Here is a 55452-nt window from a genome sequence, read left to right as displayed (position 1 = left end):
ATCGAGGTGCAGATCAAGGAGGTGGCGTGATGCTCATGGATCGCACACCGTGCGAGATCGCGGTCGCAGCCGCCGATGAGGTCCGTCGTCTCAACGAGTGCACGGTGCGGACCGGCGCCTGTCCCTATCCGACGGACGTCCATCACACCATCGGCGCGCTGGCCGGTCTGCTGGAGCAGTTGCCGCGTTCACTGCACCAGCTCGCCGCCGGTCTGAACGCGATCGACCCGGAGCATCTGGCCGTCTACGCCGACCCGCCGACTCCCGTTCAGCGGCAGGCGGAGGTCGCGTCCGAGCTGGGTCAGGCCATTGCCGCGGTCGAGCGCGCCTGCGCCCACCTGCGCCGGGCGCAGCACACCGCGGCGGAGCTGGTCTACACCGGCCCGGTCCCGGGGATCTGACCAGCGCTGGAGGCGGTGCTGACTCCGGGTCGCCCTCGAGGACTCCGGCGACGCCTGGACGAACCGCTCCGAGGACGATGACCGAGGGATGACCGAAGGGAGGACACCGTGAAATCCCAGTTCCTGCACCGCCTCTACGAGCCTGCCTCCCCCGTCGCGTCCGTGTATCTCGACACTTCCCGCGACATCGACGATCCGGACCCGGCGATCGAACTGCGATGGCGGCACCTGCGGGACAACCTCGTGGCCCATGAAGCCGACACGGACACCGTCCAGTCGATCGGCACGGTCGTCGCGGGGGCCGGAAGAGACCGGGACGTCACGGGCCGACACGGACAGGCCGTCTTCGCATCCGCGGGACGAATCCTGCTGGACGAACGCCTTCCGGAGCCGCCGGCCCGGGACACCGCCCGCTATGGCGTGCTGCCCGACGTCCTGCCGCTGCTCCTCCAACGCGCCCCGGACATCCCGTACGCCGCCGTCTCCCTCCACCGCGTCCACCCGACTCACGACGCTGAGGCCCAAGATGAGCTGGAGGTCGACCACGACGTGGGCCGATGGCCGCACAACCGCGTCAACTCGGCCGCCGGCCACCAGCGGATCCCGCTCGGCAGCTGGCCGCAGGAGGCCGGGCGGATCCTCGGCCAACTGGCAGACGCCGCTCCGGACGACACCCCCGAACTGGTCGTGATCGCCGGAGACTCCTGGGCCGCGAACACGCTGATCCGCCTGGCCCCGGGCCGTCTGGCACGCCGGATCGTCCGATTGCGTGAGGCCGACCACCACCGGCCCGAGCCCGGCCGTGCAGTCCTGGAGAAGGAGGTCGGCCTGCTGATGGCCGACCGGCTGGCCGACCGTGATCAGCACCGAGTCGATGCCTTCCTCGCCGGCCGTGCCCGCGACCAGGACACGAGTGAGGGGCTGGCCGCTACCGTCGCGGCTCTTCAGCGCGGCCAGGCAGCCGCCCTGCTGATCAGTCCCGCTCTGCCGGCCCTGCCGCCGCTGTGGGCCGGTGCGGCGCCGACTGATCTCGCGCTTTCCGGTGCGGAGCTCGAAGTCTTCGGTGTCCGCTACTACTGGGAGGAGAGTGCGGCAGACGCGCTGGTGCGGGCCGCCGTGGGCACGAACACGGAGCTGATCGTGGTTCCCCCCGACCAGGTGGCTCTGCCGGACGGGGTCGCGGTCCTGCCCCGGTACCGCGATGGCGGGCCTGAGCACAGTGAAGCGCGGATCGCAGGGAGCGTACCGAGTGGACGAGTTCCGAACCCCAGCTTGGAGTGAAGCCGATGGGGAACTGCGGTGGTTTCCAAGGAGGTTCGGTGTCGGCGGCGGTTCGGGCGGCGGCGTCGGCAGGCGGCGGCCGGGAAATTCGCTTTCGGCCGCCGGAGTGCGGTGATAGACAGTCGTAGTGCAGAAGAACCTTGAACTCCCTGACCTGCTGCGACTGATCGACGAGCGGGCGACGGCCTTCCGGGCCGCGATCGCCGCCGCTCCCAGCCTGGACGTGCAGGTGCCGACCTGTCCCGAGTGGACGCTGTTCGACCTGGCGCAGCACCTGGGCTCGGGCCGCCCGTTCTGGGCCGCCGTCGTCGAGGCCGGCCCGGCCGACGCCCCGCCGGCCGAGGCCATAGCGGCGCGCGCCGAGGCGCAGGCGCCCCGGGAGCGCGAGGCATTGGTGACCTGGCTGGCCGCGTCGACGCGGGAACTGCTGGACACCCTGCGGGAGGTCGGCCCGGACGCCGAGTGCTGGACGTGGTGGGGCGCCTCGCAGTCGCCGCGGACCAGCGGTGCCGTCGCCCGGCACCAGCTTCAGGAGATCGCGATGCACACCTATGACGCCCAGCTCACCGTGGGCGCCGCGCAGCCGCTGCCGGCGGAGGTGGCGCTGGACGGCGTCGAGGACTTCCTGTTCACCTGCTGCGCGTGGTCGGGCGTTTGGCCGCACGAGCCGGCCGTCGTCGACTACCACGCCACCGAGGGCCGCTCCTGGCGCTTCACGGTCGAGGCAGATGGCGCCCGCGCGGTCCGCCTCCCGGCTGCCGGCGAGGGCGAGGCCCAGGCCCCGGCCGACGCCTCTGCCCGGGGCACGGCCGGTGAGCTGGTCCTGTGGTTCTACGGACGCACCCCGCTGGACTCGGTGAAGATCGACGGCGACCGGGGCATCTTCGAGCGGCTCTTCGCCTGGGACCCGAACGCGTAAGGCGTGGTCGACGACGCGGCGCCCGGTCGCGTCGTCGGCTCATCCGACCGGGCCCTGGGCGGAGCGTCGCGAGGCCCGAGATCACAAATGCCCGGCGACTCAGCGGTGTTCGGGGTTCTCGAAGTCGAAGCGGCAGCCGGCGTCCCACTCGGAGCGCTGGTTGCCGTGGGCCGGGATGCCGCCGGCGTCCTTGAGCATGCGGGCCAAGTGGAGCTGGTTCCAGGTCATGAAGGTGGTGTTGCGGTTGGTGAAGTCGTTCTCCGGGCCGCCCGACCCGGGGTCGAGGTACGACGGCCCCGGGCCCGCCTCCCCCCTACTTGACCAGCGGCAATTCCTGGCCTGCCTCCAGTGTCCCGAAGCCGTTCATCTGGATCGCCTTGCCGCGAACGATCAGGTCCGCCCCGGAATAGCGATCATGACAGCATGCCGGCCTGAACACCGGTCATCACGACCCGAAACCACCCCAAGGAACTACACAGCTGGGTACGCGTGACGGCCAGGACGACGGGCACTGCCTCGGAGTTCTCAGCACGTGGCCGGAAGGACTGACCCCAGCCACGAAACAAGATCCTCGGCACCTCGCCCAGCCCCTGCCAGGCGACGAGGCACCCACGAAAGCACCTCGCCACCGGCTCCTCCCGAGATCTCGAGGCTCCGGTGACCCGGTTGCGGATCACGTGTCTTGTCTCGCTGGGCGGCCCCGGTCCCACCCGACTCAACACAAGCCGTAACGGATCGTGACAACCCCGTCGTTGTGGCGCATGCTCGAAGTGCGACCGGGCGCCGACGGGAGAGGCCCGACTCCACGACGGGAGTGTGCGAGATGACTACCCACTCGAACCGCCACCAAGCACCTTCCGTCGTCACAGCCTTCGCGGTGCTGGCCGCTGCGGTGCTGGCTCTGGCCAGCTGTTCGGACAGTTCGGGCCATGGCTCCAGCAGCGCGGGCAATGTGACCGCGCCGTCCAGCAGCAGTCCCTCGACGATTACCCCGCCGAGCACCGATCCGCCAGGCACCACCGCGTCGCCCAGCGCCCCCGTCCCCGCTGCTGGACCTCAGGAGTGTGCGACCAGCCGACTGACCGTTGCGCAAACCGACGTGAGCCTCGGCGCGGGTCAGTACTATTCGACCTTGGTGTTCACGAACACCTCTGACACAGCCTGCACGATGATCGGCTACCCGGGCGTGTCGTATGTTGCCGAGAACGGCATTCAGTCGGGCAACCCCGCTGACCGCTCCCCAGGCACGGTCGCCACGGTCACGCTGCCGCCGCACGGTACGGCGGGCGCGGTGCTGCACGATGCCAACGGCGTGAGCGGGTACGACCCGGCGCAGTGCCGGCTCGCACCCGCCGAGGGGCTACGGATCTACCCTCCGAACCAGACGGCCGCGCTGTTCCTCCCCTGGAAGACCGAGCACTGCACGGGCCCGACCACCCACTCCCTCATGATTGGCCCGGTCCAGCAACATCCGGTCCACTGACCAGCACGTGACCGGTAGGTGGGACCGTCGATTCAGCGGACAGTCGCCGCTGGGCGTCGAGGCATCCAGAAGGACATCCGCTCACCGAGATAGTGGTACCGCTCCATGCCGAGCCCAGCCGGTAAACCCGCAGCGTTCCGGCGGCTCGGGCCGCGCTCAGGGCCTGGTTGAACGGCCAGGCGTCGTAGTCAATGGGGGTGGTGTCGCTGCCGTACTGCTCGCTACTGCCGAGCAGTCCTCGCTCAGCTCGCGAACGATGGCTCGCCACGGGTGGAAGTCGTTGGCCTCGTTCCACGGCGCGACGTGGGAGGCCTGGATCGCCGGGCTCTGCAACGAGATCGAGCTGTCCTTCGTCACCGACCCGTACCGGGTCGAGGTGGTGCTGGAGTTCGACGAGCGCGGCACGTTCCACAGCGGCGACTCGGTGCACACGTTCCTGCCGGACCACGCGGCCGGGCAACACGACCTGACCGGCACGGTGGACGGCTGGATCCGCGGCGTGCTGGGCCACTGACCGCGCACGGGACCGTCAACCCCGGCGGCTACGACCGCGCGTCGGATCGGATCGATCAGTTGGTCGTGATGTCCGGGATGCCGGTCGGGGCGGGGACGGACTCGAAGGTGAAGCTCTGCCCGGTGGGCGGGGTGGCGCACGGGAGTTGCCGTGCGAGGACGCCCGGGGTGGCGATACCTCCGGGGATGGTGACGCACGCGTTGCTGTGCGCCGGCTGGATGAGGTAGCTCCCGGCACCTTCGGGAGACGGGCGCAGCCGGAACCGTTCGGCGGTGCCCCGCCGGCCGCAGTAGCTTCAGGGCCTGCCCCGGGCGGCCCGCCGTGGCGTAGGCGTTGACGAGGTTGCCGGCGGAGATCAGGGTGTCCGGGTGGTCCCAGCCGAGGACGCGCGAGCGGAGCGGCAGGACCCGCTCCGAGATTTCGACGGCCTCGTCGTGGCGCCCCGTCCTGCGGCACGACGCCGCGAGGTCCGCGAGGGCCGTGAGGGTGTAGGGGCCGGCGAGGCCGCCGGACACCCGCACCCGCGGCTGTCCTCGCGGACGCCCGGACCGTCACACGGGCCCGAGGTCCGGCAGATCCGGCAGCGGCCGGACCTCGCCCGTGCCCAGCTCGACTGTGAACCGGGCTCGCATCGGGCCGTCGCCCCGGCGGGAGAGGAGGGTGAGTTCGGTGACCCGTGCAGAGGTGGTGCCCAGGCGGGCGGCCAGCTGGGGCGCGAGCCGGCGCGGGTCCCGGGTCCGCCCCAGGGACAGGTGGGGCGTGAAGTCGTCCGCCCGACCCCGGCACCGGGGGAAGCGTTCCACCAGCGAGTCGTGCAGCGCCCGCCACGGGCCGGGGCCGCCGGCCGCCGGGTCGAGCCAGACCGTGGCGTCGTGGCGGTGGGAGAAGTGGCGCACCCCGTGCAGACGCGCCCTGAACGGGGCGTGCTCGGCCGCGGCGGCGCCCAGCAGCGGGAGCGCGGCCCCGAAGTCCGACTCCGGGACGAAGCCGAACAGCACGTTGACGTGCGGCGGCCATCGGCGGATCTGCGGATCGTGCTCCGCCCTGATCCGCTGGACGGCCCACCACAGTTCCGCCGGCGGCAACCAGGCAAGAGCCGTCCGGGGTGTCGGTCCGACGTCCAGGACTCCCGGAACGTCGATCGAAGGTCCGTCCACCCCTCCATGGTGACCACCGACACCGGGACCGGCGGCTCGGGACACCCCCGTGGTCGCCGACGGACCGGCGGCGTGCAGCTCGACGTGCCGGTCCGCCACCGGACGGCAGCGGCGCCGTAAGTATTCATGCATTCCTCCCCCGGGCCCCACCTTGTCCGAAAGCCGGCCTTCGGCCGCTCCGGCCCCCGCGTCCCAGCTGACAGGATTTTCAGCAGGGCGGGCGACCCTTCGCCCGACCCGCGGGTAAGGTGGTGAATCGTGTCTAGCCGTAAAACGTCGATCATGGAAGCAGCGGCGCGGGTGATCGCGCGGCGCGGGGTGCGCGGACTGCGCGTGGAGGAGCTCGCCGCGGAGGCGGGCGTGTCCACCGCGCTGATCTACTACCACTTCAAGGACCGCACCGGGATCCTCCGGCAGACGCTGGAGTTCATCAACGACCGGGCCGAACGCTACACGACCGAACGCGCTGCGGACGCGCCGCCGCTGACCGCCCGCGAGGAGCTGGAGCAGACACTGCTGCTGGAACTCCAGGACACCGTCGAGGTCCGGGAGAACAGCACCGCCTGGGGTGAGCTGCGGGCGAGCGCGGTGTTCGACGAGACCCTGCGCGAGGACCTGGCGCGGGCCACCCGGATCTGGGTCCAGGAGATCGCCGAACTGCTGGGCGTGGTGCAGCCGATGTCCTCGGCGGTCGCGCTGGCCGGCGCGGCGGAGCGACTGACCGCGCTGCTCGAGGGGCTGAGCACCCGCTGGCTCAGCGGCAGCCTGCCGATGGCGCACGCCCGAACGCTGATGATGGACGCGATCGACGCCGAGGCATCCCGGCTCGGGCCCTGAGCGGCATGATCAGGCCCTGACCGAGTCCCGCGCCGGGCCGCCACCCAGCCCGCGTTCCAGGCCTCCTCCCGCCCGATTCGTCACGCTTCGTACGCACTTTCCATCTGCGGAGTCATGGCACGCCGCCGACTTTGACTAATTTTTCAGTCAATGCGAGCCTGAACCCGCAGGCAGGGTGCTGCCGCCGGCCCGTCTCGCATGTGCGGCGGTGCGTCGCCTCGCGAAGAGTGGTCCTGGCGGCCCCGCACCCTGGCCCGGCACCGTCGCACGAACCGGAGACCCTCATGACCAGCTACCACGACGCACATGCCGCCGAGACCTACCCGTGGGTGCCCGCGGACGACGTCCCGCACGCGCGGACCTGGATGTCCTGGCCCTCCCGCCGGGGCGTGTGGGGCCTGCGCCTGGGCGGCGTCCAGGAGGACATCGCCCTGATCGCCCGCACCGTCGCCGAGTTCGAGCCGGTGGTCATGTGCGCCCCCGACGACTGGACCGCTGGCAAGGCCCGCGAGCGCTGCGGCTCCGAGGTGGAGGTGATCACCGCGATCCCCACCGACGACCTGTGGATGCGCGACATCGCACCGGTGTTCCGCCGGGACGGCTACGGCGGCCTGGACGCCGTGGTCCTCAACTTCAACGGCTGGGGCAACAAGCAGGTCCACTACGACGACGCCCGGGTCGCCGAGCGGATCGCCGCCCGCCGCGGGCTGCGCCACACCTACGCGGACTTCGTCGGCGAGGGCGGCGCGATCGAGACCGACGGCGACGGCACCGTGATGGCCACCGAGAGCAGCCTGGTCAACAAGAACCGCAACCGCGGCATGAGCCGGGACGAGATCGAGGAGTCCGTCCTGGAGGCCTACGGCGCCGACAAGATGATCTGGCTGCCCGGCATCAGGGGCCAGGACATCACTGACGACCACGTCGACGTCACCTCCCGGTTCGTCCGCCCCGGCGTGGTGATGGTGCAGTTGCCGCCCACCGACCGCAATGACGAGTGGGCGCGGGACGCCCGCGAGCAATTCACGATCCTCTCCTCCGCGACCGACGCGCAGGGCCGCCGCCTGCAGGTCATCGTGGTGCACGGCCCGGACACCGTCCGCTCGCGCAGCTCCAAGTTCGTGGACTCCTACCTCAACTTCCACCTCGTCAACGGCGGTGTCATCACCGCTCAGTTCGGCGACGCGTACAAGGACGCCGCAGCCCGGGACACCCTCGCCGCGGCCTTCCCCGGCCGCGAGGTGGTGCAGCTCGACGTCGACCGGCTGATGGCCGGAGGCGGCGGCATCCACTGCTCGACCATGCACGAGCCGATGCCATAGCGGCACCGGCCGCCCTCCGGAGGACCGCTCCGAGGGCCCTCCGCACGACCACCCGGGGGCCCGCCGCACGCCTCCGTCCTGCCACCATGACTGGAGTCACCCGCATGATCCATGCCTTGTCCCGCCGCTCCCTGATCCGTTCCCTCGCCGGGGTGGGCGCCGCCGCCGGTGTCGGCGCGCTCACCCTCGGTCTCACCGGCTGCGACCCCAACGGCGTCGAGGACGTCGACGGCGCCGTGCCGCCGCAGCCGGGCGGCACCGCCGGCCCGCGCCGCTTCGGCGCCGAGTGGGAGAAGCACCTGCGCACGGTGATGTCCTGGCCCGCCTCGGAAAACGTCTGGGGCGACCAGCTGCCCGACGTCCGCCGGGACGTGGCGGGCCTGGCCCAGGCCATCTCGGCCCGCGAGCCGGTCGTCCTGATGGCCCGCCCCGAGCAGGTGGACGCCGCCAGGAAGGCCTGCGGCTCGGCCGTCGAGGTGGTGCCGATCGCCGTCGACGACCTGTGGGCCCGGGACACCCTGCCGGTGTTCGTCGAGGAGGGCGGCAAGGTCAAGGGCGTCGACTTCAACTTCAACGGCTGGGGCGGCAAGCAGCAGCGCGGAAACGACTCCAAGGTCGCCCGGACGGTGCTGGCCGAGTACGGCGTGGAGCGGGTCGAGACCCGGCTGGTCGCTGAGGGCGGCTCCTTCGAGACGGACGGCCAGGGCACCCTGCTGGTCACCGAGAGCTCCGTCGTCAACGACAACCGCAACCCGGGGATGAGCCGCGACCAGGTCGAGGCGGAGCTGAAGAAGGCCCTCGGCGTGACCAAGGTGATCTGGCTGGCGGGCGTCAAGGGCAAGGACATCACCGACGCCCACGTGGACTGCCTGACCCGGTTCGTCGCGCCCGGAGTCGTCCTGCTCGACCAGGCCTTCCCCGGCAGCCCGGCGGACGTCTGGTCCCGCGCGGCCGACCAGGCCCGCGGCGTCCTCAACAACGCCACGGACGCGACCGGCAAGAAACTGCGGGTGATCGAGCTCCAGCAGCCCGACCCGGACAGGATCACCGGGCGCGGCGACGCCTTCGTCTCCTCGTACATGAACTTCTACATCGGCTCCAAGGGCGTCTACCTGCCGAAGTTCGGCGACGACCGGGCCGATGAGCGGGCGCAGCAGGTGCTCAAGCAGCACTTCCCGGGGCGGGAGATCGTGCCGGTGAAGATCGACGCGATCGCGGCCGGTGGCGGCGGGATCCACTGCGCCACCCACGACATCCCCGCGCTCGGCTGACCGGGCGGGCCGGCCCGGGACCCGTTGTTGACCCCGGGCCGGCAACCCTTCGGGGTCGGGCCCGGTCGACGGGCCGGATCCCGTCCCGTCGGGCTCTCGCGCGACTTCAGGCGGCGGGCTGCTGCTGGGTGGCGCAGTGGATGCCGCCGCCGCCCGCGGCGATGTGGTTGATGGTCAGCTGGGTGACCTTTCGGCCGGGGTGGAGACCGCCGATGACGCCGGCCGCATGGTCGTCGGCGGCCTTGTCGCCGAAGCGCGGGACGATGACGCCTCCGTTGCAGACGTAGTAGTTGATGTAGGTGGCGAGGAAGTTCTTGCCCGCGCCCTGGATCAGGCCGAGGTCCGGCTCGGGGAGGTCGACCACCTTGAGCGTCCGGCCCCTGGCGTCGGTCGCGGACTGCAGCACCTGGAGGGCCTGCGCGGAGGCGCTGGTCCAGACGTCCGGCGGGGTGTCGGCGGCCGGGCGGTGCAGCACGACGGTTCCGGGCTCGGCGAAGCGGGCCAGGGCGTCGACGTGGCAGTCGGTGATGTCCTGCCCGGCGACGCCCTTGAACCAGATCACCTTCTCGACGCCGAGCAGCTCCTTGAGGCTCGCCTCGATCTGGTCGCGGCTCTTGCCGGGGTTGCGGTTGTCGTTGGCCCAGGAGCTCTCGGTGGCCATCAGGGTGCCCTCGCCGTCCACCTCGATGCCGCCGCCCTCACCGGTGATCGGCGCCTGGAGGCGGGTGATGCCGTAGTGGTCGAGGAGGTTGCGGGCCGCCTGGCTGTCGTTGGCGTGGGTCTGCTTGCCGCCCCAGCCGTTGAAGTTGAAGTCGACCCCGGCGAGGCCCTGGGAGCCGGTGACGAAGGTCGGGCCGGTGTCCCGGGCCCACAGGTCGTCGACCATCAACTCCAGCACCTCGACCGAGGAGCCACAAGCCTGGCGTGCCTGGTCGGCCTGGTCGGGCCTGGCCAGCAGGACGACCGGTTCGAAGCCCGCGACAGTCTGGGCCAGCGAGGCGATGTCCTGCCGGACGCCGGGGAGTTGGTCACCCCACACCTCCTCCAGGGCCGGCCAGGCCATGAAGGTGCGGGTGTGCGGGCTCGACTCGGCGGGCATCGCCCTCCCGGCGGCGGCGGCCGGGCCGCTGCCCGAGGCCGCGCCGCTCGGCCCGGGCTGCTCCTCCGCGCCGCCGTCGGAGGAGCAGCCGCCGGCCAGGGCCAGGGCGGCGAGCGCGGCCGCGGACTGCAGGAGGGCGCGGCGGGACGACCGGGGGTCAGCCATGGAGCCTCGTTCCGGTAGGTGTCGGGGTTCGGCTCCGCAGGCTACTGACAGGAAGATCAGGATCCGGTGCGGCGCGCCTCCACCGTTCGGGGGAATCCGCCCACCCGCCGTCCGCTCAGGAGGCGTCTGCGGCCTCTGCGTCCTCCCGTTCGCGGCGCAGCCGGTGCTCGGTGCGGATGCCGCACCACGCGGTGCAGGCCAGGCTCGCGGCGATGATCCCCTCGGCCCAGAAGAACGCCACGTAGTCCATCAGCGAGCCGATCGGCGGCGAGCCGGGGGCGGCGTTGCGCATGCCGATCAGGGCGAAGAGGCTCGCCGCCATCCAGCCCAGGGAGGGCCAGACCAGCCCCTCGCGCTTGCGGTGGAGCACCTCGGCGGCGCCGAGGACGGCCAGGGCGATGGCCCACATCGCCGCGATCATGAACCAGGAGAGGATGAAGGTGCTGCGGGAGCGGGTGATCCTGGCGTCCAGGGTCGGGCGGTGACGTCCAGTTCGATCCAGTCGGGGGCCGACGGCATCGCCAGCTCCCTGGTCTGCTCGCGGGTGTTGCGTTCGTTGAGGTACAGCCCGATGCCCGCTCCGCACAGGGTGATGACCACCGCCAGGACGGCGGTGAACCGCCAGTGGCGGCGGCGTCGGGGGGCCGGGCGCACGGCCGGTTCGGTCGCGGCGGTTTCGTCGATGGTGACCTGCACGGTCGTCCTTTCTGCGGCGGAACGCGCCGGGCCGGCAGGGTCGCTGCCGGCCCGGCGCCGTCCGCCGGTCGTACTCGTTCACCCGGGACCCGGCAGGTCCCACCACCTGTCGGGGCCCGGGCCGTCTTACAGTGCGCGGCGCGCGGCGGCGATCCGGTCGGGATCCCAGCCGGGCCGGGGGACGGACTCCAGCAGCAGCCTGGTGTAGGCGTGCTCCGGGGAGTCCAGGACGTGGGCGGTGGGGCCGGATTCGACGATCCGTCCGTGGCGCATCACGACGACCTCGTCGGTGACGCAGCGGACCACGCCGAGGTCGTGAGTGATGAAGAGGTAGCCGATACCGGTCTCCTCGCGGATGTCGGCGAGCAGGTTGAGCACCTGCGCCTGGACCGAGACGTCCAGGGCGGCGACCGCCTCGTCCAGGACCAGGACGGCCGGTCGCACGGCCAGCGCCCGGGCGATGGCGACGCGCTGGCGCTGGCCGCCGGAGAGCTGCCGGGGCAGCGCCTCGGCGGCCCGGGTGCCCAGGCCGACCTGGTCGAGGAGTTCCCGGATCCGGGCCGGGTGGTCGGTGTCGGGGAAGTGCAGCCTCAGGGTCTCGCGCAGGACGGCCTCGACGCTGGTGCGCGGGTCCAGGGACAGGTACGGGTCCTGGAAGACCATCTGGACCTCGCGGGCGCGGGCCAGCCGTTCGGCCCTCCCCCGCGCCCGGCCGCTCCGGGCCCGGCCGTGGACCAGCACTTCGCCCGCGTCGGCCTGTTCGAGGCCGACCACGATCCGGGCGGTGGTGGTCTTGCCCGAGCCGGACTCGCCGACGATGCCGAGCGAGGCGCCGGCGTCGAGGGTGAAGGAGACGTCGTCCACGGCCTGCACGGAGCCGAAGGTGCGGCGCAGTCCGCTGACCCGCAGGACGGGCTCAGCCATCGGTGCGGCTCCCTTCGAGCGGGTGGTGGCAGGCGGACGGGTGCTCGCCCTGCTGCACGGGCACCTGCTCGCGGCAGATCCCGGTTGCGTGGCGGCAGCGTTCGGCGAACGCGCAGCCGGTCAACTCCTCCCGAAGGTCAGGCGGTTGGCCGTCGATGGCGGCGAGCCGGCCGGCCGGGGCATCCAGCGCCGGGGTGGCCGCGAGCAGCGCGGCGGTGTACGGGTGGCGGGGCCGCTCGAACAGCGCTGCGGCGGGGCCGTGTTCGGCGATCCGCCCGGCGTACATCACGTAGACCCGGTCGCTGATCGCGGCGGCGAGGCCGAGGTCGTGGGTGACGAACAGCAGGCCGGTGCCGAAGCGTTCGCGCAGCCGGCCGAGCAGGGCGACCACCTCGGCCTGGCTGGTGACGTCGAGCGCGGTGGTGGGTTCGTCGGCGAGCAGCAGGACCGGGTCGCCCATCAGGGCGGCGGCGATCATGACGCGTTGCAGCATGCCGCCGGAGAGCTGTCCGGGGTAGCGGCGCAGCAGGTCCGGCTTGAGGCCGACGGCGTCGAGGAGTTCCACGGCACGCCGGTCGGCGTCTGCGGCACTCATCGTGCCGGTGAGCCGCACGCTCTCGGTGAGGAAGTCGCCGATCCGGCGCAGCGGGTTGATGGCGGCTCGGGGGTCCTGGAAGATCATTGCGGCCCGGCCGGTGCGCAGGGCGCGCAGCCGGCCGGGGTCCATGGTCAGGACGTCCTGGCCGCCGACCAGGACCTTCCCCTCGGCCTCGGCGCCTGGTGGCAGCAGGCCGAGGGCGGCGCGGGAGGTGAGGGTCTTGCCGGAGCCGGACTCGCCGACCAGGGCGACCGTCTCACCGGCACCGACGGTGAGGTCGACGCCGTCGAGGACGGGGCGGGCGGTGCCGGGCAGTCGGAGCCGGAGGCCCTGGATGTCGAGGCCGTTCACTCGGTCCTTCCAGTGGTGCGGTGGTCGTTCACGTGCTTCCCGTTCATGCGGACCTCCGGGCGACCTGGTCGGCCCAGCGTTCGCCAACCACGTTGAAGGCGACGACGGTGAGCACGATCAGGGCGCACGGCAGGATCGCGGAGAGCGGGTAGCCGTGCTGGATCGCGGTCTGGCCGTCGAAGACCATCCGGCCCCAGTCGGGGGTGAGGGCGGGGACGCCGAGTCCGAGGAACGACAGGCCGGCCAGGTCCATCAGGGCGTAGCCGAAGTTGACCGCGGACTGGGCGAGGACGATCGGCACGATGTTGGGCAGGACGTGCCGCAGGCAGATCTGCACCGCGGAGTGGCCCTGGACCTGGTACGCGGAGACGTAGGGGCGGGTCCGTTCGGCCAGCACCAGCGAGCGGGTGAGGCGGGAGACGTAGGGCAGGTAGGCGATCGCCAGGGCGACGACCGGGGCGAGCAGGCCCTCCCCGTACACCGAGACGATCAGGATGGCGAGCAGCATGCCGGGGAAGGCGAAGACCAGTTCGGTGCTGCGGGACAGGACGGAGTCGAGCCAGCCGCCCCGCCAGCCGGCGGCGAGGCCGACCGCGATGCCGGCGACGGTGGAGAAGACCACCACGCCGAGCGGCCCGAGCAGCGAGGTGCGGGCGCCGGTCAGCAGCCGGGAGAGGGTGTCGCGCCCGGCGGCGTCGACGCCGAGCAGGTGGTCGGGCGAGGGCCCGGCGAGGGCGTTGCCGAGGTCGACGCCGTTCGGGTCGTACGGCGCCAGCCAGGGCGCGAGCAGCGCGGCGAGCACCACCAGGGCGGCGAAGCCGAGGCAGATCAGGTGGAGCGGGCCGCCGGCGGACTTGAGTCGGGCGAGGCCGGGACGGCGGGTGAGGCCCGGCCGTTGGGTGAGACCGGTACTCATGCGTCGGACCTCCTGGAGCCGAGGGTGACCCGGGGGTCGACCAGCGGGTGGAGCAGGTCGACGATCAGGTTCACGGTCATGAACAGGGCGACGATGATCAGTGAGATGGCCTGGACGGTCGGGAAGTCCTTGGTGGTGGTGGACAGTTCGAGCAGCTGGCCGAGCCCGCCGATGCTGAACGCGGACTCCACCAGGATCGTGCAGACCAGCAGGGTGGAGACGATCAGGCCGCCGGTGGTCAGCACGGTGCCCAGCGCGTTGCGGAACACGTGGCGGCTGATCACATCGCGCTCCGGGACGCCCCGGCTGCGGGCCACGGTGACGTGCTCGCCCTCCAGGGCCTCCAGCATCGCCGAGCGGGTGACCCGGGCGAGCATGCCGATCAGGTACAGCGCGAGGGCGATCGCCGGGAGGGTGAGGTGCCAGAGCATGTCGCCGAGGCCGTCCCCGGCGCCGCTGGTCGGAAACCAGCCCAGCTTCACCGCGAACAGGCCCTGGAGCAGGACGGCCGCGACGAAGGAAGGCGTGCCGAGGGCGAAGGTGGTGGTGACCAGGATGGTGGAGTCGGTCGCGCCGCCGCGCACCGCGCCGAGCCGGCCGAGCAGCAGGCCGACGACGACCACGACCACCAGGGCCATGGCCACCAGCAGCGTGGTCGCCGGGAGCCGGTCGGCCAGCAGCTTGGAGACGTCGGTGCGGTAGGTGATGGAGCGCCCGAAGTCGCCCTGGAGGACCTGGCCCAGCCACCGGAGGTAGCGGACCAGGAACGGGTCGTCCAGGTGGTACTGCTCGTTGATCGCCTGGAGGGCCTCCGGGGAGGCCGACCGGCCGGACAGCAGGAAGCTCGCCGGGTTGCCCGGCGCCACGTACATCGCGCCGAACACCACGAAGGACGCGCCGAGCAGGGTGGCCGCCATCTCCAGCAGGCGCCGGGCCGCGAACCTCAGGAAGCCCATCGCTCCGGGGGAGTTCACCGGGCGGCCCCCACGTCGGCGGCCCACGGGTAGTACATGTACGAGATGGTGGTCGGGGCGCCGGTGATCCGCTTGTTGAGGAAGAGGGCGGTGGGCCACTCGGCGACCGGGATCCAGAGCAACTGCTGGGAGGCGGTCTGCTGGAGCTTGGCCTCGATCGCGGCGCGCTTGGCCGGGTCGTACTCGGCGGTGCCCTGATCGACCAGGGCGTCGTAGGCCTGGTCGCTGTAGCCGCCGAAGTTCTGGTAGGCGCCGGTCTTGAAGTTGGTGAGCAGGTCGAGCGGGTCGGTCACCGAGTCGTAGTAGGTCTCGGGGATGAGGTCCAGGCCCTCGCGGGCCTTGGGGTCGGTGAACAGCGCGGTGAAGGCGTTCGGGGCGATGGTCTTGAGCCGGATGTTCAGCCCGATCCGCGCGCCGGCGGACTGGACGGCGGTGGCGAGCAGCGAGACGTCCTGGCCGATGGTGCTGGTGGCGACGGTGACGGTCTTGCCGTTCGCACCGGCTTCCTTGATCAGGGCCTTGGCCTGGTCGAGGTCCTGGGCGGTGGGGGTGAGGTTCTCGAAGGCGCTCTTGCGGACGTCGTCGGGGGCCCCGGCCCAGGCGGCCTTGGTGGTGAGCGAGCCGGTGACGGTGCCGGCGCCGGCCAGGCCGGTCTTGACGAAGCCGGAGCGGTCGAGCGCCAGGGACAGCGCCTTGCGGACCCCGACGTCGCCGAGCGCGCCCTGCATGTTGGTGACGTTGAGGTTGACGGTGCTCAGGCCCTCGCCGAAGTACAGCGTGCCCGGGCCGGTCTTCTTCAGCCGGTCGTAGCTCTCGGTGGGGATCAGGTAGCCGCCGTCGACCTCACCGCTGAGCATCGCGTTGGTGCGGGCGGAGGGGTCGGTGAGGAAGCGGAAGACGGCCTTCTTGGCCTTGGCCTTGGTGCCCCAGTAGTCGTCGAACCGCTCCAGCTCGATCAACTGGCCTTTGGCCCAGGCGCCCAGCTTGAAGGGCCCGGTGCAGTCCAGGCTGCCAGCGGTGCCGTAGTCCTTGCCCGCCGACTCCACCCCGGTCCTGGCCGCGACCACGCCGGCCGCGGTGGCCATGTACTGCGGGAACTGGGAGTCGGGGCGCTTGAGCTTGACGGTCGCCTGGAGCGGGCCGGTCGCAGTGACCGAGTCGACGTTCTGGAACACCTGGGCCCAGGCCGCCGCGTTGTCCGGGGCGGTCTGGCGGCCGAAGCTGTAGACCACGTCGTCGGCGGTCATCACCGAGCCGTCGTGGAAGTGCACGCCGGAGCGCAGGTCGTAGACCCAGGTGGTCGGGTCCGGGTTGGAGGCCTTCTCGGCCAGTCCGGGGGCCAGGGTGAGCTGGGGCGTCCAGCGCATCAGGCTCTCGCAGACGTTGGACAGGATGGTGTTCTGCGGGTAGTCGAAGGCCTGGACGTAGTCGAGCGTGGGCGGCTCGGCGTAGGTGGCCCAGGTGAAGGAGTCGATGTCGCCCTTGGCGGTCGGCGTGGTGGCGGACAGCTGGACGCCGGCCTGGTCGCCGCCGCCGTTGCGCGGCGGGCCGGAGCAGGCCGCGACCAGGGCCGCGGCCGAGAGCAGGGCCGTGGCGGCGAGGACGAGCCGGCCCGGGGAGGGGATGCGTCTCGCGGGGGTGAGGGTCATGGGGTGGGCTTTCGGTCGGAGCGGGGAGAGGACGTGGGGCCGCGCGGTCTCGCGGGCGTCCGGTCCGGACCGCTGGCGGCCGGACCATGGTCGGGTCCGGCCGCTGGTGAGGGTTGGGTGAGCGTACGGCCCTGCTTCCGGCGGGCCGCGCAGGGGGACGTCAGGCGCGGGCGGCCGGGACCTGCTGGGTGATGCAGTGGATGCCGCCGCCGCCCCAGGCGATCACCCGGGAGCGGACGCCGACGACCTTGCGGCCCGGGTACGCCCCGGCCAGCACGGCGAGGGCGCCCTCGTCGGCGGGGTGGTCGGCCACCGGGACGACGACCGCGCCGTTGGCCAGGTAGTAGTTGAGGTAGCCGACCTCGACCTCGCGGCCGTCCACCTCGACGAAGGCGGCCTGCGGCACGTCGACGATCTCGAACGGGCGGCCCTGGGCGTCGGTGGAGTGCTCCAGCACGGCGCGGTTGGCCCGCATCCGGGCGTAGTCGGGGTGCTCCGGGTCGGCCGGGAGCTGGACGACGACCTTGCCGGGCGCGGCGAAGGCGCAGACACCGTCCACGTGGCCGTCGGTCTCGGTGTCCAGCAGCCCGCCGTAGGGCAGCCAGATCACCTTGGTGACGCCGAGGCGCTGCTTGAGCTCGGCCTCGATCTCCTCGCGGCTCATGCCGGGGTTGCGGTTGGGGTGCAGCAGGCACTGCTCGGTGGTGATCAGGGTGCCCTCGCCGTCGACGGTGATCGCGCCGCCCTCGAGGATCATCTCGGAGCGGACGGCCGGGACGTCGAGGTGCTCCAGCAGCAGGCCACTGATCCGGTCGTCGGCGTCCCAGGGGTGGTGCTTGCCGCCCCAGGCGTTGAAGCGGAAGTCCACGCCGGCCCGGCGGCCCTCGGCGTCGAGCACGAAGATCGGCGCGGAGTCGCGGAACCAGGAGTCGTCCAGCGGCAGCTCGACGACGGTGACGCCGGCGGCGCCCGCGCCGCACAGGGCGCGCGCCTCCTCGCCGTGGCCGGGCGGGGCGACCATCGTCACCGGCTCGAACTCGGCGATGGCGCGGGTGACTTCGGCGTACTCGCGCTTCACCTCAGCGAGCGTGGCGCCCCACAGGTCCTCACGGACGGGCCAGGCCATCAGGCAGCCCTCGTGCTCGGTCCACTCGGCGGGCATGCGGTACGGGACGGTCACGGGATACCTCTTCGGGATCGGGTGTGCGGGTGGAACGGTGGACCCGGCGGCCCGCTCCGTGGGGTTGGCCTGCGGGCCGCCGGGAGTCTCGGGTGGTGACTCAGACGGCCGGCGGGACGCTGGGCTGGGACTGGGTCGCGCAGTGGATGCCGCCACCGCCGCTGGCGATGTTGTCGATGTTCAGCTGGACGACGTCGCGGTCCGGGTAGGCGGCCTAGAGAATCGCGTAGGCGGCTCCGTCGGCCACCGCGTCGCCGAACCGCGGGACGAACACGGCGCCGTTGGCGGTGTAGTAGTTGGTGTAGCTGGACAGGAAGTCCTTGCCCCTGCCGCGGATCAACTGCCGGTCCGGGCCAGGCAGTTCCGTGATGGCCAGTGGGCGGCCCTGCGCGTCGGTGGCGTTCGCCAGGATCCGCTTGGACTCCGGGTAGACGTCGATCCAGATCTGCGCGGTGCCCGGGCCGGGCTGGTCGAGGATGACCCGGCCGGGCGCGGTGAAGCGGGCCAGGCAGTCGATGTGGCCGTCGGTGATGTCCTGGCCGGCCAGGCCCGGGAGCCAGATCACCTTGCTCACGCCGAGGCCGTCCTTGAGGGCCTGCTCGACCTGGTCCTGGGACATGCCGGGGTTGCGGTTGGCGTTGACCAGCGAGCTGACGGTGGCCAACAGGGTGCCCTGGCCGTCCGTCTCCAGCGAGCCGCCCTCGCCGGTGAACGGGGCGGTGATCCGGTTGACGCCGTAGCCGTGGAGCAGGGTGGCCGCGACGGCGGCGTCCTCGGCGTAGGGCTGGTAGTAGGACGTACCGCTCTTGCCCCAGCCGTTGAAGTTGGTGTCGAGCCCGGCGACCGCGCCCGGGGCGGTGAGGAAGGTCGGGCCGAAGTCCCGGATCCACAGGTCGTCGTTGGCGATCTCCAGCACGGTGATGCCGTGGGTGCTGCCCCGGCCCAGCCAGTACCGGGCGTCAGCGGCCTGGCTCGGGCGGGCCAGCACGACGACCGGCTCGTACTTGGAGATCGCGTAGGCGACCCGGGCGATGTCGTCGCGGACCCCGGAGAGCTGTCGGCCCCAGATCGCGGACAGGGCGGGCCAGGCCATGAAGGTGCGGTCGTGCCGGTCGGTCTCGGCCGGCATCCGCAGCGGCGGAGTGGCTGTGGCCGCCTGGAGACCGGCGCTCGACGCGTAGTCCGTGCTCGGAGCGAAGTCGCCCGGGGCGTAGTCGGTGCCCGCCGCGTGAGCGGCGGTGGGCAGCACCGCGCCGAGGGACAACACCGGCAGGGCCGCGGCTCCGAACTGGAGCAGCTTTCTGCGCGAGGGCATGGGGGTGGCCTCGGAAGACGTGGGGATGATCATGAAACGCTCCCTGGAAGTGGTGGGAGAGGTGTGGGGGTTGCCCGCATCCTGCACCTCACTGAAAATTCAGTCAACCCTGTAGGCCGAACCAAACCAAAGCGACTGACGAAATAGTCAGGATTTCGTCAAGACCGCATCCGGGGCGGGTACAGTTGGCGTCCATGTCAGACCGCCGGACAGCGATACTCCAGGCCGCCACCCGTGTCATCGCCCGACGCGGGGTGCGCGGACTGAGGATGGGCGAGCTGGCCTCCGAGGCCGGCGTGTCCACCGCACTGATCTACTACCACTTCACCGACCGGGCGGGGATCCTGCGGCAGACACTGGAGTACATCGGCGACCGCGCCGACCACTACACCACCGAGGACCGCCCCGCCCCCGACCAGGGCCACAACCAGCACAAGGACCCGCGCGCGGACCTCGAACAGGTCCTGCTGCTGGAGCTCCAGGACACCACCGAGGTCCGCGAGAACAGCACCGCCTGGGGCGAGCTGCGGGCTACCGCCGTGTTCGAACCGGAGCTGCGCCGGGACCTCGCCCGCAGCACCCACGGCTGGGTCCACGACATCGCCGGCCTGCTCTCCCAGGCCGCCCCGGACGGCACCGCCCCCTTCCACACGGCCACCGCCGAACGCCTGACCGCACTGGTGGAAGGCCTCAGCGTGCGCTGGTTGAGCGGTTCGCTGCCGATCGAGCAGGCGCGCCGGCTGCTCCGCGGCGCGATCGAGGCCGAGTTGGACGCCCCGCGACCGGGTCGGGCAGCCCCGGTCGCCGGGGGCGGATTCGGCGGATCCTGACGAAACCTCTAAACTCTGCGGCGCCAGCGAGCCGTCGCCTGCCCACCCCGGGCCTGGACGGCTCCGCGTCCCGTCCCTGTCCGCCGAGAGAGGCAGCCCGCATGTCCGCTGCCCCTGCCGCAGGTGCCCGCCGAGGCCGCCCGCCCCGGCCAGGACTCGGCCCCGACGGTTCTCGCGCCGTCGTCAGCCCGGAGTGCTGGGCGCCCGCGGGCTGAGCCGGTTGCCTGACCGCCTCCGCCCGGGTGTGCCGTCTGGTGGCGGTCCCCCGGCCGGGCGAGGATGGCGGCATGGGTGTCGACGGCTCCGCTGCCGGGCTGCTGGTGACGAACGTGCGCGTCTTCGACGGGATCGGCCCGGAGGCGGTGCCGGGGCACGTCCGGATCGAGCGGGACAGGATCGCCGAGGTGCTGCCGGGCGCCCCGTCCCCGCGAAGCGCCCAGGGGGCGACGGTGCTCGACGGCGGCGGCCGCACGCTCATCCCGGGGCTCACCGACGCGCACGTCCACCTGTTCGCGATCGGCGGCACCATGGCGGAGCTGCAGCTCGGATCGACCGGCGCCGTCTACTACCAGGCGCTAGCCTCGGCCCGCGAGATGCTGATGCGCGGCTTCACCACCGTCCGGGACATGGCCGGCGACACCGAGCCGCTGCGGCGGGTCCTCGACCGCGGGCTGTTCCCCGGCCCGCGGATCTACCCGAGCCAGGCGGCCGTGTCCCAGACCTCCGGCCACGGTGACTTCGGGACCGCCTACGACACCCCGACCGCCCTGGGCGGTCCGCAGGCCCGCACCGAACAGCTCGGGGTCACGCGGGTGGCCGATGGGCCGGAGCGGGTGCTCGCCGCGGTGCGCGAGCAGCTGAGGAAGGGCGCGGCGCAGATCAAGCTGATGGCCGGCGGAGGTGTCGTCTCCGAGTTCGACCCGCTGGACGTCCTGCAGTTCACCACCGCGGAACTCGAGGCGGCGGTGGCCGCGGCCGCCGACTGGGGCACCTACGTGGCCGCGCACGTCTACACCTCCGAGGGCGTGCGCCGCGCGGTGGACGCCGGGGTGCGCTGCATCGAGCACGGACACCTCGTCGACGAGGACACCGTCCGCCACCTCGCGCAGAAGAACGTGTGGCTGAGCACCCAGCCGTTCGAGGTCGACGACCACCACTACGCCTCCCCGGACAGCGACCGCAAGAACCGCGAGGTGTGCGAGGGCGTCGCCCGTACCTTCGGCTGGGCACAGCGGCACGGCGTGCGGCTCGCCTTCGGCACCGACCTGGTGTTCGGTCCCGGGAAGGCCCACCGGCAGAACGAGATGCTCGTCCGGCTCGGCGACCACCTCAGCCCCGTCGAGGCCCTGAAGCTGGCCACCTCCGGCAACGCCGAACTGTTCCGCATGTCCGGTCGCCGCGACCCCTACCGGGCGGCGCCGCTCGGAGTCATCGCACCGGGGGCCTGGGCCGACCTCCTGGTCGTCGACGGCGACCCGACCACCGACCTGTCCGTCCTCGCCGACCCCGAACGCAACCTGCGCCTCATCGTCAGGGGCGGCGTCGTCCACAAGAACGAACTCGGCTGACCTGCCCACCGCACAGCAGCACAGCGAGGGCCCGTCACCACGGGTGATGACCCTGCTCGGCGCACCGGGATTGCCGGGCCCCGCCGGTCCCGGGAGGCCCGGGGGAACCACCCGAGCGCCAGGGAGCCTCCGCGCACGTCCCCGAAGACGCTAGCCGTCGCCGTCGCCGCCCTCACCCTGAACATGGCCACCGGCAGCGCCGACTGCACGGTCTCCTGGACGAAGGACGGCGTCACCTTCAAGCCGCTCACCCCCGGCAGCAACGCCTCGGCCTTCCTGGACCAGCTCCTGAGCCGGCCTCAGCAGAACGGAACGCCGGCACAACGGATACGGAGGCGGCTCGGGTTCAGCCTCCGGGGCGGGAATGTTCCCGAATGGGAAGTTCCCAGGTCAAAGGAGTGAACCGAAGCCGGAGTTGTGAAATGTGCACGCCCTTTCAAGGGCTTCTCCCCTGGCGCCGATGCCGCCAATTCCAGGAAAGATTCCATTACTTACTCGATCGGCGCGAATCCCTTCCGCTCGCCGACCGAATCTGACAGCATCGTCCGCTATCCGGCGACCGAAGGCCGGTGATCACCGCGCCGGCATGCCCGTGGGAAGCGGCCGAAGGACGAAGGGGAGATGTGACCACCCAGGCCGGCACCACCGCGCCCACCCCCGCGCCCGCCCCCGGCTCCGCCCACGCCCACCGCCCCGCACCCTGGGTCCGCACCAGACTGCGGGCGAACCCGCCGGCCGCGCTGCTCATGGCGGCCCTCGCGTTCGTCACCGTCTTCCTGGCGGCGGCCTTCCCCCGCGTCGCGGACCGGGGCGCGGACACGGCGCTCCAGGATTTCGTCCGGCAGAAGGGCCTCCACCCGACCAGCCTGCAGACCACCTCCAAGACGCGGGACGACGACACCGCCGCCGCACTCGACCGGGTGCAGCAGCAGCTCGTCGAGCAGGTCGGCGGGCAGCTGACGCTGGCCCAGCGGAACCAGGCCTACGGCGCCCGCGCCCTGAGCGAGCACTCCATGGCCAATCCGGGGTACGCCCACATCTCCGACAAGGAGCCCTACCCGGCCCTCGGCCTGCTCTACCTGCACGACCTGGCCTCCCGGGCCACCCTCACCGAGGGCACCTGGCCGACCCCCGGCACCGTCGGCGGCCCGCTGCCGATCGTGGTCAGCAAGCAGGCCGCGGAGACCATCCACATCAAGCTCGGTGACGTCATCGACAACGGCGCCGAGAACTCGGGTGCCGAGCGGACCACCGTGGTGGTCGGCCTCTACCAGGTCGACGACCCCCAGGACCCGTTCTGGGACGAGCTCGGCTGCCCGGCCCGCGCCTGCCTGAACACCCGGGCCGACCACGAGCACTGGTCGACCAGCGGGTTCGTCGACGGCGGCAGCCTGCCCGCGATGGTCCGCTGGGGTTCGAACGCCGAGAACTTCTGGCGGCTGTCCGTCGACCCCGCCTCACTGCGCGCCGACCGGATCGACAGCACCCGCGGCGTCATCACGTCCTTCCTGACCGGGCGCGACGCCACCGCCCTGGTCGACCGGACCAGGCGCGCCGACCTGCACACCGTCTCGGGTCTGCCCGAGATCCTCACCGAGGCGGACCGGCGCCACCGGGCCACGCTGCCGCTCAGCGCGATCGGCCCGGCCGGTGTCGCGGGCGTCGCCACCGTGGTGCTGTTCCTGACCGCCGCACTCACCACCGACCGGCGCGCCGCCGAGATCCGGCTGCTCCGGGCCCGCGGCGGCTCCCGCGCCGGGGTGCTGCGACGGCTGCTCGCCGAGGGCGCGGTCACCGTGCTGCCCGCCGCCGTGCTCAGCACGGCCCTCGCCCTGGTGCTGCTGCCCACCGCCCGGTGGGAGCGCGCGGTGCTGGCGGCGCTGGTCGCGACCCTGGTCGCGCTGCTGGCCTTTCCGGTTCGCGCGGCCCTGCTGCGGTCCCGGCGGCGGCCGGTCGGCGGCCGGCGCCGACTGGTCGGCGAGCTCGCCGTCCTGGCGGTCACCGCCACGGCCGTGGCGGAGGTCCGGCGCCGGGGCGTCGGCCACCCCGGGGCCGGGGTGGACCCGCTGCTGGTCGCCGCGCCGCTCCTGCTCGCCGTCACCGGCGGACTGGTGCTGGCCCGGATCGAGCCGGTGGCGGTCGGCCGACTGGCCGCCCTGGTCGGCCGGGGCCGCGGCCTGATCGGCTTCCTCGGCCTCGCCCGGGCCGCCCGCGACGGCTCCGGCCGCCGCAAGCCCTCCGCACTGCCGCTGCTCGCCCTGCTGATCGCCGTCACCACCACCGGCTTCGGCGCCACCGTGCTCGACACCGTCGACCACGTACGGACCCGCGCGGCGCGCATCGCCACGGGCGGGGACATCGCCGTCTCCCTCCCGGACTACGCCACCCTGACCGGGTCGTTCACCGAGGCCGCCGCCGCCCTGCCGGGCGTCCGGGCCTCGACCGCGGTCCAGATCCAGCCCAAGGTCCGCATCGTCGACGACGACCGGAGCGCCACCGAGGCCTACCTGGTGATGGTGGCCGATCCGGCGGCGTACGCGGAGATCGCCCGGACCCTCGGGGTCGACGGGTTCGACGCGGCGAAGCTGGCGGGGACGCCCGGCGGCCGGGACACCCCGGTGCCCGCGCTGGTCAGCCGCGACCTGGCGGAGCGCCTGGCCGCAGGGCCGTCCCAGGTGCGCACGCCCAACGGCAACAACCTGCGCCTCGGCGTCGCCGGGATCGTCGCCGCCACCCCCGCGCTGCCGGACCCGGGCAAGCCGTTCGCCGTCGTCTCGGCCGGCGCCGCCTGGGAGCGGCTGCCGGACGCCCGGCGGCCGAACCAGTGGTTCGCCGTCGGCGACATCGACCCCGAAGGGGTCAGGACCGCCCTGCGGGACAACAGCGGCGCCCGGCCGGTCGGTCTGGCCAAGCTGATCGCGGACAGCGCCACGGCCGTCGGCAAGGACGCCCACGGCCTGCCCGCCGGATTCACGGTGCACAGCAGCCGGGACACCGCCGCCGCGCTCGGCGACGACCCGCTGCAGCACGCCGCCGAGCGGCTGTTCTGGTACGCGGCGGCGGCCGGAGCCGGGTACGCCCTGCTCGCCGTGCTGCTGACGCTGGTCCGGGCTGCGGCCGACCGTACGGCCCTGCTCGCCCGGCTGCGCACCATGGGCCTGCGGCCCCGCCAGGGCCTGGCACTGATCGTCACCGAGGCGCTGCCGCGGACGCTGGCCACGGCTGTCGGCGGCGGCCTGGTCGCGGCCGCGGCGGTCGCCCTGCTGGGCGGCGCGTTCGACATCTCGACGTTGGTCGGCGCCAGGGTCGGGGACGTCGTCACCCCCACGCTGCTGCCGGTGCTGCTGCCCGCCGCGGGCCTGGCCCTGCTGGTCGGGCTCGGGGTGGTGGCGGAGGCACTGGTCGCCGGCCGGCGGCAGATCGCCACCGAACTGCGGGCCGGGGAGCAGCCGTGACCGTCCCGCCGGACAGTCGCTACCCCGGCAACCGCCTCCCCGCCCCCGCACCCCGCGGCACTCCGCTCAGGCCGCGCGGCCGTACCTTCCGCCCGGCAGGCCCGACGGGAGCGGAGCCGGCGGCCCGGCCGGTCGCGCTCCCCGCCCCGGGCACCGAGCGCCAGACCCGGGCGGCCAGCACACCGGAGACGAGGGCGACACCGCCGAGGGCGACGGAGGCCGCGCCGAGGCCCAGCGCGGCGCCGAGCCAGCCGGCCAGGGGGTAGGTGAGCAGCCAGCAGCCGTGGGAGAGCGAGAACTGGGCGGCGAAGACGGCGGGGAGGTCCTCCGTGGCCACCGAGTCGCGCAGGACGCGGCCGGTGGGGGTGAGGATCAGGGAGCCGGCCGCGCCGAAGGCGGACCAGACGGCGAGCAGGACGGGCCAGCGCCAGGCGCCCGGCCCGGCGGCCGTGAGCGCGGCGAGCAGGGCGAACAGCCCGACGATGCCGAAGGCCGCCGGAAGCATGACGATCCGGTCCGGGACCCGGTCCAGCACCCGGGGCAGCAGCAGCGCCACGGCCATCGACCCGGCCCCGTAGGCACCCAGCGCGATCGGGACGTCGGCGGCCGGCCGGCCGAGCTGGCCGCGGACGTAGACGACGGTGTTGACGATCACCATCGCCCCGGCGGCGGCCGCCGCGAGGTCCAGGGCGAGCATCGCGCGCAGCCGGGGCACGGCGAGGAACAGCCGGGTGCCGCGTCCGGACCTCGCGAGGACACCGGCCCGTTCCCGGCGGACCGGCTCCGGGCGCACCGGCTCCGGGCGAACGGGCTTCGGCAGGACGGCGGAGAGCACCAGCGCCGCGGAGGCGAGGAACCCGGCCGCCGTGCCCCAGAACAGCCAGTTGTAGCTGATCAGGGCGAGCAGGGTGGCCGCCAGCACCGGGCTGACCAGGCTCTCGGTGTCGTAGGCGAGCCGGGACAGCGACAGGGCGCGGGTGTACTCGCGCTCCGCGGGCAGCACCTCGGGGATCACCGACTGGAAGGCCGGGGTGAACGCCGCCGAGGCGGACTGCAGGACGAAGATCAGGACGTAGACCTGCCACACCTCGGTGACGAACGGCAGGGTGAGGGCCACCGCGGCCCGGGTGAGGTCGGAGGCGGCCATCAGCCGCCGCCGCGGGATGCGGTGGGCCAGCGCGGAGACCACCGGAGCGATGCCGACGTACGCGAGCATCTTGATCGCCAACGCGGTGCCGAGCACCGATCCGGCGTCCGCTCCGGCGAGGTCGTACGCCAGGAGGCCGAGCGCCACCGTGGCGAGGCCGGTGCCCACCAGGGCGACGGTCTGGGCGGCGAACAGGTGCAGATAGGTGCGGTTGCGCAGCACGGACAGCATGGGGACCCCGCTCGACTGGGCGCGGCAGGACGACACCACCAGGATAGGTCAACATGTGCACGCATGTGCACATGTTGACCGGAAAGCGGCCCGCACCCCGGAGGGCACGGGCCGGAGAATCGGTCGAGCGGGGGTCAGTCGTGCGGCGGGAGCCCGCCGATCTGGTGGTCGGCGACGCTCAGCGCCTCGTCGACCAGCCTCCGCAGATGGCCGTGGCGCAGCGCGTACACGACGCGCCGGCCGTCCTTGCGGGTCGTGACCAGCCCCGCCAGCCGGAGCTTGCCGAGGTGCTGGCTGACCGACGTCCGCGGGGCTCCGGTCGCCTCGGTGAGCGTGGTCACGTCCGCCTCACCGGCGCTCAGCCGCTGGAGCAGGGCGAGCCGGGTGCGGTCCGCGAGCAGCGCCAGGATGCCGGCCGCGGCGTCCAGCCGCTCGTCGTCCCGATGCTCCTGCGCATGGTGTGCACCTGATATCCGAAGGCTCCCGGTCATGGCGACATCGTAGGGCCCCGGGCGCCGCCTGCCGAAGCACCGTGGCACCGGACCGGCACGACGAGGCCGGAGGAGCCGCTCGCGACTCCTCCGGCCGGTTGGTCACCTCAGGCGTTCTTCGCCCAGAGGAAGCCCGGTACGGGGGTGTACCGCGCGACCGCACGCCAGTCGTCGTCCGGTGGGCAGGGGGTGGGCGGGCACGGGGGCGGCGGGCACTCCTTGCTGTCCTTGACCGTGATCTCCACGCAGGGGCAGTCCTCGGTCAGCTCGACCGTGGCCACCGCGGGCTGCGGCAGCTCGTAGCCGGGAGGCGCCTGCGTCTCCTGCCAGTAGTACGTGCCCAGCGGCAGGTCGGCGGCGGAGCAGACACCCGACGCGGGCGTCACGCACGGAGCGCCCACGGGGGTGTCCGTGTTCGTCCCGCCGGTCTGCAGACCGGGCACGCCGTTGGTCTCGTGCCACAGCTGGAAGGTCGCACCCGCCAGCGGCTTCCCGGTGTCGGCGTCCACCTTCGTGACGGAGGTGGACCCGGGCGGGGTGGACGACTTCGCGTCCTTGACGGTGACCTGGACGTCCGGCCGGGCCGTGTCGAGCACCACCGTCGTCACCGCGGGCTGCGGCAGCTCGTAACCGGGAGGAGCGAAGGTCTCCTGCCAGTAGTACGTACCCAGCGCCAGGCCCGTCGCCGAGCAGACACCCGACGCGGGGGTCACGCACGGAGCGCCGACGGCGGTGTCCGTGTTCGTCCCGCCGGTCTGCAGACCGGGCACGCCGTTGGTCTCGTGCCACAGCTGGAAGACCGCACCCGCCAGCGGCCGCGAGGTCGCCGAATCCACCTTGGTGACGGACGTGGACCCGGTCGGCACGACCGACTTCACGTCCTTCACCGTGACCTGGATGTTCTGCCCGTCGGTGTCCAGCACCACCGTCGTCACCGCGGGCTGCGGCAGGTCGTAGCCGGGAGGCGCCGCCGTCTCCTGCCAGTAGTACGTGCCCAGCGGCAGGCCGTCCGCGACGCAGACACCCGACGCGGGCGTCACGCACGCCGAACCCACGGCCGTGTCCGGGTTCGCCCCGGAGGTCTGGAGGCCGGCCACGCCGTTGCTCTCGCGCCACAGTTGGAAGGAGGCTCCGGCGAGCGGCTGTCCGGTGACGGAGTCGACCTTGGTGACGCTGGTGGCACCGGTCGGAGCGACGGTCTTGGCGTCGGCGACGGTGACCGCCACGTTCTGCCCGTTGGCGTCCAGTTCCACGGTGGTCACGTTGAGGTCGGGCAGCTCGTACCCGTCGGGGGTCGAGACCTCCTGCCAGTAGTAGGTGCCCAGCGGCAGGCCGGTCGCCGAGCAGACACCCGACGCGGGGGTCACGCACGGGGAGCCCACGGCGGTGTCCGGGGTCGCCCCGGTGGTCTGCAGGCCCGCGACGCCGTTGGTCTCACGCCACAGCTGGAAGGTCGCCCCCGCCAGCGGCAGCGACGTCGCCGAGTCCACCTTGGTCACGCTGGTGGACGCCGTCGGGGCGGCCGTCTCGGTGTCGGCGACGGTGACCGGGACGTTCTGCCCGTTGGTGTTCAGCACGACCGTGGTCACGTTGAGCTCGGGCAGGTCGTACCCGGGAGGCGCCGCGGTCTCCTGCCAGTAGTAGGTGCCCACCGGCAGGCCGGTCGCGGAGCAGACACCCGACGCGGGGGTCACGCACGGAGCACCCACGGGGGTGTCCGGGGTCGCCCCGGTGGTCTGCAGGGCCGCGACGCCGTTGGTCTCGCGCCACAGCTGGAAGGTCGCCCCCGCCAGCGGCAGCGAGGTCGCCGAGTCCACCTTGGTCACGCTGGTGGACCCGGTCTCCTCGACCGGGCTCAGGGTGTCCCTGACGGTGATCGGGACGTTCTGCCCGGCCGTGTCGAGGACCACCGTCGTCACCGCGGGCTGCGGCAGGTCGTAGCCCGGAGGCGCCTGGGTCTCCTCCCAGTAATAGGTGCCCAGCGGGAGGTCGGCGGCGGAGCAGAGGCCGTTCCTCGCGGTGGTGCAGGGGGCGCCCACCTTGGTGTCCGGGGTGGTCCCCGAAGTCTGCAGGCCCGCGACGCCGTTGGTCTCGCGCCACAGCTGGAAGGTCGCGCCCGCCAGGGTCTGGCCCGTGGCGGAGTCGACCTTCGTGACGCTGGTCGAGCCGGTCGGGGCCGGCGGGTTGCAGTCCGGGAGGTCGCCGTCGAAGGGGTAGGCGTGGAACTCGGTCCCGGTCATGCCGCCGCCGGAGTTGTGCAGCAGCGTGCCGGTGGTGAAGAACCGTCCGTTCAGACCGGGCAGGCTCATCGAAGCGGTGCTGGCCGGGTTGCCGACGAGCACACTGCCCTGGAACTGCCCCGATCCCGTGAGGGTGACGGTCGTCGCGGTGGGGAAGTTCCACAGCAGGCGCTCGCGCAGCTGGTTCCAGGGATCGGTGTCCTGGAGGCTGCCGCTGTACGTGTTGATGGTGCGGGCGCCGCCCACCAGGTTGACCAGCACGGTCGCGTTCGCGGGGATCCCTGCGAACGCGATGCCCTGGGTGGAGCCACCGCGCCCGACGAGGTCGAAGTCGACGTTGAAGACCTGGAGTGCGGAGGTGCCGTCACCGGTGAACTGGGTCTGGAACCCCTGGTTGACGGCGGTTCCGGTGGCGGGGCGGGGCGCGCTGACCCCGGCGTAGCACTGGCTCGCGGTCTGCAGCTCCCCGCGCAGCGGCGTGTAGGCGGCCACGGCCCGGGCGTCGTGGATCTTCGTGCCCGTGATGGTGCCGGTGGCCGTGCCCGCGTAGCGGACGACGCCGCCCTCGGCCAGCAGCGACTGCCCCGGGGCCACGGTGACGTTGCCCCCGGCGGTGAGGAAGTCGGCCCCGTCCGGCGGGGGGACGCGCGAGCCGACGCCGACGATGCCGATGTTGTAGACGGAGCTGACTCCGGCGGCCTTGTTCACGTCGAAGTCGCCGAGGGTCACCACGTGCCCCTCGGCCTCCGCGGCCGATTCGCGCACGTGGAAGTCACCGCCGACGAAGATGTTCACGCCGGCGTCACGGCCCGCGAAGGGCCCGTTGTTGACGGGCGGGAAGGTCGCCGGGCAGTCGGCGCCCAGGCACGGCCCCAGGCCTCCCGGGAGGCCGGCCGCCTGCGCCGCCGTCGGTGAGACGAGGGACATTCCGAAGGGGACGAGTGTCAGGGCCAGGGCGGTGCCCACCGCCCTGCCGAATCGGCGTCTCCAGGTGAGCGTCGTCACCGGATCCTGACTGGGCTTCACCTCGGTCCTTTCATCGTTCGAGCACAATGTGGCCCTCGGAGTGTGATCATCCGGCTCGCCGGGGGCGTGCGACGCGCGCACGGTGTCCGCTGAACGCGGCGCCCGTTGCACCCGATCGGGTGTCCACACGATGCGGCGGCCGCGCGGCCGCGGGGTTCCCGGGCCCCGGATCGGGGTCCTCCGGCCCTGATGCGCCATCAGCGGCGGCCCCGTCCTGGACGCGCCGAGGCCCCGTCCCGCCGCCTCGCCCGGACGGCACCCCGAGTCCTGGAGTTTCCATGACCGAGTCAAGCCGCGTGGGTGACCGGCTGGGCGAGGGTGAGCTGCACGCCGCCGCCTCGGCCGGGGTCCGCCCGAGCAGGTGCACCGGGAACGCTTCCTGGCGACCTGACCGCCCGCACCGCTCCCCCGGCCTCACCTGCCCCGGCCGTCGCCGACCCGCTCGGCGGCGGCCCGGTCCGCTTCCGGGCTCCCGTCCGCGCCGGTGGCGGAGTCGTACTCGGCGAGGGTCTCGCGGGTGAAGCCGAAGAAGTAGGTGGCCAGGAAGCCCACCAGGTAGCCGGTCAGCAGCCCGCCACCGTAGACGGCGGCGGCCGCGAGCAGTCCGTGCGGACCGGCCAGCAGCGGGAAGAGGGCCCAGCCGGAGGGGCCGATGGCGGTGGAGCCGACGGCGCCGCCGAGCTGGCCGGCCACCCCGACGAAGGCGCCACCGGCCGCGCCGCCGACGCAGGCGGTGACGAAGGGGCGCCCCAGCGGCAGGGTGACGCCGTAGACCAGGGGCTCGCCGACACCGAGCAGGCCCGCCGGGAGCGCGGACCTGATCGTGGCCCGCAGCGAGGCGTTGTGGCGCAGCCTCAGGTAGACGGCCACGGCGCAGCCGACCTGCCCGGCACCGGCCATGGCGAGGATCGGCAGCAGGACGGTGGAGCCCTGCTGCTGGATCAGGGTGGTGTGGATCGGGATCAGCGCCTGGTGCAGGCCGAGCATGACCAGCGGCAGGAAGAGGCCGCCGAGCACGAGCCCGGCGAGCAGCCCGCCGTGGGCGAGCAGCCAGGTGGCGCCGTGGCCGATGGCGGTGGAGACCTCCCCGGCGACGAACATCAGACCGAACAGCGCGGCCAGCCCGCCGAGCAGGACGGTGACGGTGGGGGTGACCAGGACGTCCAGGGCGGCGGGCACCAGCCGGCGGGTCCAGCGCTCCAGGTGCACCGCGAGCAGCGCGGCGCCGAGCGCGCCGACCACGCCGCCCTGCCCGGGGGTGAGGTGGTGGCCGAAGGCCTCCACCTTGGCGACCCCGGCGTAGACGATCACGGCGGCCACGGCTCCGCCGAGCACGGGTGTCCCGCCGAACTCCTTCGCCGTGTTGTAGCCGACGAAGACGGCGATCAGGGACATGAATCCGGCGGAGACCGGTCCGAGGGCGGTGACCAGCGCCGGCGCCCAGCCGAGGTTGGCGAGGGCCCCGGAGAGGCCGGCGACGATCCCGCATCCGATCAGGGCGGGGATCAGCGGGACGAAGATGTTCGCGATCCGGCGCAGCGCCAGCTTCACCGGGGTCGCGTTGCGCACCCGGGCCCGTGTCCGGATGCGCTCGCCGCGAGCGGCGAGTTCCTCGGCGGTGGGGGCGGGCCCCGGTCGCTCCCGTGCGCCCGCCCGGGCCGCTCCGACCGCTCCGACCGCTCCGCCCGCCCCGGCCGGTGCGCCGGGGCGCTCCAGGAGTCGGTTCAGCTGGGCGGTGACCCCGGCGACGGCGGCGGGCCCGAGCACGATCTGGTAGGTGTCGTCCTCGACCGTGCCCAGGACCGCCGGCAGCGCCCGGAGCGCCTCGGTGTCGACCAGGGAGCGGTCCGCCAGGCCCAGCCGTAACCGGGTCATGCAGTGGGCGACCGAGCGGATGTTGGCGGCGCCACCGACCAGCGGGAGGATCGCCTCGGCCACGGCGCGGTTCTTCTCGTCCGACATGCCGGGTGACGTACCCGGGTGCTCCCCCGGCTCAACCGCCGTCGTACGCGGCGGTGCCGAGCCGGGCCGCCGGCCGGGGGGCGCCGGCGTCCGCCCGGTCCGGGAGCGGGTCGTCCTCGGTGAGGCCGATGCGCACCCGGTGCACGTACCGGTCGATCAGGTGGCGCAGCACCCTGACGGTGGCGGCGACGTCCGGCTCGGGAACCCCGTCCAGCACGTTGCCCAGGGAGGCGAGGTTGGCCTGTTTCAGACGGTCGATCAGTTCCCGTCCGTCGGCCGTGATCGCCACCCTGCGGGCCCGTCGGTCCTGGGTGTCCTGGGTGCGCTCCACCAGCCGCTGCCCCTGGAGGCGGTCGATCTGCCTGGTGACGTGGGAGGACTTGACCATCAGCCGGGCGGCGAGGTCGCTCACCCGGCTGGGCCCGTCGGTCTCGACGAGCGCGCGCAGCAGGTAGACGTCCGAGCGCGCGGCCGTGACACCGGCTCTCGCCATCCGGCGCTCGTGCTCCTGTGAGCGCGTCAGCAGGTAGGCCAGGGTGTCCAGGACGTCCTCCAGTCCGTCCAGGCCCCCCGGTTCGGTGGCGGCGGTCCGACCGTCCTCGGCGTCTTCTTCGTCCGACATGGGGGAACCTTAGCGATCCGGGACGGCCGTGGCAGCAACGGGGAGCCACGGCCGGATTTCGGACAGTTTCGGCCGGCGTCCGCGCGCCCCTTTCGCCACCACGGAACGCGAGTTAGCGTGACGTTCAGTTAGTTGCTTTGGGCACGTAAATATGGACCCGACTCAACTCCCGGAAGGGGATTCACCGATGGCCACCGCCGAGAAGACCCCGCGGTTCACCCACCCCGCCGCCCGCGGCGCCTGCCCGTTCGCCCCGCCGCCCGCCTACGACGAGGCCCGTCGGGAGGAGCCGGTCAGCCGCGTCACCCTGTGGGACGGCTCCACCAGCTGGCTGGTCACGCGCCACGAGGACATCAAGGCGGTCCTCTCCGACCCCCGGTTCAGCGCCGACTCCACCCGCCCCGGCTTCCCCTTCGTCAGCGAAGGCGCCCGGCAGCTGAACACCGGCCGGCCCACCATCATCCGGATGGACGACCCCGAGCACGCCCACTTCCGCCGGATGCTGACCGGCGAGTTCATGGTCAGGAAGGTCGAGGCGCTGCGCCCCGAGATCCAGCGGATCGCCGACGAGCTGCTGGACCGGATGACCGACGGACGCACCAGCGCCGACCTGGTCCGGGAGTTCGCGCTGCCGCTGCCCTCGCTGGTCATCTGCCTGCTGCTCGGCGTCCCCTACCAGGACCACGACTTCTTCCAGGGCTGCAGCCGCGTCCTGCTGCGCCGCGCCTCCACCGCCGAGGAGGTCTCCACCGCTCAGGCCGAGCTGGGCGCCTACCTGGTCGAGCTCACCGAGGCCAAGCGCGCCCGGCCCGACGACAGCATCCTCAGCCGCCTGGTGGAGCGCGGCGAGCTGAGCACCGAGGAGATCGCCGGCATGGGCCGGCTGCTGCTCGTCGCCGGACACGAGACGACGGCGAACATGACCTCGCTCTCCGTGCTCGCCCTGCTGCGCAACCCCGACCAGCTCGACCACCTGCGCAAGCACCCCGAGTCCGTGCCCGGCGCGGTCGAGGAGCTGCTGCGCTACCTGAGCATCGTGCACTCCGGCCTGACCCGGGTCGCCACCGAGGACGTCGACGTGGCCGGCGTGCGGATCACGGCGGGCGAGGGCGTGATCTGCATGGTCAACACCGCCAACCGGGACGAGCGGGAGTTCCCGGGCGGAGACGAGCTCGACCTCACCCGCGACGCGCGCCGCCACCTGGCCTTCGGCTTCGGCGTCCACCAGTGCCTGGGACAGCCGCTGGCCCGGCTGGAGCTGCAGATCGCGCTGACCAGCGTCCTGCGGCGGCTGCCCGAACTGCGCCTGGCCGTACCGTTCGAGGAGGTCCCCTTCCGCGGCGAGATGCTCGTCTACGGCCTCCACGAACTGCCCGTCTCCTGGTGACCGGGCTCCCCCGGGGGGCCGCCACGACCGCACCGACCCACCTGCCCCGCCGCGGAGTCCACCGCAACCGGGGCACCCGTTCCGAAGGGAAGACCATGCTCGTCCGGATCGACCAGGAAAAGTGCTGCGGCGCCGGGAGCTGCGTGCTCGCCGCCCCCGACGTCTTCGACCAGCGCGACGAGGACGGCATCGTCGTCCTGCTCGACGCCCGGCCGCCCGCCGGGCTCCACCAGGCCGTCCGGGACGCCGCCGCGGTCTGCCCGGCCGCGGCGATCCAGCTGGAGCAGGTGTGACCGCACTGCGGGAGGTGGCCGTGGTCGGCGCGGGCGCGGCCGGGCTGCACGCCGCCGAGGCGCTGCGCCGGTCCGGCTACGACGGCCGCCTCACCCTGATCGGGGCCGAGCCCGAACCGCCGTACGACCGGCCGCCGTTGTCCAAGCACGTGCTCGGCGGCGAGTGGCAGCCCGAGCGCCTGGCCCTGCGCGGCCCCGAGGCGCTGGACGAGCTGAGGCTCGACCTGCGCCTCGGGGCCAGGGCCGAGCGGCTGGACCGGCGGGAACGGACCGTACGGCTCTCCGACGGCCGGACGGTGCGCTGCGACGCCGTCATCCTGGCCACCGGGGTCCGCCCGCGCCGGCTGCCCGGCGCCGACGCGCCGCGGCCCGGGGCGCACGTGCTGCGCACCCTCGCCGACGCCCTCGCCCTGCGCGAGGAACTGCGCCCGGGCGTACGGCTGTTGGTGGTCGGCGGCGGGCTGCTCGGCGCCGAGGCGGCGGCCACCGCCGTCGGTCTCGGCGCCGAGGTCACCTGGCTGACCTCCACCGCCACGCCGCTGGCCGCCGTCCTGGGCACCGAGACGGCCGCGCTGCTGGCCGACCTGCACCGCGAGCACGGGGTGCGGCTCCACCGGGGCGTGGCCACCGCACTGCTCGAACGACGCGGCCGGGCCGCGGGCGTCCGGCTGGCCGACGGCTCCGAACTGGCGGCCGACGCCGTGCTGATGGCCGTCGGGTCCGAACCGGCCACCGAGTGGCTGGCCGGCAGCGGCGTCCCGCTGGACGACGGCGTGGTCTGCGACGCCTACTGCGCCGCCGGCCCCGGCGTCTGGGCGGCCGGGGACGCCGCCTCCTGGCCCGACCCGCGCACCGGCCGGCGCCGGCGCGTCGAACAGCGCACCAACGCCTCCGAGCAGGCCGTGCACGCGGCCCGGAACCTGCTGGCCGGCCCGGACGGCGCCCGCCAGGCCTACCGGCCGGTCCCGTACCTGTGGACCGACCAGTACGGGCTGCGGGTCCAGGTGTTCGGCCGGCCCGGCGGCGCCGAGCACTTCGAGGTGGTCGACGGCAGCCTGGCGGAACACCGCTTCGCCGCCGTCTGCGTCCGGGACGGCCTGGTCAGCGGAGCGGTGGGGATCGCCTCCGCCCGGGCGTTGCGCGGGCTGCGCGCCCAGGTGGCGGAGCACGGCCCGTGGCCGCCCGAACCGGTCCGGACGCCGGAACCGGTCGGGGCGCCCGAACCGGCCTGAGCGCCGGCTGTCCGCCCCCGGCCCGAGGGCCCGGGCCGGGGGGCGGTGCGCCCGCCGACCGGGCGGGGCGGCGGGCCGCTTCGCGTTACTCGGGCCAGGGCACCGAGGTCTCGACCCCGGCGGTGTAGTCGACGCCGGGGACGTCCCAGCCGTAGAGCTGCCGGAACTGGTTGTAGAACCAGGCCGATCCGGTCGGGTCGGCGGCCAGCGCGGCCGCCGGGTCGGCCCACAGCTCCCGCACCCGCTCCTGCACGGCGGCGTCGAGCTCCCAGCCGTCCAGGCGGATGCGGCCCTTCTCGTCCAGGGTGAGCTCCTTCGCGCCGGTCAGCTGCTCCCAGAGGTCCACGGCCTGGTCGTCGGTGGTGCGCCAGCCGTCCTCGCCGAGGACGTTGCGCAGCAGCGAGGTGTAGAGGGCGATGGAGGGGATGGCGGTGGACGCCTGGGTGACGGCCGCGCCGGCGACGACGGTGAACGCCCGGCCCCGGTCGGCGAGCAGCCCGGTCCGCAGCTGCCCGGCGGTGGCCTCCAGGTGCTCCTTGGCGGCGCCGATCGTGCCCTGCCGGTAGACCGGCGCGGTGAGCTCGGAGCCGACGTAGGACAGCGCCACGGTGGTGAAGTCGGGGCCGAGCAGGTCCGCCTCGGCCAGGGCCCGCACCCACAGCTGCCAGTCCTCGCCGCCCATCACCTTGACGGTCGCCGCCCGCTCGGCGTCGTCGGCCGGGGCGAGGGCGACGGTGCCGATCCGCGGGGCTCCGTCCTCGAAGAGCAGGGACGGCGAGGTGTACGGGGCGCCGATCGCCTTGAGCACCGAGTGGTGGACCTCGCCGGTGGCCGGGTCGGTGCGCCGGGGCGAGGCGAGCGAGTAGACGAGGTAGTCGACCGGGCCGTAGCGCTCTGTGAGGAGCTTGATCACCTCGGCACGGGTGGCGTCGGCGTAGGCGTCGGCGTTGACGAAGGTGAAGTCGCCCCCGTGGCGTTCGACCAGGGCGGAGGTCGCGGCGGTGCGGTACCAGCCCGCGGTGGCGGTGCGCCGCTCGGTGGCGGCGGCCTCGTAGGCGACGCCGATGCCGCGGATGCCCTGGCGGCGCAGCCCGGCGAGCAGGATCGCCTGGCCGTAGCCGGCGCTGGCGCCGAGGACCAGGGCGACCGGGGCCCGGCCGGCCGGCGCCGCGGGCTCGATGCGCCGCCACTGGCGGTCGACGGTGGCTTCGCTGCCGGCCGGGTGGGAGTTGACGATCAGGTAGCCCCGCTGCTTGGGGGTGATCTGCTGGTTGCTCACGCGCTTGGCGCCCTCTCCGATCCGGAGATCGTGATCATGGTGTCGGTCGTCCGGAGCCTATCCGCGCCGGCGGGCGCCGCCGCTGCCCTGCCGTCACGAAGATGCCGCCCGCGCTTGTCGGAGGTCGTCATTGCGGCGGGGGTCCGCGTCGGCTACCCCGGCGCTGCGCGGGGCCGGTCAGCCGGCGGCGCGCCCCGGGCGGTCCAGCCGCCAGACCACGGCGGTCCCGCTGCCGGCCGGGGCGACGGGCGGTGCCGCCGGCTCCTGCCGGAGTTCGGTGAAGCCCAGGCGGCGCGGGACGGCGGCGCTGGCGGTGTTGGCCCGGTCGTGTACGACCTCCAGGTACGCCACGTCCGGCAGGGCGAACATCTCCTCGGCCAGCGCGGCCACCGCCCGGGTGGCGAGGCCCCGGCCGGTGGCGGCCGGGTGCAGCCAGTAGCCGACGCGCCGGACGCCGGGCTGGTCCGCGCGGACGGTCTGGCACATGCCGACCGGGGTGCCGTCCTCGGTGATGGCGTAGGTGTACACCTCGCCGCTCGCCCACCAGGTGTCGCACCTGGCGAGCAGGGCCCGGGTGTGCTCCTCGTCGTGCCCGGCCACCCACGACTCCCAGGGGCGCAGGTGGTCCAGGGACTCCTCGATCAGCGTGCGGGCCGCCGTGAAGTCCCGTTGCCCCTGCCAGCGCCGCAGCGCGAAGGCCCCGCAGTCGATGACGTCCCTCGGTCGCACCCTGCCGACTCCTGTCCTCTCACGCGGACCGCCTCCGCCGCCCGTCGTCAACTTCCGCTCGCCGTAAGGGCTGTAGTTTCAGTGGCCGCCCTGCGGCTCGTCGCAGCCGCGGTGGTCCGGGTAGCCGTTGAAGGCCTCCACCCGGGTGGAGTCGGGGATCATCACCCCGCAGCCGGCACGGCGAGCGCCGCCAGTGCCGGTATGCCGAGGCGCCCCCGCCGGGTCCTGATCGTCGTCATCCCGCGATGATGCCCCGGCGGACCGGCCCGCGTCACTCCTTCACTCCTTGGCCGAACCGGCCGGACGGCCACGCGCACGGGCGAGTTGTGGAAGTTCGGTGCCCGTCGACTGCGCCGCGGCACACCGGGTAGGCGCCGGACCGGGTCGCCGGCCCGCCCGGGGCCGGCCTCACGGCCACAGGAGGGTCGTTCGATGCAGATGCCCGTCCACCCGATGCCCGTCACCTTCCCCGACAGTCCGCTGCCCGACGTCCCGGTCGTCGCGGAGCTGCGGTTCGACCCGAGCCTGCCGTACGCGGCCTGCCTGGCGTTCCCGCTGACGCCCTGCGCGTGCGTGCCGGTCGAGGCCCAGGTGTGCTGGTACTTCAGCCGCGAGCTGTTGAACGAGGGCCGGCACGCCCCGGTCGGGAGCGGCGACGTCCGGGTGAGCCCGGGGCACGAGGGCGAGGTCCTGATCACCCTGAGGGGGCCCGACGGCGCGCAGGCCGTGCTCAGCGCTCCGGAAGGGGAGGTCAGCGCCTTCCTCTCGGACTCCTTCCTGCTGGTGCCGGCCGGCGAGGAGTCCGAGCACCTCGACGTGGAAGCCGCGCTCGCCCGGCTGCTCGCGGCGGACTGACCGCCCGGACCGGCCCGCACCGCGCGCCCGCACCGCCCGGACGACCGCGCCCGTTCCGCCGTTGGAGTGCTCTGCCGACGCCCGGCGCGGCAACCGCAGCACTCGGCCGCCCCGTGCGCCGCGCGGCCCACTAGGTTCCTGCCGTGGACGAAACCAGGGCTTCGGACGGGCGCGAGCCGTCCACCGGCGAGCGCCTCACCGCCCGCCTGGACGGGCGGCTGCCGGTCACGGAGGCGGGCCGCGAGCTGCTGCGCAAGATCTTCCCGGACCACTGGTCCTTCCTGCTCGGCGAGCTCGCGCTGTACAGCTTCGTGGTGCTGCTGCTGACCGGCGTCTACCTGACGCTCTTCTTCCGGCCGAGCATGAACGAGGTGGTCTACCAGGGCGCCTACCTGCCGCTCAGCGGCGTACGGGTGTCCGAGGCGTACGCGTCCACCCTGCGGATCAGCTTCGAGGTGCGGGGCGGACTGCTGATCCGCCAGGTCCACCACTGGTCGGCGCTGCTGTTCACCTCGGCGATCGGGATGCACCTGCTGCGGGTGTTCTTCACCGGGGCGTTCCGCCGCCCGCGCGAGCTCAACTGGGTGATCGGGGTGACACTGTTCAGCCTCGCGCTGCTGGAGGGGTTCTCCGGCTACTCGCTGCCCGACGACACCCTCTCCGGCACCGGCCTGCGGATCGCCGAGGGCGTGCTGCTCTCGGTGCCGCTGGTCGGCAGCTACCTCACCCTGTTCGCGTTCGGCGGCCAGTTCCCCGGGGCCGAGATCATCCCCCGGCTGTTCACCGTGCACGTCCTGCTGGTCCCCGGCCTGCTCCTGGCCCTCGTCGGGGCGCACCTGACACTGGTGGTGGTGCTGAAGCACACCCACTGGGCCGCCCCCGGCCGCACCAACCGCAACGTGGTGGGGATGCCGTTCTTCCCCCAGTTCCTCACCCGTACGGTGGGCCTGATGTTCGCGGTGGGCGGTGTGATGGCGCTGTCGGCCTTCCTCGCCGAGATCAACCCGATCTGGCGGTACGGCTCCTACCGCCCCGACGTGGTCGGGACGGGTGCGCAGCCGGACTGGTACATCGGCTTCATCGAGGGGGCGCTGCGGCTGATGCCGGCCGCGGAGACCAGGGTGCTCGGGCACACCGTGTCCTGGAACGTCTTCCTGCCCGCCGTGGTGGTGCCCGCCCTGCTGTTCGCGACGCTGTACGCCTACCCCTTCGTCGAGCGGTGGCTCGACGCCGACACCGGCGAGCACCACCTGTGCGACCGCCCGCGCAACCGGCCCACCCGCACCGCGCTGGGCACCGCCGGGACCACCTTCTACGCGGTGCTGCTGGTCGCCGGCGGCAACGACGTGATCGCGTACGCCTTCGAGGTCTCCGTCAACGCGCTCACCGTGGCGCTGCGCACGGCGCTGATCGTACTGCCGCCGGTGGTCTTCCTGCTCACCCGGCGCCTCTGCCTGGCCCTGCAGGCCAGGGACCGCGCCCGGCTGCTGGACGGCGACGAGACCGGCCGGATCGACCAGTCGCCCGACGGAGGCTTCTCCGGCCACCACCGCCCGGTGCCCGAAGCCGAGCGGTACGTGCTGCTGGCGCGCGCCGCGGAGGAGCCGGTCACCGCCGCCGAGGGGGCGCCGCGGCACCAGCGGGTACGGGCCGCGGCGAGCTCCTGGTTCCACCGCGACCGGGTCGAACTCCCCTCCACGGAGCTGGAGTCGGAGCGGATGACGGCCGTCCTCACCGCCCCGGCCCACCCCGCTCCCCCGGCCGTCCGCGCGCCCGGGCCCGCCCCGGGCGGCCCGTTGCGACGGCTGCTGCGCCGGCTCAGCCCGCGCCGTGGTCGCGGTACTGGAAGATGAAGCCGGCGACGGCGAGCGCGAGCACCAGGGCGCCGACGACGATCAGCCACCGGGCGAAGACCAGCCCCAGGGCGAAGACCGTCACGCCGACCGCCGCGAGCACCGGGTAACCGCTGCGGGCCGGGAAGAACCCCACCGGCCCGGCGGTCTCCGCGATCTCGGCCTCCTTGCGGTCCTGCGCCCGGCCGCCGCCCAGCCGCTGGTGCTGGACGAACCAGAACAGCGCGACCAGGCCGGACATCAGGAACGCCACCGTCAGGATCGCCTTGCCGGCCGGCTCCCGGGCCCAGAAGCCGTAGACCAGTCCGGTCACCGCGAAGAACACCGTCATGACGGTGAACAGCCACCCCTCCGCCTTCACCGTCCGCTCCCCCGCTCGCCGCTGCGGCCCTGCGGCACGCCGGAGCCGCCGCCCGGGGCCTCCTCCGGCGGCACCTCCGGATGGTGCAGGTCGAAGGCCGGCGACTCGGAGCGGATCCGGGGCAGCGCGTGGAAGTTGTGCGACGGCGGTGGGCAGGAGGTGGCCCACTCCAGCGACCGGCCCCAGCCCCACGGGTCGTCCTCGGCGACTTTCTCGCCGTACCTGGTGGTCCGCCAGACGTTGTAGAAGAACGGCAGGTTGGAGACCCCGAGCAGGAACGAGCCGATCGAGGCGCAGACGTTCAGCGCGGTGAAGTCGTCCACCGGCAGGTAGCTCGCGTAGCGGCGCGGCATCCCCTGGGCGCCGAGCCAGTGCATCACCAGGAAGGTGGTCTGGAACCCCGTGAACAGGATCCAGAAGTGGATCTTGCCCAGCCTCTCGTCGAGCAGCTTCCCGGTGATCTTCGGCCACCAGAAGTAGAAGCCCCCGAAGGTGGCGAAGACGACCGTGCCGAACAGCACGTAGTGCAGGTGGGCCACCACGAAGTAGCTGTCGGTGACGTGGAAGTCGATCGGCGGCGCGGCCAGCAGCACCCCGCTCAGCCCGCCGAACAGGAAGGTCACCATGAAACCGATCGACCAGAGCATCGGGGTCTCGAAGGACAGCGAGCCGTTCCACATCGTCCCCACCCAGTTGAAGAACTTCACCCCGGTGGGCACCGCGATCAGGAAGGACATCATCGAGAAGAACGGCAGCAGCACCTGGCCGGTGGCGAACATGTGGTGCGCCCACACCGACATGGACAGCGCGGTGATGGCGATGGTCGCGCCGATCATCCCGTAGTAGCCGAACACCGGCTTGCGGCTGAACACCGGGATGATCTCGGTGACGATGCCGAAGAACGGGATCGCGACGATGTACACCTCCGGGTGGCCGAAGAACCAGAACAGGTGCTGCCACAGCAGCGCCCCGCCGTTCGCCGCGTCGAAGGCGTGGGCGCCGAACTTGCGGTCCGCCTCCAGGCAGAGCAGCGCGGCGGTCAGCACCGGGAAGGCCAGCAGCACCATGACGGAGGTGAACAGCACGTTCCAGGTGAAGATCGGCATCCGGAACAGCGTCATGCCCGGCGCCCGCAGGCAGGTGATGGTGGTGATGAAGTTGACCGAGCCCAGGATGGTGCCGAGGCCGGCCACCACCAGTCCGAACGCCCACAGGTCACCGCCCGCCCCGGGCGAGAACAGCGGACCGTTCAGCGGCGCGTACGCGAACCAGCCGAAGGAGGCCGCGCCCTGGGTGGTGAGGAAGCCGCTCAGCACCATCAGCCCGCCCAGCAGGAAGGCCCAGTAGGTGAAGGCGTTCAGCCGGGGGAAGGCGACGTCCGGCGAGCCGATCTGCAGGGGCATGATCGCGTTGGCGAACCCGGCGAAGGTCGGGGTGGCGAACAGCAGCAGCATGATCGTGCCGTGCATGGTGAACAGCTGGTTGTACTGCTCGTTCGACAGCAGCCCGGTGTCCGGCCCCATCAGCTGGGCCCGCATCAGCAGCGCGAGCACGCCCCCGACCAGGAAGAAGCCGAAGGCCGTCACCAGGTAGAGGTTCCCGATGACCTTGTGATCCGTGGTGAACAGCCAGCGCAACAGCGTGCTGCCCTGCCGGACCCGGGCCCGGGTGCGATCCTGCGCACGGGGCGGCGCAGTGGACGAAGCGCTCATGGAACCTCCGCTACGGAGCCGGTGACGCCCCCGGTCGCGGCGCCGACCCCCTCCCCGGAACGGCGGAGGGCCCGCCCTCGCACGCCATCGCCGACCCTAGCGGCGGCGGCCCCGGCGGCCGGGGCGCCACGCGGTACCTTCGACCGGGTGGCGCCGCCGTCCCCGGGGACGCGCCGGGCTCAGCGCTCCCGCAGGGCGGGGACCACCTCGCGCAGGCGCTCGGCGCCGATCGCACCCGCCCGCAGCAGGACCGGCACCTCGCCGGTGATGTCCACGATCGAGGAGGGCACGGCGGCCGCGGTCCGGCCCCCGTCGAGGTAGACGGCCACCGAGTCGCCGAGCATGCCCTGGGCGGCGTCGCAGTCCTGCGGCGAGTCCTGCCCGGTCAGGTTCGCGCTGGAGACGGCCAACGGCCCGGTGGCTTCGAGCAGTTCGATGGCGACCGGGTGCGCGGGCATCCGCACGGCGACCGTCCCGCCGGTCTCGCCGAGGTCCAGCTCGACCGACGCCAGGTGGCGGGCGACCACCGTCAGCCCGCCCGGCCAGAACTCCTTGACCAGCTCCCGCGCGCGCTCCGTCACCTCGACCAGCCCGTCCAGCGCCTCCGGGGAGCCGACCAGCACCGGCGAGGGCATGTTCCGCCCCCGGCCCTTGGCCCGCAGCAGGCGGTCGACCGCCTCCGGTGCGAAGGCGTCAGCGCCGACTCCGTACACGGTGTCCGTGGGCAGCACCACGAGCTCACCGCGGCGCACCGCGGCCACGGCCTCGCGCAGCCCGGCCGCGCGCTCGGACGGGTTCGAGCAGTCAAAACGACGAGTCATCAGGGGTCTCCACCAGCAGGCCGCGGGCCCGCACCGTTCCTCCGGCCCGGCCACCTCTCCGGCCGGACACGCCCTGGTCAGCCTACCCTTCCCGGGCCCGCGGCCCGGCGGCGGTGGGTGCCTCCCCCTCGGCCGCTCGGGTGGCGCGCGACGGCGGCGCCGCACCGGGCCGTCCTCCCCGGGGGCGGGTACCGGCGGCCGGACGTAGGTTGCCGACATGACCAGTGACGAGACGGTCCCGCCCGTGGGAGTGCGCCCGGTGGACGAGGTGTTCGCCGCGATCGACAAGGTCAACCGGCGACCCCGGCCCTGGAGCGGCTTCGAGCACGGCGTGCTCGGCGCCTACCGGTGGGCCGCCGGCGCCCAGATCGCGGCGCCGGTCACCGCCGCCGCCACGGCCGCGGCCACCGACGGCGCCACCGGCCCGTGCCACGCCCAGCTGCTGGCCGAGTGCCAGGCCGCCGCCGTGCACCTCCACCGGGTCCGCGCCCAGGGCTCGGACCACAGCTACGTGCTCGGCGTCCACCGGGCACTGGCCTGGCTCTGCGGACTGCACGAGGACCGCCCCTGAGAGGGGCGGAACCCGGGGCTCACGGCCCTGAACGGCACCCGGCGCTGAACAGCGGTCAGCCCCGGTCAGTAGTAGTGGCGGCGGCCACCGACGGCGTGTCCGAGCGCCCCGGCGACCCACAGGATCAGACCGATGGCGACCAGCACGATGCCGATCGTCCAGAGGATCGAGATGCCGGTGACGAAACCGACGATAAGCAGGATGACGCCGAGGATAATCACGAGGGTCTCCCGGGTTGACGAGTGGCTGGTGACGGGGGCGGTCCTCGTCGGCTCGATCCGGTCGGGCCGTCCCCGGGAACCGGACCGGTCTCGCCCGGCCCGTCTCCACACACGCGTGTACCGCGGTACGGCTCGGGCAAACCGAGCGGCCACTCCCCTCAGCGCCGGTGGCGGCCGCCCCGGCGGCGGGGCGGCGCGGCCACCCGGGGTGCGGGCAGGAAGAGCCGGGCCAGCTCGCGGCCCAGGTTGACGCCGATGGCGAGGGCCATCGCCATCGCACCGGCCCGGCCGATGAGGCTCAGCCCGGCCTCGGGCTCGCCCCGGACGAAGGAGAGCATCCCGAAGTACAGCACCGAGCCCGGCAACAGCGGGCCCAGTGCCGCGGTGATGTGCGGCAGCGCCGAGCTGCCCCGGCAGCGCGCCATGAGCTGGCCGGAGAGGCCCACCAGCCCGGCGGCCAGGCCGGTGGCCAGGATCGGCTGGCCGCCCGCGTTCACCAGCACCCCGTACGTGGTCCAGCCGGCCGCGCTGTTCAGCAGGACCGCCGGCAGCGTGGCCGGCTCGGTGTTCAGCAGGACGGCGAACGCCAGGGTGAGCAGCACCGCGGCGGCGAGCTGCAGCGGCGGGTTCACCGCCCCGGGCGGGACGTCCTGGGCGGCGAGGTCGGCGCCGTTGTTGACGCCGACGTAGAGCACCGTCATCACCCCGATGACCACGCCGGCCATCAGGTACAGCGCCTCGAGCAGCCGGGCGGCGGCGGTGAGGTAGAAGCCCGCCAGGCCGTCCTGGGCCGCGGCCACCATGGGCCACCCGGGCAGCAGCGCGTACAGCCCTCCGGTGATCACCACCGAACCGCGCAGGTGCAGCCCGTTGAACGAGAGCAGGATGCCGATCACGGCGGCGGGCACCGCCGCCACCACGAACTGGTAGAACGCCGGGAGGTCGTGGCGTGCCACCAGCGCCGAGCACCGCTCGCCCGTCAGCGCGGCGACGACGGCGCTGGCGAACACCAGCCAGGCCCGGGCGTCGGCCCGGCCGCCGATCAGCAGGGTGGCGGCCCCGGCCATCCCCCCGCAGGAGAGCACGAACAGCCGCCCGGAGTAGCGGCGGCTGTTCCGGCGGGCCGCCAGCAGCTGTCGGTGCGCCTCGGGGACGGTCATCCCGCCCACGGCGATCCCGGTGACCAGCCGGAACACGGCGGCCAGCCGTGCGTAGTCGACGGACGGGCGGCGGACGGAGCACTCGGCCGTCAGCGAGGGCTCCGACGGCCCGGGCTGGTACGAGATCGCCACCCGGGTGAAGGTGACCTGCGGGTCGCACGGGTGGAGCCGGTAGGCGTGGGCGACGGCCAGCATGGCGGCCTCGACGTCTTCCGCCGCCTCGCCGCTGGCCAGCAGCAGCTCGCCGACCAGCAGCGCGAGGTCCAGCACCTGAGCCGGCTCGACACCCGCCGGCGGATCCGCGCCGGCGCCCTCCGGCGCGGGCCGCCGGTCGGCCGTCGGGGTGCGCAGCAGCGGCAGCATCATGTCGGGCCAGGGTGCCGCGGCGGTGTCACCCTCGGGGCCCGGACGGGCTCCCGGCTCGCGCCGTCCGGGCGCGGGGGCCTGAGGCGGCACCCGTTCGGGCCGGGTGGGGTGTCCTTCCGGGCCGGCGGGCGCGCCGAGCTGCTCGTGTTCCGTCATCGCGACTCCCTGACCCCACCCCCTCCGTCACCATCGTGCAGCCCTTCCACTACCCGGAGTGACGGTGCGGCGAACGCGCCACACCCGGCACACCCGTCCGAACCGGAGCACGACCGGCCGTACACGCCCCGTCGCCCCGCGCGTGCCGACCTCGGCGGCCGCGGGGCGGGCCGGTCGGCGGTCCCCGGGCGGGCCTCCGGAGGGCCTCGGTCGGATTCGCGACGGCTGCGGCGGGTACACGCGGCTGCGCGACGACCCGAACGCCGCTCGAAGACGAACAAGCGCCGGCCGGCCCGCGCGCTCGGCCGCTGAGCGGCGCGTGCCACCCGAGGAGGTGCCCCGATGACCGTCCCGATGCCCCCCGATCCGGACACCCGGCCGATACCCGGCCCCGACCCGACGCCGGGGCCGGGCGGGCCCGATCCGGCGCCGCCGCCGATCCCGCCCTTCCCGCCGCCGGAGCCGATTCCGGACCCCGATCCGGCACCGCCTCCGCAGCCGCACCCCGGGCAGGCCTGACGGCGCCGCCCCTGCCCGGCGCCGGCGAGCGGCCCGGCCGGGCCCGCGGCGGCCGTCAGAACCCAGGCGCCAGCAGGCCGTCCAGTTCGGCTTCGAAGAGCAGCGCGGGGCGGAAGCCCGTGCCGGTGAAGTGCCCGGCGAGCTCCAGTGACAGCACCCCGTGCAGGCGGGTCCAGAAGACCGGGAAGCGGTGCAGCACCTCGGGCGGCGCCGGTTCCTCGCCGGCCCAGTCCCGGTGGCCCGGCAGGTGGGTGGTGAACGCCGCATCCTGGACGTCCGGGGCCCGCGGCCCGGTCGGGGCGAGCGCAGCGCAGGCGTCGACCAGCGTCCGCATCACCTCGTCGGCGATCGCGGTGGTGTCCTCGGGCGCGTGGTAGCCGGGCACGGGGGTGCCGTAGACCAGGAAGTACCGCTGGGGATCGGCCAGGGCGCAGCCGCGCAGGGCGTGGGGGAGCCCGGCCAGGTCGGCGCCCTCGGCGGCGGCCGTGGCGAGGGTGTCGGCGAGGCTGCGGTGCGCGTCCCGGACGCGTTCGGTGATCAGCTCGTCACGGCCGGCGAAGTAGCGGTAGAGCGCGGGGCCGCTCATGCCCCCCGCCCTGGAGATCACCTCCACCGTCCGGCAGCTGCGGCCGGGCTCCCGCCTCCGCTGGACCGGCCCGGCGTCGCGACCGGGCTGCGGATCGACGGCGTGCACGTGTGGAACTTCACCGAGCTGCCCGGCGGTGTCCTGGTGCGCACCGAGGAGACCCACACCGGCCCCCAGGTCGACGCGAACGTCCCCGCCGCCACCGGGATCCTCCGCCAGGGCCTCGAGGGCTGACTGCACGATCCGAGGACCGCCGCCGAGTCCGGCGCGTAGAGGAGCCGCCGGACCGGACCGGTGGGTCGGCGGGTCGGCGGGCCCGGCGCATGGAAGCCCGCGGCCCGGGCAGACGCCGCACCGGGCCCGCTGTGGGACTCCCGTCGACGCGAGGAGGCGGACGCCATGAGCGACCAGCACGCACCCGTCCCGCGGGACCCTCCGGTTCCGGTCGAGACCCCCGAGTCCCGGATGACCGGCGAGGGCTCGCCACCGCCCGCGCACGAGGAGGAGAAGGGGCCCCGGGACGGCCCCGAGTTCGAGATCACCGAACCGGCCCACGACCCGGGCCGGCACGAGCCGCCGGACTGAGCGACTGCCGTACCCGGCAGCCCTGGTGGCCGCCCGGTCCGCCCCCGGCCGGGCGCCCGCTCAGGGGGCGAGCAGTCCCTGTCGGCCCGCGTAGGCCGCGAGGCCGTCCGCCGTCGCGCCGGCCCAGCCGACGTACCCGTCCGGCCGGACCAGGAACACGCCGGTGCCGTACGCCTCGTAGGCCGGGATGCGGACCACCGGGGCGGTGAGGGCGGGCAGCGGGGCGTCCGTGCCGACGGTGAGCAGCGTCCAGTGCGGCCCGCGGAAGGCGTCGAACAGCCGGGTTCCGCCCCGACGGCCGTCCGGCGCGCGGTCGCCGGCCCGCAGCGCGTCCGCCGGGAGGACCGGTCGGGTCTCCACGGAGAGCGCGGACTCCCGGTAGCCGACGCCGAGTTGCTGGGTCGCCCGGCCGCGGCGCTGCTCGCCGCGGTGCACCCGGGTGGACAGCGCCAACATCTGCGCCGCGTTGGCGCGGCGTTCCTCCTGGTAGGTGTCCAGCAGTTCCCCGCCCGCTCGGCCGGCCAGCACCGCGGCCAGCTTCCAGCCCAGGTTGTAGGCGTCCTGGACGCTGGTGTTCAGCCCCTGCCCGCCGGCCGGCGAGTGGACGTGGGCGGCGTCGCCCGCGAGGAACACCCGGCCTGCGCGGAAGCGGTCGGCGAGCGCCGCGCGCGGGCGGAACTCGGAGATCCAGCGCACTTCGGTGACCTGCTCGGCGGTCAGGTGGGAGCGGGCCGCGACCAGCTCGCGCAGCCCGTCGAGGGTGTGGTCGACGACCGTCCCCTCGGGGAACCCGGCGACCAGCTGGAAGTCCTCGGTGCCGCCGAGCGGGCAGATCGCCAGCAGTCCCTCCTCGGCCGGGAACACGTGCCAGTGGTCGCGGCCCAGCCCGTCGACCCGGACGTCCGCGACCAGCATCGGGGCGGGGTCGACGGTCTCGCCGGTCATCCCGATGCCGAGCAGCCGCCGCACCGTCGAGCGCCCGCCGTCCGCCGCGACGAGGTACCGCGCCCGGACCGGGCCGCCGGTGGCGAACTCGGCGGTCACGCCCTCCTCGTCCTGCGCCAGGCCGACCAGCTCGCGCCCGAACGCGACCTCGCCGCCCAGCTCGCGCAGCCGCCCGTACAGCACCTGCTGGGTGCGCCACTGGGGCAGCATCAGCGTCTCGGTGTACGGCTCGGCCTCGGAGGGCTCGGTCGGGTCGTACATCGACTGCTCGCCCTGCGGTTCTCCGTCCTGCCAGAACAGGGTGGGCGGGTAGGGGCCGGCCAGCGCGCGGACCCGGTCGAGCACGCCGAGGTCGTCGAGCACCTCCAGGGTGCGCGGCTGCAGGCCCTTGCCGCGCGAGCCGGGGAAGAGTTCCGTGCCTCGCTCGGCCGGCAAGGCGGTGACGCCGTGCCGGGCGAGGTCCACCGCCAGGGCGAGTCCGGTGGGGCCGGCGCCGATGACCAGGACGTCCGTGTGCATGCCGCGAGAAGTCACGGCAACCTCCTTAACGTTGTTAAGTAGCCGTTGCCGACAGCCTGCACTTAACAGCGTTAAGCTGTCAACCGTGACCTCGCAGAGAACGCAGAGAACCCCCAAGCTCGACCGCGGCCAGGTCGTCGACGCCGCCCTGGACCTCTTGAACGAGGCCGGTCTGGACGGCCTGACGCTGCGCGCCATCGCCGCCCGGCTCGACGTCAAGGCGCCCGCGCTGTACTGGCACTTCAAGGACAAGCAGGCGCTGCTGGACGAGATGGCGACGGAGATGATGCGCCGGATGACGAGCCGGGTGGGGGAAGGCCCGCGGGGCGACTGGCGGGAGGCCTGCCTGACGACCATGCGCACCCTGCGCGCCGAGCTGCTGCGCTACCGCGACGGCGCGAAGGTCTACAGCGGCGCCCGGTTCACCGACACGAGTTACGCGGCGGGCCTGGACGCCTCGCTGCGCGTGCTGGTCGAGGTCGGCTTCACCCCGGCCGCCGCCGCCCGGGCCTGGCAGACCGCCTACAGCTACACCATCGGCTACGTCATCGAGGAGCAGGCGATGGGCCCCAACCCCTTCGACGGCGAGGAGGGCTACGACGTGGACGCCCGCGCCGAGCGCCTGGCCGCCCACCCGCTGGCCGCCGAGTCGGGCCGGGTGATGTTCCAGGACTTCGACGAGGGCTTCGAACAGGGCCTGGCGGCGGTGCTCGCCGGGGTCGAGGCCACCCTGCTCGGCTGAGAACGGAACCGCCGGACCCCTACGGGGCGCGGCGGTGTCCGCACCGCGCAGGAACGGTCAGGCGGTCATGAACTCGCCCCCCCCGCGGCGCCCGCCGCACGACCGGTCGATCACCGGCTGGGCCCCGCCCCGCTGACCAGCGGCCGAATCCGACGGACGACGCCGGGGCGGCGCCCCCATCCCGGCCGGTGCGCCCGGAGTGCGCGCCCCCAAGGACCGGCCGTAGAACGGAAGGGGAGGACACCCGCCGGCGAGTGCCGCCGGGGCGGAGGAGGTGGCTGCGATGGGACTGCCCCTGGCGGCCGGACACGTGCTGGTACGGCTCGGCGAGGGCCCCCAGGACGCGGCCGAGGCGGTGCTCGACGCGCTGGAGGCCGCCTTCCCGACCCACACCGGGCGCGGCCGGACCCTGATCGGCAACGCCTGGGAGGATCCCCCCACGGTGACCTCGGAGGGCGTCAGGGTGGTCGCCGAACCCCGGATCCACCGCACCCCCACCACCCCCGGGCCGAGCCCGCCGGCGAGCCTCTCCCAGTCCTTCGACGCCCACCGGGCGGGCTCGCCGGGGCCGCCGGTCGCGCTGTCCGGCGGGCTCGCCGCCGACCTGCTCGGCGGTCCCGAGGACGTCGAGCGGGTGCTGCGCGCACTCACCGCCCTCTGCGGGACGCGCGAGGAGGGCCGCGAGCGGCAGGGGCCCCAGCTGGCGGTCCGGCTGCGGCTCGACCCGCGCGATCGGCGCGACCGGCGCGGCTGAGCGCCCACCGACGTGTGCCGGCGCGACTGGGCGCCCATCCGCGTGTGCCGACGCCGGGCCCGGGTAGGCGCGCTGACGGAACACAACCGGCTGACTCCGTTCGGGGGCCGTCATGGCCGTACAGCGCAGACCAGGCAAGCAGCACGGGAAAGGGGCGCACCGCCCGAGCGGCGAGCGCCACGACTTCCCGCACACCTCACAGGGCCCCGGCCGGACGACGCCACAACTCCGCCCCCAGAAGACGGTGCGCCCGGGCACCGAGCCGGTGACCGCCCGCTCCGACCTGGAGCTGCGGCGGCTGCTGTCCCGGATCTTCCTGGTGCTGTTCGCCGCCGGGGCGGTGGCCTTCGCCGTACTGGCCGCACTGGCCGCCCCGGGCCCCGTGCCCAACCAGGGCACCTACGCCTTCTTCGCCGCCCTGTGCGGCGGGTTCGCCGGCCTCGCCGGGCTCGACCTGGTGGTGATCAGGCGCCGCCTGGCCGCCGGGCAGGGCCGCGACCGGGGCGGTGCCCCGGGTGCGAGGTCAGGGCTCGGCAGTGCGGCGCGGCCGGATGCCGACCGGCGGAGGTGACCGGGTGCGGCTTTCCCCGGATCTGGGGTTTTCCCGGATCTGGGGTTTTCCCGGGCCTGGGGTTTTCCCGGCCGGGGTTTTCCCGGGTCGGGGTTTCCTGAGCGCAGGGTTCCGACCCGCCGCGACGGGCAGGCGCGGCCCCGCAGGAGACCCCGTCCCAGCGCCGAGGAGGGCACCATGCCCCGGAAGATCAAGGAGATCATGACCCCCGCCCCGGTCACCGTCCCCCGGCTCGCCTCGGTGCGTGACACGGCCCGCTGGATGCGCGACGCCGCGATCGGCGACGTCCTGGTGGCGGGCGACGACGACCAGGTGTGCGGGCTGGTGACCGACCGCGACCTGGTGGTGCGGGTCCTGGCCGCGGGCAGGGACCCGGACAGCACCCGGGCCGGTGACGTGTGCAGCTCCGAGCTCGTCGGCGTCGGCCCGGACGACGACGTCGGGCACGCCGTGGACCTGATGCGACGCCACGCCCTGCGCCGGCTCCCGGTGCTCGAGGACGGCCGGGCGGTGGGCGTCGTCTCGCTCGGCGACCTCGCGACGGACCGGGAGGTGGGGGCGGAGAGCCTGGGCTCCACGCTCGCCGACATCAGCACCGCCGCACCGGACACCTGACCGCGCCGGACCTCGGAGCCCGCACCACCGCACCGCCCGGCCGCCCGTGCCCTCGGTGCCTTGGGTTCCCGGGCAGATCGGGTGGCCGCGCGTCCTAACCGCTTCCGGCCCACAATCATCCCACCGGGTCTGGCCCGGTGGCCGTTCGGCAGACCCCGGGTTTGCATGGACTCACCGAGCCCCCAGCGATCCGGAGGTAACGCCGTGTACGAGATGTGGGCCGAACATGACCCGGCGGTGACCCCGCCCGCCGTGGTGTGGCACGTGGTGGCGAAGGACGACGCGTCGTCCTCGCTCTGCGGACGGTTCCTGGAACCCTCCCAGCGCGTCGTCCCGGCAGCCGACGGCACCGGTTCGGCCGCCGGGCCGGACCGGTACTGCGACCCCTGCCTGGTCACCGTGCGCGAGGCCCTGGCAGCCAGCGCGCGATGACCCCCTCGCGACGCCCGCCTCGTCGCCTGCTTCCTTCACCGCATGCTCAGGTTCACCGCGTGCTCAGGGCAGCGGCACCGCCGTCAGGCACGGGTGCCGGCTGCCGGTCCGGGAGGCAGCCAGGACGGTGGCCACCCCGCCGGTGATCTCGACGCGGAGGCCGCCGTCCGCGCTTTCCCAGACCAGGCCCCCGTCGGGCCCCACGGTCTGCGTCTCGTGCACGACGACCACACTCAGGGGGGCGTGCCCGCCGATCGGGCCGGGGAGCGTCACCGCGTAGCGGCGCGTGAGGCTTCTCATCTCGGCCTCCTTCTCTCCCACCCTGTGTCATCGATTCTCCCTACGTCCAACCGCTTGTACACGGAGGACCTTGGTCCGCCCGGGGAGACCGATGCCGATCGATGCGTATACCCCGGTCCGGCGATTTCACACACGGGATGCCGGGAATCCCGGTGACCGGATGGGCGGATCGGGTCGCGCCGCAGAGCGAACCGTCGCGGCATGGGTCATCGTGACTGAAAGGAAACCCGGCCGAGCCCGAGGGGAGACCGCCCGTGGGAGACAACGGCGCCGGACCCGACCGGCGGCCCGCCCCGCTGGGCAGCCGCCGTCCCCGGGTGTCCGCCGGCCGGAGCCGACCGAAGGCGGCGGGCCCCGGCCCGTCCGACCGCGTCCCCTCCGGGCTGCGGACGACGGCCGGGTACACCTGGCGGCTGGCGCTGCTCGGACTCGCCGCCTACCTGGTCGTCTACGTCCTCGCCCGCCTCCAGCTGCCGGTCATCGCCGTGTTCGTGGCACTGGTCATCACCTCCGTGCTGCGCCCGCCGGTCGACCTGCTGGCCCGGGTGACGCCGCGCCCACTGGCCGTCCTGCTCTCCTTCCTCGGCACCGTCGCGCTCGTCGGCGGGGTGCTGGCGCTGGTCGGTACGACGGTCGTCGACGAATGGACCCGGTTGGGCAACGAGCTGCGCGGCGGCCTCTCCCGGATCGACCACTGGCTCACCGGCGCCCCCTTCCACCTGCGCCCCGGCACCGTCACCGATCTGCGCTCGAAGATCGGCGACTTCATCTCGGCCCACCGCTCCGCCCTGCTCAGCACCGCGCTCAGCGGCGCCGGCCGGGTCGTCGAGCTGGTCACCGGGCTGGCGCTCGCGGTGTTCTGCTCGGTGTTCTTCGTGCACTCCGGTGACCGGATGTGGTCCTGGGCGCAGGAGCAGCTGCCGCCCCGCAGCCGGTCGGCGTGCGGCCGCGCCGGTCGCGCCGCCTGGCACACCTTCGCGGGCTACACCCGGGGGGTGCTGATCGTGGCGGCCTCCAACGCCGTGCTCGTGGGCATCGCGCTGGCGATCCTGGGGGTTCCGCTGGTCCTGCCCCTGATGGTGCTGGAGTTCGCGGCGACCCTCGTCCCGCTGATCGGCTCCCCGATCGCGCTGGCGATCGCCGCCGTGGTCGCGCTCGCCGCCCGCGGCCCGTTGATCGCGCTGCTGGTGCTCGCGCTGATCGTGGTCATCGGCCAGATCGAGGGCCACCTGCTGCATCCGCTGGTGCTCAGCTGGTCCGTCCGCATCCACCCGGTGGTCATCGCCGTCTCGGTGGCCGGCGGCGCCGTGCTGGCCGGGGTCCTGGGCGCGGTGGTGGCGGTGCCGGTGGTGGCGGTCGGCTGGTCGGTGCTCACCGAGCTGCGCTCCCGGGGCGGACCCGGCCGCTCACGGGCGCAGCCCCCTGCGGCGGGCGACCTGTCGGGCCACCGCGAGGACGAAGGGCAGCGCCCAGACCAGGGCGAAGCCCAACAGCACGGCGGCTGAGTGCGCGTCGGCGCCGACCAGCAGCAGGCCGGCCGACAGCGCCAGCAACACCGCCGGCACGGCGGACGGCACCCGCGCGGCGACGCCCAGGGCCCGGTCCAGCAGTGGCCCGGGCCGGCGCCGCATGGTGCGCATCGCGCGGTCGAGCCGTTCGTCCGCCCGCAGGTCGTCCTCGATCTCCAACAGGAGCCTCAGCTCCTGTTGGAGAGCCCGGGCCCGTCCATGGCCGTCACCTCCGGTCCCCCGGCAGGTGGGCGGCTGCCCGGCCGGGGCGCTCCGCATACACCGGCCAGGGCGCTCCGTAACACCGGCCGGGCGGCCTCGGGCCGGGATGGCCCGAGGCCCGGTGACCTGGCAGGATTCCCGCTGAACGGTGCCGAAGGAGCCATTCACCGCTCCTGCGGCACGCCCCGCGACCGAAAGGCCACCCCGTGTCCACTCCCAGCACCATCGCCGTCGAACGGGCGGACGACCGGAACCGGTACGAGATCTCCGTCGACGGCGAGCTCGCCGGCTTCACCGAGTACCGGGACCACGAGGAGCAGCGCGTCTTCTACCACACGGAGATCGACGAGGCCTTCGCCGGCCGGGGCCTCGCCTCGCACCTGGTCCAGGAGGCGCTGACGGACGTGCGCGCGGCCGGGAAGCGGATCGTGCCGATCTGCCCGTACGTCGCCAAGTTCCTGCTGAAGCACGAGGAGTTCGCCGACGTCACCGACCCCGTCACCCCGGAGGTCAAGGGCTGGCTGCGCACCCAGCTGTACTGATCCGGCTCCCCCGGCCCGCGGCTGGTCCGGGCGGCCCACCGAGGTGGGGCCGTTGGGCCCTGGCCGCGTGGTCGGGTGGCCCGGGATCCTGGTCGCCGGTATGCGCCGACTGGGAGTGGAAGGGCCTGGAATGGGCGAGTTGGTCACGGTGAGGGCGTTCGAGGGGCTGACCGGCGAGGTCCTGGCCGAGGCGCGGGCCCGGGTGGCCGCCGCGGCGGCGGCTCCGGGGGTGGGGACGCTGGTCGAGGCCCTGCGGGTCCGGTTCGCGGCCGTGGCCGGGGGCGTGCTGGCGCAGGTGAACGCCGAGGTCGACGGCCGGCGGATCCGCGTCCAGGAGGCCGCCTCCGGGCTGGCCGACTCGCTGGACCGGGTGAGCGAGGCGCTGCGCGGCAGGATTCGGGCCGTCACCGGAGCCTGGGCACCGCGCCCCTGGTCGGGCATCCGTACCGCACCGTCCACCGGCTCGGGCGGCGTGGGCGTCCCCGAGCTCCGGGTGGTCCGGCGCAAGGAGCCCTCGTTGGTCTGGTGCTCGCCGGAGGCCGCCGCCCGGACGATGGACGCGATGGACTACGACATCCACCTGTTCACCGATCCGGCGACCGAGACCGACGCCGTGGTCTACCGGGTCGGGCCGACCGGCTACCGCCTCGCCCGGACCGTCCCCGCCGGGCCGGCGGGCCGCCGCACCTCGCCGATCACCCTCAGCCCGTACGGCGCACCCCGGCTGACGGAGGCCCAGGCCGTCGACCGGCTGGCGGGCGCGGAGCTGCCGTTCCTGTTCTTCGCACACCCGGACAGCGGCCGGGGCCGGGTGCTCTACCGCCGCTTCGACGGCCGGCTCGGCCTGATCGCCGGGCGCGCCTGACGGCCGCCGGAACCGCGTCGCGGGCCCCCCCCCCCCCCCCCCGCCGGGGGGGGGGGGGGGCGCCCCCGGCCCCCCCCCGCCCCCGGTGGTGAGGTGGGCCCCCCGGCCCGGGGGGGGCGCCCCTGAC

At 73.7% G+C, this 55452-nt stretch carries 51 protein-coding genes and 5 pseudogenes; 27 read left to right on the top strand and 29 right to left on the bottom strand.

The genetic code is table 11. The annotated features are described in order from the left end of the window. Positions 1-35: 35 nt before the first annotated feature. The 3 genes from ACWDBB_RS20295 to ACWDBB_RS20285 all read left to right on the top strand — a co-directional run bounded on the left by ACWDBB_RS20295 (position 36) and on the right by ACWDBB_RS20285 (position 2601). Positions 36-401 carry a hypothetical protein gene (locus tag ACWDBB_RS20295; RefSeq protein WP_449790924.1) on the top strand — a complete coding sequence of 122 codons (366 nt, stop codon included), beginning with the start codon at positions 36-38 and terminating at the stop codon, positions 399-401. 108 nt (positions 402-509) lie between these two features. After that, positions 510-1682 (top strand): baeRF2 domain-containing protein, encoded by a 1173-nt coding sequence (locus ACWDBB_RS20290; protein ID WP_449790923.1) that lies wholly within the window; start codon positions 510-512, stop codon positions 1680-1682. Positions 1683-1809: 127 nt separating this feature from the next. Beyond that, positions 1810-2601 carry a maleylpyruvate isomerase family mycothiol-dependent enzyme gene (locus ACWDBB_RS20285; RefSeq protein WP_449790922.1) on the top strand — a complete coding sequence of 264 codons (792 nt, stop codon included), beginning with the start codon at positions 1810-1812 and terminating at the stop codon, positions 2599-2601. A 99-nt stretch (positions 2602-2700) separates the two neighbouring features. On the opposite strand, the pseudogene ACWDBB_RS20280 reads toward ACWDBB_RS20285, so the two are convergent. After that, positions 2701-2913, bottom strand: a pseudogene (locus ACWDBB_RS20280) (flavodoxin family protein); the annotation flags it as partial. Between the two features lie 511 nt (positions 2914-3424). Here ACWDBB_RS20280 and ACWDBB_RS20275 point away from each other — a divergent pair. Together ACWDBB_RS20275 and ACWDBB_RS20270 are read left to right on the top strand one after the other, a co-directional pair. After that, positions 3425-4084, top strand: coding sequence for a DUF4232 domain-containing protein (locus ACWDBB_RS20275; protein ID WP_449790921.1), 660 nt, complete (start codon positions 3425-3427; stop codon positions 4082-4084). A 256-nt stretch (positions 4085-4340) separates the two neighbouring features. Continuing rightward, positions 4341-4598, top strand: a complete 258-nt coding sequence (locus ACWDBB_RS20270) for a hypothetical protein (RefSeq protein ID WP_449790972.1) — start codon at positions 4341-4343, stop codon at positions 4596-4598. Between the two features lie 296 nt (positions 4599-4894). On the opposite strand, the pseudogene ACWDBB_RS20265 reads toward ACWDBB_RS20270, so the two are convergent. Next, a pseudogene (locus ACWDBB_RS20265) lies at positions 4895-5113 on the bottom strand (tetratricopeptide repeat protein); the annotation flags it as partial. Between the two features lie 36 nt (positions 5114-5149). After that, the gene (locus tag ACWDBB_RS20260; protein WP_449790920.1) at positions 5150-5755 is read right to left on the bottom strand and encodes a 2'-5' RNA ligase family protein; all 606 of its coding nucleotides are present in this window, start codon (positions 5753-5755) and stop codon (positions 5150-5152) included. A 282-nt stretch (positions 5756-6037) separates the two neighbouring features. Here ACWDBB_RS20260 and ACWDBB_RS20255 point away from each other — a divergent pair, with 282 nt between their 5' ends. From ACWDBB_RS20255 to ACWDBB_RS20245, 3 genes are all read left to right on the top strand, one after another. Further along, positions 6038-6592: a TetR/AcrR family transcriptional regulator gene (locus ACWDBB_RS20255; protein WP_449790919.1), complete on the top strand. Its 555-nt coding sequence runs from the start codon at positions 6038-6040 to the stop codon at positions 6590-6592. A 284-nt stretch (positions 6593-6876) separates the two neighbouring features. Continuing rightward, positions 6877-7914, top strand: coding sequence for an agmatine deiminase family protein (locus tag ACWDBB_RS20250; protein WP_449790918.1), 1038 nt, complete (start codon positions 6877-6879; stop codon positions 7912-7914). A gap of 104 nt (positions 7915-8018) precedes the next feature. After that, positions 8019-9185, top strand: coding sequence for an agmatine deiminase family protein (locus ACWDBB_RS20245; protein WP_449790917.1), 1167 nt, complete (start codon positions 8019-8021; stop codon positions 9183-9185). 106 nt (positions 9186-9291) lie between these two features. On the opposite strand, the gene ACWDBB_RS20240 is transcribed toward ACWDBB_RS20245, so the two are convergent. The 10 genes and pseudogenes from ACWDBB_RS20240 to ACWDBB_RS20195 all read right to left on the bottom strand — a co-directional run bounded on the left by ACWDBB_RS20240 (position 9292) and on the right by ACWDBB_RS20195 (position 18830). Further along, positions 9292-10449, bottom strand: a complete 1158-nt coding sequence (locus ACWDBB_RS20240; protein ID WP_449790916.1) for an agmatine deiminase family protein — start codon at positions 10447-10449, stop codon at positions 9292-9294. Positions 10450-10564: 115 nt separating this feature from the next. After that, complete coding sequence (locus ACWDBB_RS20235; protein ID WP_449790915.1) at positions 10565-10870, bottom strand: DUF4436 family protein; 306 nt, start codon at positions 10868-10870, stop codon at positions 10565-10567. Beyond that, positions 10867-11145 carry a hypothetical protein gene (locus ACWDBB_RS20230; protein WP_449790914.1) on the bottom strand — a complete coding sequence of 93 codons (279 nt, stop codon included), beginning with the start codon at positions 11143-11145 and terminating at the stop codon, positions 10867-10869. Before ACWDBB_RS20230 ends, ACWDBB_RS20235 begins: the two co-directional genes overlap by 4 nt. A gap of 126 nt (positions 11146-11271) precedes the next feature. Next, positions 11272-12069, bottom strand: coding sequence for an ABC transporter ATP-binding protein (locus tag ACWDBB_RS20225; RefSeq protein ID WP_449790913.1), 798 nt, complete (start codon positions 12067-12069; stop codon positions 11272-11274). Then, the gene (locus ACWDBB_RS20220) at positions 12062-13018 is read right to left on the bottom strand and encodes an ABC transporter ATP-binding protein (protein WP_449790912.1); all 957 of its coding nucleotides are present in this window, start codon (positions 13016-13018) and stop codon (positions 12062-12064) included. Before ACWDBB_RS20220 ends, ACWDBB_RS20225 begins: the two co-directional genes overlap by 8 nt. Before the next feature lie 43 nt (positions 13019-13061). Beyond that, positions 13062-13934 (bottom strand): ABC transporter permease, encoded by an 873-nt coding sequence (locus tag ACWDBB_RS20215; protein WP_449790911.1) that lies wholly within the window; start codon positions 13932-13934, stop codon positions 13062-13064. Continuing rightward, entirely contained in the window at positions 13931-14890 is a 960-nt protein-coding gene (locus ACWDBB_RS20210) for an ABC transporter permease (protein WP_449790971.1), read from the bottom strand. Before ACWDBB_RS20210 ends, ACWDBB_RS20215 begins: the two co-directional genes overlap by 4 nt. Positions 14891-14904: 14 nt before the next feature. Next, positions 14905-16557 (bottom strand): ABC transporter substrate-binding protein, encoded by a 1653-nt coding sequence (locus ACWDBB_RS20205; RefSeq protein WP_449790910.1) that lies wholly within the window; start codon positions 16555-16557, stop codon positions 14905-14907. Positions 16558-16717: 160 nt separating this feature from the next. Beyond that, complete coding sequence (locus tag ACWDBB_RS20200; protein ID WP_449790909.1) at positions 16718-17737, bottom strand: agmatine deiminase family protein; 1020 nt, start codon at positions 17735-17737, stop codon at positions 16718-16720. Between the two features lie 100 nt (positions 17738-17837). After that, positions 17838-18830, bottom strand: a pseudogene (locus ACWDBB_RS20195) (agmatine deiminase family protein). Between the two features lie 416 nt (positions 18831-19246). Here ACWDBB_RS20195 and ACWDBB_RS20190 point away from each other — a divergent pair. The 3 genes from ACWDBB_RS20190 to ACWDBB_RS20180 all read left to right on the top strand — a co-directional run bounded on the left by ACWDBB_RS20190 (position 19247) and on the right by ACWDBB_RS20180 (position 24905). Further along, positions 19247-19882, top strand: coding sequence for a TetR/AcrR family transcriptional regulator (locus ACWDBB_RS20190; RefSeq protein WP_449790908.1), 636 nt, complete (start codon positions 19247-19249; stop codon positions 19880-19882). Positions 19883-20169: 287 nt separating this feature from the next. Continuing rightward, positions 20170-21450 carry an amidohydrolase family protein gene (locus ACWDBB_RS20185; protein WP_449790907.1) on the top strand — a complete coding sequence of 427 codons (1281 nt, stop codon included), beginning with the start codon at positions 20170-20172 and terminating at the stop codon, positions 21448-21450. A gap of 623 nt (positions 21451-22073) precedes the next feature. Continuing rightward, positions 22074-24905 carry a hypothetical protein gene (locus ACWDBB_RS20180; RefSeq protein ID WP_449790906.1) on the top strand — a complete coding sequence of 944 codons (2832 nt, stop codon included), beginning with the start codon at positions 22074-22076 and terminating at the stop codon, positions 24903-24905. Positions 24906-24924: 19 nt separating this feature from the next. Here ACWDBB_RS20180 and ACWDBB_RS20175 read toward each other — a convergent pair whose 3' ends face one another. The 5 genes from ACWDBB_RS20175 to ACWDBB_RS20155 form a co-directional block, all read right to left on the bottom strand. Next, positions 24925-26283 (bottom strand): MFS transporter, encoded by a 1359-nt coding sequence (locus ACWDBB_RS20175; RefSeq protein ID WP_449790905.1) that lies wholly within the window; start codon positions 26281-26283, stop codon positions 24925-24927. A 134-nt stretch (positions 26284-26417) separates the two neighbouring features. Further along, the gene (locus ACWDBB_RS20170; protein WP_449790904.1) at positions 26418-26774 is read right to left on the bottom strand and encodes an ArsR/SmtB family transcription factor; all 357 of its coding nucleotides are present in this window, start codon (positions 26772-26774) and stop codon (positions 26418-26420) included. 107 nt (positions 26775-26881) lie between these two features. Further along, the gene (locus ACWDBB_RS20165) at positions 26882-30040 is read right to left on the bottom strand and encodes a SpaA isopeptide-forming pilin-related protein (protein ID WP_449790903.1); all 3159 of its coding nucleotides are present in this window, start codon (positions 30038-30040) and stop codon (positions 26882-26884) included. Positions 30041-30454: 414 nt separating this feature from the next. Continuing rightward, on the bottom strand, positions 30455-32002 hold the full coding sequence (locus ACWDBB_RS20160) for a PTS transporter subunit EIIC (RefSeq protein WP_449790902.1): 1548 nt from the start codon (positions 32000-32002) through the stop codon (positions 30455-30457). Positions 32003-32033: 31 nt separating this feature from the next. Continuing rightward, positions 32034-32624, bottom strand: coding sequence for a MarR family winged helix-turn-helix transcriptional regulator (locus tag ACWDBB_RS20155; RefSeq protein WP_449790901.1), 591 nt, complete (start codon positions 32622-32624; stop codon positions 32034-32036). A 187-nt stretch (positions 32625-32811) separates the two neighbouring features. Between ACWDBB_RS20155 and ACWDBB_RS20150 the strand changes: the two genes are divergently transcribed. From ACWDBB_RS20150 to ACWDBB_RS20140, 3 genes are all read left to right on the top strand, one after another. Further along, positions 32812-34011, top strand: coding sequence for a cytochrome P450 (locus ACWDBB_RS20150; RefSeq protein ID WP_449790900.1), 1200 nt, complete (start codon positions 32812-32814; stop codon positions 34009-34011). Positions 34012-34106: 95 nt separating this feature from the next. Further along, a complete protein-coding gene (locus tag ACWDBB_RS20145) occupies positions 34107-34304 on the top strand; it encodes a ferredoxin (protein WP_449790899.1) in 198 nt (65 codons plus the stop codon). Beyond that, positions 34301-35536 (top strand): NAD(P)/FAD-dependent oxidoreductase, encoded by a 1236-nt coding sequence (locus tag ACWDBB_RS20140; RefSeq protein ID WP_449790898.1) that lies wholly within the window; start codon positions 34301-34303, stop codon positions 35534-35536. Before ACWDBB_RS20145 ends, ACWDBB_RS20140 begins: the two co-directional genes overlap by 4 nt. 85 nt (positions 35537-35621) lie before the next feature. On the opposite strand, the gene ACWDBB_RS20135 is transcribed toward ACWDBB_RS20140, so the two are convergent. Together ACWDBB_RS20135 and ACWDBB_RS20130 are read right to left on the bottom strand one after the other, a co-directional pair. After that, on the bottom strand, positions 35622-36815 hold the full coding sequence (locus ACWDBB_RS20135; RefSeq protein ID WP_449790897.1) for an enoyl-[acyl-carrier-protein] reductase FabV: 1194 nt from the start codon (positions 36813-36815) through the stop codon (positions 35622-35624). 177 nt (positions 36816-36992) lie between these two features. Next, positions 36993-37544, bottom strand: coding sequence for a GNAT family N-acetyltransferase (locus tag ACWDBB_RS20130; RefSeq protein ID WP_449790896.1), 552 nt, complete (start codon positions 37542-37544; stop codon positions 36993-36995). Between the two features lie 432 nt (positions 37545-37976). On the opposite strand from ACWDBB_RS20130, the gene ACWDBB_RS20125 reads away from it, so the two are divergent. Together ACWDBB_RS20125 and qcrB are read left to right on the top strand one after the other, a co-directional pair. Next, positions 37977-38399, top strand: a complete 423-nt coding sequence (locus ACWDBB_RS20125) for an SsgA family sporulation/cell division regulator (RefSeq protein WP_449790895.1) — start codon at positions 37977-37979, stop codon at positions 38397-38399. Between the two features lie 143 nt (positions 38400-38542). After that, entirely contained in the window at positions 38543-40252 is a 1710-nt protein-coding gene (gene qcrB / locus ACWDBB_RS20120; protein ID WP_449790894.1) for a cytochrome bc1 complex cytochrome b subunit, read from the top strand. On the opposite strand, the gene ctaF is transcribed toward qcrB, so the two are convergent. From ctaF to ACWDBB_RS20105, 3 genes are all read right to left on the bottom strand, one after another. Beyond that, positions 40218-40613 (bottom strand): aa3-type cytochrome oxidase subunit IV, encoded by a 396-nt coding sequence (gene ctaF, locus ACWDBB_RS20115; RefSeq protein ID WP_449790893.1) that lies wholly within the window; start codon positions 40611-40613, stop codon positions 40218-40220. The two genes, qcrB and ctaF, sit on opposite strands and share 35 nt — an antisense overlap. Next, entirely contained in the window at positions 40610-42325 is a 1716-nt protein-coding gene (gene ctaD / locus ACWDBB_RS20110; protein WP_449790892.1) for an aa3-type cytochrome oxidase subunit I, read from the bottom strand. Before ctaD ends, ctaF begins: the two co-directional genes overlap by 4 nt. 179 nt (positions 42326-42504) lie before the next feature. Next, entirely contained in the window at positions 42505-43146 is a 642-nt protein-coding gene (locus ACWDBB_RS20105; RefSeq protein WP_449790891.1) for an L-threonylcarbamoyladenylate synthase, read from the bottom strand. A gap of 217 nt (positions 43147-43363) precedes the next feature. Between ACWDBB_RS20105 and ACWDBB_RS20100 the strand changes: the two genes are divergently transcribed. Next, a complete protein-coding gene (locus ACWDBB_RS20100) occupies positions 43364-43717 on the top strand; it encodes a hypothetical protein (RefSeq protein ID WP_449790890.1) in 354 nt (117 codons plus the stop codon). Between the two features lie 65 nt (positions 43718-43782). Here the strand turns inward: ACWDBB_RS20100 and ACWDBB_RS20095 are convergent, their stop codons facing one another. From ACWDBB_RS20095 to ACWDBB_RS20085, 3 genes and pseudogenes are all read right to left on the bottom strand, one after another. Continuing rightward, a complete protein-coding gene (locus ACWDBB_RS20095; protein ID WP_449790889.1) occupies positions 43783-43938 on the bottom strand; it encodes a DUF6131 family protein in 156 nt (51 codons plus the stop codon). 158 nt (positions 43939-44096) lie between these two features. Next, positions 44097-45620: a threonine/serine exporter family protein gene (locus ACWDBB_RS20090; protein WP_449790888.1), complete on the bottom strand. Its 1524-nt coding sequence runs from the start codon at positions 45618-45620 to the stop codon at positions 44097-44099. Positions 45621-46194: 574 nt separating this feature from the next. After that, a pseudogene (locus ACWDBB_RS20085) lies at positions 46195-46734 on the bottom strand (TetR-like C-terminal domain-containing protein); the annotation flags it as partial. Here ACWDBB_RS20085 and ACWDBB_RS20080 point away from each other — a divergent pair. Further along, positions 46733-46959 (top strand): annotated as a pseudogene (locus ACWDBB_RS20080) (SRPBCC family protein); the annotation flags it as partial. The pseudogenes ACWDBB_RS20085 and ACWDBB_RS20080 sit on opposite strands and share 2 nt — an antisense overlap. A gap of 165 nt (positions 46960-47124) precedes the next feature. Beyond that, entirely contained in the window at positions 47125-47310 is a 186-nt protein-coding gene (locus ACWDBB_RS20075) for a hypothetical protein (protein ID WP_449790887.1), read from the top strand. Positions 47311-47370: 60 nt separating this feature from the next. Here ACWDBB_RS20075 and ACWDBB_RS20070 read toward each other — a convergent pair whose 3' ends face one another. Beyond that, the gene (locus tag ACWDBB_RS20070; RefSeq protein ID WP_449790970.1) at positions 47371-48774 is read right to left on the bottom strand and encodes an FAD-dependent monooxygenase; all 1404 of its coding nucleotides are present in this window, start codon (positions 48772-48774) and stop codon (positions 47371-47373) included. A gap of 85 nt (positions 48775-48859) precedes the next feature. On the opposite strand from ACWDBB_RS20070, the gene ACWDBB_RS20065 reads away from it, so the two are divergent. The 5 genes from ACWDBB_RS20065 to ACWDBB_RS20045 all read left to right on the top strand — a co-directional run bounded on the left by ACWDBB_RS20065 (position 48860) and on the right by ACWDBB_RS20045 (position 51888). Continuing rightward, the gene (locus tag ACWDBB_RS20065) at positions 48860-49516 is read left to right on the top strand and encodes a TetR/AcrR family transcriptional regulator C-terminal domain-containing protein (RefSeq protein WP_449790886.1); all 657 of its coding nucleotides are present in this window, start codon (positions 48860-48862) and stop codon (positions 49514-49516) included. Positions 49517-49799: 283 nt separating this feature from the next. Further along, the gene (locus ACWDBB_RS20060; protein ID WP_449790885.1) at positions 49800-50270 is read left to right on the top strand and encodes a hypothetical protein; all 471 of its coding nucleotides are present in this window, start codon (positions 49800-49802) and stop codon (positions 50268-50270) included. A gap of 112 nt (positions 50271-50382) precedes the next feature. Further along, positions 50383-50841 (top strand): DUF6343 family protein, encoded by a 459-nt coding sequence (locus ACWDBB_RS20055; protein ID WP_449790884.1) that lies wholly within the window; start codon positions 50383-50385, stop codon positions 50839-50841. A 177-nt stretch (positions 50842-51018) separates the two neighbouring features. Further along, positions 51019-51456 (top strand): CBS domain-containing protein, encoded by a 438-nt coding sequence (locus ACWDBB_RS20050; RefSeq protein ID WP_449790883.1) that lies wholly within the window; start codon positions 51019-51021, stop codon positions 51454-51456. Between the two features lie 204 nt (positions 51457-51660). Further along, positions 51661-51888 carry a hypothetical protein gene (locus ACWDBB_RS20045; RefSeq protein WP_449790882.1) on the top strand — a complete coding sequence of 76 codons (228 nt, stop codon included), beginning with the start codon at positions 51661-51663 and terminating at the stop codon, positions 51886-51888. Between the two features lie 63 nt (positions 51889-51951). Here the strand turns inward: ACWDBB_RS20045 and ACWDBB_RS20040 are convergent, their stop codons facing one another. After that, positions 51952-52188, bottom strand: coding sequence for a DUF6296 family protein (locus ACWDBB_RS20040; RefSeq protein WP_449790881.1), 237 nt, complete (start codon positions 52186-52188; stop codon positions 51952-51954). A gap of 254 nt (positions 52189-52442) precedes the next feature. Between ACWDBB_RS20040 and ACWDBB_RS20035 the strand changes: the two genes are divergently transcribed. Further along, on the top strand, positions 52443-53693 hold the full coding sequence (locus tag ACWDBB_RS20035) for an AI-2E family transporter (RefSeq protein ID WP_449790880.1): 1251 nt from the start codon (positions 52443-52445) through the stop codon (positions 53691-53693). On the opposite strand, the gene ACWDBB_RS20030 is transcribed toward ACWDBB_RS20035, so the two are convergent. Then, positions 53595-53876, bottom strand: coding sequence for a DUF3040 domain-containing protein (locus ACWDBB_RS20030; protein WP_449790879.1), 282 nt, complete (start codon positions 53874-53876; stop codon positions 53595-53597). The two genes, ACWDBB_RS20035 and ACWDBB_RS20030, sit on opposite strands and share 99 nt — an antisense overlap. Before the next feature lie 248 nt (positions 53877-54124). Here ACWDBB_RS20030 and ACWDBB_RS20025 point away from each other — a divergent pair, with 248 nt between their 5' ends. Both ACWDBB_RS20025 and ACWDBB_RS20020 read left to right on the top strand, forming a co-directional pair. Next, a complete protein-coding gene (locus ACWDBB_RS20025) occupies positions 54125-54460 on the top strand; it encodes a GNAT family N-acetyltransferase (RefSeq protein WP_449790878.1) in 336 nt (111 codons plus the stop codon). A gap of 130 nt (positions 54461-54590) precedes the next feature. Further along, the gene (locus ACWDBB_RS20020; RefSeq protein WP_449790877.1) at positions 54591-55325 is read left to right on the top strand and encodes a sigma 54 modulation/S30EA ribosomal C-terminal domain-containing protein; all 735 of its coding nucleotides are present in this window, start codon (positions 54591-54593) and stop codon (positions 55323-55325) included. The last annotated feature ends 127 nt before the right edge of the window (positions 55326-55452 follow it).

This window comes from Kitasatospora sp. NPDC001095 (assembly GCF_053598615.1).
This window is presented reverse-complemented; position numbering and strand designations above follow the sequence as displayed.

Excerpts from the sequence above, each read along its gene's own strand:
- ACWDBB_RS20295 (WP_449790924.1), top strand. The coding sequence starts at position 36 with ATGGATCGCACACCGTGCGAGATCGCGGTCGCAGCCGCCGATGAGGTC.
- ACWDBB_RS20275 (WP_449790921.1), top strand. The coding sequence starts at position 3,425 with ATGACTACCCACTCGAACCGCCACCAAGCACCTTCCGTCGTCACAGCC.
- ACWDBB_RS20270 (WP_449790972.1), top strand. The coding sequence starts at position 4,341 with ATGGCTCGCCACGGGTGGAAGTCGTTGGCCTCGTTCCACGGCGCGACG.
- ACWDBB_RS20255 (WP_449790919.1), top strand. The coding sequence starts at position 6,038 with ATGGAAGCAGCGGCGCGGGTGATCGCGCGGCGCGGGGTGCGCGGACTG.
- ACWDBB_RS20250 (WP_449790918.1), top strand. The coding sequence starts at position 6,877 with ATGACCAGCTACCACGACGCACATGCCGCCGAGACCTACCCGTGGGTG.
- ACWDBB_RS20245 (WP_449790917.1), top strand. The coding sequence starts at position 8,019 with ATGATCCATGCCTTGTCCCGCCGCTCCCTGATCCGTTCCCTCGCCGGG.
- ACWDBB_RS20240 (WP_449790916.1), bottom strand. The coding sequence starts at position 10,449 with ATGGCTGACCCCCGGTCGTCCCGCCGCGCCCTCCTGCAGTCCGCGGCC.
- ACWDBB_RS20235 (WP_449790915.1), bottom strand. The coding sequence starts at position 10,870 with ATGATCGCGGCGATGTGGGCCATCGCCCTGGCCGTCCTCGGCGCCGCC.
- ACWDBB_RS20225 (WP_449790913.1), bottom strand. The coding sequence starts at position 12,069 with ATGGCTGAGCCCGTCCTGCGGGTCAGCGGACTGCGCCGCACCTTCGGC.
- ACWDBB_RS20215 (WP_449790911.1), bottom strand. The coding sequence starts at position 13,934 with ATGAGTACCGGTCTCACCCAACGGCCGGGCCTCACCCGCCGTCCCGGC.
- ACWDBB_RS20210 (WP_449790971.1), bottom strand. The coding sequence starts at position 14,890 with ATGGGCTTCCTGAGGTTCGCGGCCCGGCGCCTGCTGGAGATGGCGGCC.
- ACWDBB_RS20205 (WP_449790910.1), bottom strand. The coding sequence starts at position 16,557 with ATGACCCTCACCCCCGCGAGACGCATCCCCTCCCCGGGCCGGCTCGTC.
- ACWDBB_RS20190 (WP_449790908.1), top strand. The coding sequence starts at position 19,247 with ATGTCAGACCGCCGGACAGCGATACTCCAGGCCGCCACCCGTGTCATC.
- ACWDBB_RS20185 (WP_449790907.1), top strand. The coding sequence starts at position 20,170 with ATGGGTGTCGACGGCTCCGCTGCCGGGCTGCTGGTGACGAACGTGCGC.
- ACWDBB_RS20175 (WP_449790905.1), bottom strand. The coding sequence starts at position 26,283 with ATGCTGTCCGTGCTGCGCAACCGCACCTATCTGCACCTGTTCGCCGCC.
- ACWDBB_RS20170 (WP_449790904.1), bottom strand. The coding sequence starts at position 26,774 with ATGACCGGGAGCCTTCGGATATCAGGTGCACACCATGCGCAGGAGCAT.
- ACWDBB_RS20160 (WP_449790902.1), bottom strand. The coding sequence starts at position 32,002 with ATGTCGGACGAGAAGAACCGCGCCGTGGCCGAGGCGATCCTCCCGCTG.
- ACWDBB_RS20155 (WP_449790901.1), bottom strand. The coding sequence starts at position 32,624 with ATGTCGGACGAAGAAGACGCCGAGGACGGTCGGACCGCCGCCACCGAA.
- ACWDBB_RS20150 (WP_449790900.1), top strand. The coding sequence starts at position 32,812 with ATGGCCACCGCCGAGAAGACCCCGCGGTTCACCCACCCCGCCGCCCGC.
- ACWDBB_RS20145 (WP_449790899.1), top strand. The coding sequence starts at position 34,107 with ATGCTCGTCCGGATCGACCAGGAAAAGTGCTGCGGCGCCGGGAGCTGC.
- ACWDBB_RS20125 (WP_449790895.1), top strand. The coding sequence starts at position 37,977 with ATGCAGATGCCCGTCCACCCGATGCCCGTCACCTTCCCCGACAGTCCG.
- ctaD (WP_449790892.1), bottom strand. The coding sequence starts at position 42,325 with ATGAGCGCTTCGTCCACTGCGCCGCCCCGTGCGCAGGATCGCACCCGG.
- ACWDBB_RS20105 (WP_449790891.1), bottom strand. The coding sequence starts at position 43,146 with ATGACTCGTCGTTTTGACTGCTCGAACCCGTCCGAGCGCGCGGCCGGG.
- ACWDBB_RS20100 (WP_449790890.1), top strand. The coding sequence starts at position 43,364 with ATGACCAGTGACGAGACGGTCCCGCCCGTGGGAGTGCGCCCGGTGGAC.
- ACWDBB_RS20090 (WP_449790888.1), bottom strand. The coding sequence starts at position 45,620 with ATGACGGAACACGAGCAGCTCGGCGCGCCCGCCGGCCCGGAAGGACAC.
- ACWDBB_RS20075 (WP_449790887.1), top strand. The coding sequence starts at position 47,125 with ATGAGCGACCAGCACGCACCCGTCCCGCGGGACCCTCCGGTTCCGGTC.
- ACWDBB_RS20070 (WP_449790970.1), bottom strand. The coding sequence starts at position 48,774 with ATGCACACGGACGTCCTGGTCATCGGCGCCGGCCCCACCGGACTCGCC.
- ACWDBB_RS20060 (WP_449790885.1), top strand. The coding sequence starts at position 49,800 with ATGGGACTGCCCCTGGCGGCCGGACACGTGCTGGTACGGCTCGGCGAG.
- ACWDBB_RS20055 (WP_449790884.1), top strand. The coding sequence starts at position 50,383 with ATGGCCGTACAGCGCAGACCAGGCAAGCAGCACGGGAAAGGGGCGCAC.
- ACWDBB_RS20050 (WP_449790883.1), top strand. The coding sequence starts at position 51,019 with ATGCCCCGGAAGATCAAGGAGATCATGACCCCCGCCCCGGTCACCGTC.
- ACWDBB_RS20040 (WP_449790881.1), bottom strand. The coding sequence starts at position 52,188 with ATGAGAAGCCTCACGCGCCGCTACGCGGTGACGCTCCCCGGCCCGATC.
- ACWDBB_RS20020 (WP_449790877.1), top strand. The coding sequence starts at position 54,591 with ATGGGCGAGTTGGTCACGGTGAGGGCGTTCGAGGGGCTGACCGGCGAG.